This window comes from Embleya sp. NPDC055664, from assembly GCF_053618075.1.
The window spans coordinates 1-57671 of sequence record NZ_JBSHGZ010000031.1 but is presented as its reverse complement, the minus strand read 5'-3'; the positions used below and the strand labels follow the sequence as shown (position 1 = coordinate 57671).

Sequence of the window (57671 nt, the reverse complement as noted above, 5' to 3'; positions counted from 1 at the left end):
GGTCGATGCCGGTGTAGTCGGCTCGGGTCGGCGCCATCAGCCACGGCCAGCCGAGCACCGCGACCGGTACCAGGACCACCGCGACCAGCCACCCGGTGACCAACCACGCCGCGATGCCGGCGATCCCGGCCACGACCCGGCGGACGTTGCGCGCGCGTACGGCGGCCGGCGACAGGGGCGGGCGGGCCTTGCGGGTCCGGCCCGGTCGGGGTGGCGCGTCGACGTCGGTGCCGCGCCATCCCCACCACAGCAGGACGAGTCCGGCGGTGACCACCGCCGTGCACACCCCGGCCCACAGGGCCTGTGCGTCCATGTCGGTCATCCCCCCACGAGATGCATCGGCGCCCACTGCGGGGCGGCGTTGAGCCACAGCGGGTCGAAGCCCGCCCGGCGCAGCGTCGCGGCGTCGGTGGGCGCGGTGAGCGGTACCGCCCGCGGGTCGTCGCCGCGCGGTCCGAACACGGTGTTGGTGGCGGGGCGTCCGTTCTCGCCCATGCCGGCCATCTGCAGGACGTGCGAGACGAAGCGGTGTCGACGGCCGCCGATGCCGCTCTCGTCGATCATGCGGACGAACACCAGGTAGTCGACGGCGTTGGCGGCCAGGCGGTAGGCGAGTCGGTCGCTCATGTGCTGTCCGTACTCCAGGCACAGTTCGGCGATCCGGTCGAAGATCATGTGTGGTTCGCGGACGTGGAGGGTGCACATGGAGCCGCCCTCGCCGTTGGTCATCACGCGCAGCATGGGCACGATCTCGCTGGAGCGGACCTCGCCGACGATCATGCGGGACAGGGTCATGCGCAGCGCCGGGGGGATCATGTCGCCGATGGTGATCTCGCCGGCGGAGCGGCCGTCGGCGCCGCGTTCGCCGTTGCCTTCGCGGGCCTCGAACGCGACGACCTGTTCGAGGTGGCCGAGTTCGTGCAGGAAGAGTTCGTACTCGCTCTCCAGGGTGCCTACGCGTTCGGCCGCCGGGATCTCGCGGGCGAGGGCGCGCAGGAGTGAGGTCTTGCCGACGCCCTGGGTCCCGCAGATGATCACGTTCTTCTTGGCGCGGATCAACGCGCCCAGGAATCGGGCGAGTATGGGTTCGAGGGTGCCCCAGGCGACGAGGTCGTCGAGGGTGACGGTCTTGACCCGGTGCCGACGGATGGTCACGCAGGTGTGCTGGGTGACCTCGATGACCGCCTGCAGGCGCGAGCCGTCGGGCAGGCGCAGCGCGAGGAACGGCGACGACGTGGACAGGGTGCGCTCCCCCGCGCCGCTGCGGCGGGCGAGGTTGCGCAGGAGTTCGCGCAGTTCCTCGTCGGAGGCGGTGAGCGGGGCGACCCGGCGGCGGGGGCGGTCGGCGTAGTCGACCCACACGGTGGCGTAGCCGTTGATCAGGATGTTCTCGACGGCGTCGTCGTTGAGGTAGGGCTCCAGGGGGCCGGCGCGGAAGAGCCAGTCGAAGACCGCGCGGCCGTAGGCGCGGTCCTCCGCCGGGGTGGTGGCGGTGCCGCGTTCGCGGGCGGTGACGTCGGCCCATTCGGCGACGACCTGGGCGATGAGCGCGCGGCCGCGTTGTTCGCGGTCGGCCTCGGGCAGGCCCGGGCGGGCGCGGTCCTGTTCGTGCAGGCGTTCGGCGGCGCGTTCGCGCAGGACGCGGACGGCGGCGAGGTCCAGGACCAGTTGCGGGGCGGTGGAGCCGACGGCGGGGCCGGTGGCGGTGCCGGGCGCGGTGTTGTCGGTTGTGGTGTTGTCGGTCGTGGTGGGTGCGTGGGTGGTCGCGACGGGGCCGGTGGGGAAGGGGGTTCCGGCGTAGCCGGGCGCGGTGGGCGGGGCGGGGGCGTGGCCGGCGGGCAGCGGGGCGCCGGTGGGCGGCGGAGGGGGTGGCGGCGGAGGCGGGGCGGTCGTGCCGTTCGGCGGGGCGGCGGGGGTGGGGCGGTTGTGCAGGGGGGAGGCGTTACCCAACACGAGAGTGTTCCCCCGTTCCGGTCCAGGGGTTCGGACCGGTTCCGGGCCCGGTTCCCGGGGCCTGGAGTCGCAGTCGCCGGGTCCGGGCGTGGACCAGGATCTCGTCCGCGCCGGAGGCGATCTGCCGCATCAGGCGCGAGCGCATCGCGCGCTTGTCCACCTCGCCGCGCCCGTCGGACAACGCGTCGGCGGTCCGCGGGTCGTGCGGCAGCGACATCAGCAGCGGCAGGCCCAGCAACTTGGCGACCTCGCCGGCCGGATAGTCCGCGCCCTCGACCACGACCAGGCCCAGCGCGTCCGCCCCGGTGCCGTGCGCGTCCAGGTCGCGGCGCAGCGCCTCGACCCGTACGCGTGCCGCAGTGGCCGAGCGCAGCGTCCCGCGCACGACGACCAGGACCACGTCGGCCCGGCGGGCCAGTACGGCGGAGGAGCCGAGGGTGCCGGAACGACCCAGGTCCACGACCACGTCGTGCGTGATCTCCTGGGCCTCGAGCCAGGCCAGCAGGCGCGCCAGCGGCTCCCAGGTGTGCGCGAGCGAGGCGGCCTGGGCGAAGTCGACGAGGCCGGGCAGGAGCAGCCGGGAGCGCTCGCCGCCGGTGAGGTCGATCAGCTGCTGGAAGAAGAACTCGTCCAACTTGCCCTGCCGGTGGGCCAGTCCGAGCTGGTGCAGGCCGTACTGCGCCGACACCCGCCCGCGCAGCGCGCCGGCCAAGACCGCGCCGCCGTCCGGGTCGGCCTCCACCAGCACGACCCGGCCGGACGCGGACAACGGCCAGGACAGGGTGAGCCCGAGCGCCGTCGTGGTGGCGCCCGGCGCGCCGACTCCGCCGACCACGGCGACCACGGTCACGGGCGGGCCTCCGGCTGCAGGACGACCAGCGCGACGAGTTCGGTGGAGGCGCGTGCGGCGACGGTGGCCGCGTCCCCCTTGGGCACGGCGACGTCGACGACCACGCGCCCGGACTGGTCGGGCGCACCGACGGCGAACACGGTGGCGGCGACGGTCGCGGGCGGCGTCAGCGTCTGCCCCTTGGCCGCGTCCGACACCTTGCCCGGCGTCGACACCACCAAGACCTTGCGCCCAGGCTGCAGCGGGGTGGTCGGCAACTGCCCCGGCGTCAGGGCCATCCCAACCAAAATCTCATCCGGCTGCAACACCAGGGCGTCGGTGACCTGTCCGCGCGCGATCAGCGTGTCCGGCCGCAACTCCACCGCGGCGCGCTTGCCCACCACCGCCCGCTTGTCCTTGGCCGAGACCGTCTGCACGCCGCCGCCGACCGACACCATCACGGTCCGCACGTCCGCGTCGGCGACCACCGCGCCGTAGGGCACGGTCCGCGCCACCGCAAGCACCTCGACCCGCTTGTCCTTCGCGGTGAACAACGCCGCCCCACCGACCCCGCCGACCGCGACGAGCGCAACCGCCAACGCCATCACCCCGGGCCGACGCCGCCGCTGCCCCAACCCCTTGGGCGGCGTCACCAGCGAAACCCCCGGCGCGGCCTCGTCCCCCGCGTCCCGAGCCCGACGCGCCGTCGCGGATTTCACGCAGACTCCCCCTATATCCCGATACCCAACATCGGCGACCGAACAGGGCATAACGAATTCCCCTGTCGGACAAGCCAACATACTGTTTCAGCCAAGCGGACGCGATCGATCTGTGACGCAATCCCCACACCGGGTAGGTGCACTCACCACTCCGACTGTGACAGCCCCCAGAAAGACCCCTCCACCACCCACATCCCCCACGAACCCCAGAAAACCCGGCCACTTGCACCGAATCCCCACACCCTCCAACTCCCGCCAACGGCACGGGAGTCCCCCAGGGCCAACACACGAGACCCCCAGGGCCAGCTCATCCACTCAAACCCAACACAGAAAACCCAAAATCAACCAAACCAGCAACGAAGCCTCAACACTAATCCCCTAATCGACAAACACACCCACCGCAAGCAGACAATCCCATTGGCCACCCGAAAAACCCGTCATCGCTGGCCGACCAAACCACCACCCCAATCAGCCGGATGACGCTCCCGCGCCATCCCAATCCCGCAACCAAACGCCGAGAGACACCCACGGTCCGACGGCTCACCCTTGGGGACTTCCGAGGAACCGACCGAACCGCCCTCGGCCCGCCCCAACTCGCGTGGGGACTTCGATGCTCCCCACCGCGAACTCGGCGCCGACTACTCGATCAAACGTCATCCCGCTCGTGCCATGCGTCGCGTGATCAAGGAAGCCGGCAGCCTCGGGCCGACAGTCGACTTCGACCTCATGCGGCGGCCTGACCTGCACAGGTGCACTGTGTCCTCGCGTCAGACCGCGAATGTGTTCGGTCCGGTACACGTGAATGCGCTCGCATCTCGGGACGGGGACCGGCCTGTGCGGCCCATCCTCAGGTCGCCCAGGGCAGCCGTATCGCCTCGACCCCGGTGTCGTTCAGCAGTGCCTCGATGAGAACTGGAGGCCCGACGACTTTGGTGGCCGACAGGTCGTAGTCGGTGCACAGAACCCATGAGCGGTCTTCGGCCCAGAGGTTGGCGGGACTGAAGTCGGCCTCGGACATGTCGTAGAGGATCTCGGCATCGCCGAGGCGCCCGCCCGCACATGGAGGTTGTCGAAGTCGACGGCCCCGAGCGCAAGCGGGTTGTAGTAGGCCAGGCAGCGGGTGTCCGGACCTGCGGGGCTGTGCGCGATGAGGATGTCCATCAGCCGGATCCAGGTCTCACGGTCCAGGCTCCCCTCGGTGGGAGGGACGATGCCCAGCGGCCAACTGCCGTTCTTCATGGCCGAGGAGAAGCAACGAAAGGAGGGCAGGCGCCCGTCGGGAACGATCGGGTTACCGGTCCGCCGGGCGAGCTCCGCCCAACGCAGCCGCCGCCAGCCGGGACCAGGGTGCTCGGCCCGGCCCAGCCCACCCCCCGTGGCGACGCTGACGGCGTCGAGATCGACGCCCTCGACGATGTCACGCGCGATGTTCCCGCCCGCCAGACGCACCTGCCGGTACTCGTGATGCGATACGTCGCCCGGCCCGTGCTCGTGTTCGTACATGGCGTTGAGCACCCAGACCGCATCGGGCATCGCCGGCGGCATGAACCCGGTCAAACCATCGCCGCACAGCTCAAACAGCCAGTCCGTCACACCAGACGGAGCGACTGGCCACAGGGCCGACAACGGGTTCGATTTCTCTGGCAGGGATCATGATCTCAGCCGCGACCACGGGCCACGCGAGGGACCGGCATCATGTAGCCACCTCGCCACTGAGCACGTTCCGGTGTGCCTGGCCGGGCGTCGCAACCGGTACCTCGACAGAAGCAGCAATTTCGTCGCTGAACAGGGCATTGATGGCCCGCAGGCACTACGAACACAGCTCACCCGCACCTGGTGGGGACTTCTTCAAGCGCGGGCTTGAGGTCAAGGTCACGAACGGCTCACCCCCACCTGCGTGGGGACTTCGAACCCGAGGATGTTGGCGGCGATCGCGGCGGCGGCTCACCCCCCTGCGTGGGGACTTCACTCCCTCAGCCCCTGGGGGCGGTGTGCCGGCTGGCTCACCCCCACCTGCGTGGGGACTTCACCGCTACATCGGTTGCCCCGATCCTCGCGTTCGGCTCACCCCCACCTGCGTGGGGACTTCTAGATACGGCGCATCCGGACCGCGTAGCCGCTCGGCTCACCCCCACCTGCGTGGGGACTTCTTTGTGGTCGTGCAGGCCTACCGATAACGGTGCGGCTCACCCCCACCTGCGTGGGGACTTCGGGACGTCGCGCATGCGACGCCTGCGCATCTCCGGCTCATCCCCACCTGTGTGGAGACTTCCAGTCGTCGCCGTCGAACAGGACCTCGACCGGCGGCTCACCCCCACCTGCGTGGGGACTTCAAAGGTTGTGCGGAAAACCCCTCTGATTTTGACGGCTCACCCCCACCTGCGTGGGGACTTCTGATGCCGTAGGCGAAATAGGCGAGGGCGCGAAGGCTCACCCCCACCTGCGTGGGGACTTCGGCCAGGCCGCGATGCTCCGCCAGATGCGGCGCGGCTCACCCCCACCTGCGTGGGGACTTCAACCCGATGAGGTGAGGGAAGGTCTTGTTGACCGGCTCACCCCCACCTGCGTGGGGACTTCGGGTGGCATCCATTCGGCGGGGTCGCGGTCGGCGGCTCACCCCCCCACCTGCGTGGGGACTTCCCGACGTCAACACCGACCGCGAACATGCGCGCCGGCTCACCCCCACCTGCGTGGGGACTTCCTGATCGCGCAGTTCGACATCATCGGGTCAGCCGGCTCACCCCCACCTGCGTGGGGACTTCACGACGTGGCCTGTGCGGATGCGGATCCCGAGCGGCTCACCCCCACCTGCGTGGGGACTTCATGGCGAACGCGGCGCCCGGCGCACGCCGCAACGGCTCACCCCCACCTGCGTGGGGACTTCGCCCAATCAATGCAGCTCTCAGCGCAGCATGAAGGCTCACCCCCACCTGCGTGGGGACTTCCGCGGCCAGGGCGACGCGGTCGGTCCACCCGGCCGGCTCACCCCCACCTGCGTGGGGACTTCTGGATGGAGCTGCAAGTTATGGTCGCATGGCGCGGCTCACCCCCACCTGCGTGGGGACTTCCCTTGCTGACCTGCGGATTCTTGGAGACTTTGCTGATTCGTGATGCAACCACGGCCATTGCGGCAAGATTCCTGCCTGTTTTGATCCGCAAGGTCGATAGTCGCTTGCAAATGGGGGGTTGTCGCATGATTCGACCATGGACCGTACCGCTGGCGACCGATCCAGAACGACATCGGTCCGACTCCGCCGCAGACACGGAGCAAGGATACGAGCCCGGCCGACGGTCGCCCCCGCCGGAAGGACCGACGGACCGGCCGGTCTCGATGACGGCGAGGCGCTCGGCCGTCAAGGTGTGCTCCAAGTCCAGCTTCCGGGCGTTCCGGGTCGAGGACCAGGGCTGGGCAACCGCCAGCTCGGCACACTCCCCGACACTTGGATCGGCGACACCCCCACGGCCCACGGCCGCTTCTGCACCGAACACGCCCCGTGGTCGGCAAGACCCTCGGCCCCAAGACCCACTCCGACGCCACCGGCGCCCGCCACGTCCTCAACACCACCCGCGTGCCCGCCCACCACACCGGGCACCCCCACGTGGCGTCCACCGCGCACCTGGTCCAGGCCGAAGTCCGCGACCGCGCCTTCGAGTACCGCGTCGCCGTCGGTGGCGAGCACCTGTTCGCCACCGAGATCCACGTCGACGCCCCTACCTCGACATCCGCACCGCCCCCGACGTACACACCACGTACAGACCCGGAACCCTGCCCGCCGAACTCGCCCGCCGCGTAGTGTCTGTCACCCGAGGCTTCGGCCTCGTCTTCGCCGCCTGGGACCTCATCGCCACCCGCGACCACCGCGTCCTCGCCCTCGAACTCAACCCCGGCGGCCAATGGGCGTTCGTCCCCGACCACCACCTCATCACCACCGCGCTCGCCGACCACTTGGAGCAGGCAACCCGATGACCACCCACCCACACCCGGGCACCACCCCCACGGCGCCGCCGCCGGACACCGACGAAACGCGCCGCCTGCGGCACGCCATGGTCGCGTCGATGGCCCTCGAGGGCATCCGGCCCGAGATCGTCGACGCGTTCCGCGCCGAGCCGCGGCACGTGTACGTGCCCCGCTTCGTCCGCCGGATCGAAACCACTCCGGGGACCTGGGCAACCCGCGTGTTCACGCCTGACCACCCCGACTGGGCGCGCGAGGTCTACACCGACCAACTCCTGGTCACCGCAACGATGTTCGGCGACGACGGCCCACCGCTGTCCTCCTCCACCGTCCCCTCCCTCATGGCCGCCATGCTCGACGCCCTCGCCGTCGAACCCGGCATGAACGTGCTCGAGATCGGCGCGGGCACCGGCTACAACGCCGGCCTCCTCGCCCACCTGACCGGCGACACCGACGTCACCACAATCGACATCGAACCCGACGTCGCCACCGCCGCCCGCCACGCCCTGTCCGCGGCCGGGCACCCGGGCGTAACCGTCGTCCACACCGACGGCAACCGACCGCCCGCCGAACCCCACAGCGTCGACCGATTGATCGCCACCTGCGGCGTGGACCACGTACCCCCGGCCTGGCTCGCCGCCATCCGACCCGGAGGCCGCCTCGTCGCACCAGTGGGCACCGGCATCGCATCCCTGACCCTCGACGAACACGGCCACGCCGAAGGCCCGTTCCTCGCCACACCCGCCTACTTCATGGGCCTGCGCACCACCGCCGGCACCAACACCATCCCCTACCCGGGCGACCCGACCGGCCCCCTCGAACCGTGCGCGATGCCCCTCGCCGCGTGGCACGACGACGACCTGCGCTTCGCCATCGCCCTCGCCCTGCCCGCCTCCGACCTGGGCCAACGCGACCTCCCCGACGCACTGACCCTGTGGACCACCGACGGCTCCGTCGCCACCATCCACACCGACGGCACCTGCCGCCAATCCGGCCCCCGCCGCCTCGCCCACGAACTCGCAGAGATCCACCACGACTTCGAGAACGCCGGCAGACCCCAACGCCGACACCACCGACTCCGCATCGACCCCCGAGGACACCACACGGCCACCTTCACCCCTGCGGTCTGACCCGGCCGGGCCCCGGACGGACAACTCCACCCACTCCACCCACCCACCGCCGGGCCGTCCCCGTTGCACACGCGCCACGAGCAGGCCCCGACTCGGCATCTCGCGCGTACCACCACGCACACCGGCCGCCCGACCCACACCACCTCATCCGCCCAAGACTCCACCTGCCTTCGCGAACCGTTCGAGCCACGATCGGCCGACGGGTCAAACTGATCAAGCGCCGATCAAATGGGCCCGGGTCCTTCGAGTTCCCACAGACCCTGTCCCGGCGCAACCACCGTGATTATCACGAAACGCCGGAGCACAGCCGGACTCCGATGGCACCCACGGCGAAGGCTCGTGACAGCCGCTTGCGCTAACGCGGGCATGGTTCGCCCCTACGGGCCGCGGCGCTCCAGGGCTTCCATACGCCTTGGTCGATCCTCCCGCTCAGACGATCGGCCTCTTCGGCGGCCCGCACCAGCTGTGCGGTGGTGAGGGGGATCGCGGCCACGTACACGCGGCCGACGTGGTGACAAAGCACGGCGCAGGACGAAAACGGGCGCACCGGTACGTCCGCCACCGCGGCTAGGTCCACGAACGTCCACCCCAGTACGGCGGACATCGCCTCGACGGACTGCGAACTGCCCCCGTGCCCGTGCAACATACGACGGATCGTGCTCTGGGACAGTCCCGTGAACGGAAGCTCCTCTCTCCCGAAACCGCGGTTGGCCATAAGCCCGGCGAGGATCCGCGCGAAGCCGTCAACACCCGGCGACGTTGTCGAGACAGGCGACGACCCGACCTCCGGCACGGTTGCCGTCTCCTCCATGGATTCCGCGCCGGGGGCACGACTCCCCGCGGCCAGAGCCGACACGAAGCCCTCGAGCACGGCCAGTTGGGCATGACCGCAGAAGGTCACGTTGTACGCGAACGTCTCCAAAGCTTCCGCAGAGCGGACCGGCGGCAACAGGCGAGCCGGGACGGGCTGTCCGGCAAGCACGAACACATCCGACACCGGCAGCCCCAACTCGGCCGCCACCGCACCGAGACGCGCAACATCGAACGTCCGCCCGCTCACCACCAGATCCCGCAAGACATCAGTCCGCGTCATGCACCCACGCTACGCCGCGTCCACACGACGCCACGACTCCAACGTTATGGCCGGTGGTGCCGCGATGGTCACGCCAGGACCAGGGCCAGGGACGCGAGGTACGCGGCCCGATCGGCGCCGATGAGGTGGGCCAGGCATCGAGTGTGCCCGGTCTCCCCGGATTCGCTGCGCGCGGCATTGGCGCGCAGGGACTTGTTCTTCGGCGCGTCATCGCCGCCTGCCGCGCGGCTCACCCCCACCTGTGTGGGGACTTCGTGGTGTGCTCGGACACGTCGACTCCGAATCCCGGCTCACCCCCACCTGCGTGGGGACTTCGAATCGGACACGTTGCGGCGGTGGCCGACGGCCGGCTCACCCCCACCTGCGTGGGGACTTCCGCTCCGGTCCCCCGGCGCGGGTGTGGCGCCACGGCTCACCCCCACCTGCGTGGGGACTTCCCGCCAACCGGTCGACCCGGCGCTCGTGCTCTACGGCTCACCCCCACCTGCGTGGGGACTTCGCCCCACCGCCCGACGAGTTCGAGGCGCTCCACGGCTCACCCCCACCTGCGTGGGGACTTCACCGAACCGTAGGACGCGATGATGTAGTCCGGCGGCTCACCCCCACCTGCGTGGGGACTTCGCCCGGATTTTCTCCGGGTCCGGCGCGTCGCCCGGCTCACCCCCACCTGCGTGGGGACTTCGGTCCGTTGTCGTACAGCAGCAGCGGCGCCGGCGGCTCACCCCCACCTGCGTGGGGACTTCGATCAGCTGCGCCAGACCGCGATCAAGCGCGGCGGCTCACCCCCACCTGCGTGGGGACTTCCCCCGAGCGGCCGACGCCTGTCGGGGGTCCTCCGGCTCACCCCCACCTGCGTGGGGACTTCTGGCCCGGCGATACCGGTCCGATCCGCAGGCGCGGCTCACCCCCACCTGCGTGGGGACTTCATCCGCGAACCCGGCGGCAACGTCCGCGAGTTCGGCTCACCCCCACCTGCGTGGGGACTTCCCTTGCTGACCTGCGGGTTCTTGGAGGCTTTGCCGATTCGTGATGTAAACGGGAGCATTGCGGCAAGCTTCTTGCCTGTTTTGCTTGGGTGTTCTGGTGGTCGTTCGTGAGTTGAGCGATATCGCATGGTTCGGACCTGTATGCGCGTCGGCCGGACAGGCGTACTGTGTCGTTCGAGGCATGTCTGTCCTTGAAGTTCCGGCCATCATGGACGTGTCCGGGACGAGGTCGGCTCGATGCCGCCGCAGTCACGAGGCAAGGATACGAACCCTGCCTCCGGTCGCTCGGCGGCTGGACGTACCGGTCAAGGCCGACGATCTCGCCGGTACGAGGGTCTCTTCTGGGGGGATACCGCTCCGGGTCAGGGCACGCGGGCCACTCCTCCGTGCATGTGGGGTTGCCGACCGCCCTGGTAGACGGTCCGGTGGGGACCGATGTCGTCGGCCCTCCACACCGCGACGTCGCACACTCCGGGTGGCAACACGTCGAGTCCGGTGAACAACGCGGCACCTTCGTCGGGGGTGGCGACGCGGCCCCACGCTCCCCGGGTGCCGGTGTGCATGGCGTCCATGATCATGCGGCGGATTCGCGGGTCGTCGGCGACGAGAACGCTCACGACGACGTACGAGCCGGACGGCAGCCTGTCGACGAGGTCGGACATGAAGACCGCCGGTCGTCGAAGGCAGTTCAGAACCGCCGTCGCCAGCACCGCGATCGGTCCTTCGCCGAGGAGTTCGGCGACATCGGGGACGCGGACCAGGGCGTCGACGTCGGTGATGTCCGCAGGGACGACGCTCGTGTGGTCGTTCTGGTCGAGAAGCATCCTGGCCTGTCCGAGGACGAGCGGATCGCGGTCGACATGAATGACGCGAGTCGCCGGAGCGATGCCTTGGGCCACGGTGTGGACGTAGGGCGTGGCGGGGACGCCGCAGCCGAGGTCGAGCAGGCTGCGGACGCCGTGGTCACGGACGAGGGTTCGGGTGGCGCGGCGGGCGAACGACCGGGAGTTGAGGACGGCGGATCCGATGTCGGGTACGACGTGGAGGATGGCCGAGCCGACCTCGCGATCGGACGGGTAGTTGTCGTGGCCGCCCGCCAACCAGTCGAACACGCGGGCGTCGGAGGCGATGTCGATACCGGGCGGGATCGGCTCGTCGGGGGTCACAGGGCCGCGCTCCGGATCTGGGCCGAGGCGTGCTCCCGGTCGGGGTGCGGTGCCGCGGCACGACGCAGGATGTCCGCGAGGGTGCCGCGGTGGAGGCGGGCGCGGACGGCGTGGTGGTCGGACAGGCCGCCCATGTCGATGACGTCGACGTCGACAAGAGCGGGGAGGAGGATCCGCGACATCCAAAATCCGTCGACGGCCATGGCGGGGCCTTGCGATGGTTTGTCGATGACGGTGGGAGCGAGCGCCGCCATGCGTCCGTGGGTGCGTGCGATGTGGCGGGCGGCGTCCTCGGCGCCGACGGCGCGCATTTCGCGGTCGGTGTGGGTGTCGGGGATGCGGACGCCGTCGGGGCCGCGGCGGGAGCGGTGGATCCGGTGCACCGCGTCGGCGATGGCCTCGAGGTTCGGGAGCGCCGGGCCTCCCGGGATCGGGACGCGGTAGCTGTTGCGGTCGCCGCCGAGGATCGCGGGCAGCTTCACCACGGCACCGGACCCGGTGATGTGGTCCTTGTCGAGGAAGCGGGTCAGGTGCTCCCCCTCGATCGCTCGTGCGGTGCAGGAGGAGTAGGTGAGGTGGTGCGAGACGCAGACGATCGGCAGCGTCTCCCCGCCGGTGTCGCGCAGACGCAGGGAGCGTGCGGTGGGCTCGAGTTGCCATCCGGAGTCGGCCCAGCCGCGCGGGGATTCGAACACCTGCGGGTCGGCGTACAGGGCCGTGGCACTGCCCCGGCCGACCCAGCCGCGCATGGCGAGCACGGTCTCGGCGCGCTTGGCGAGTTCCCCGTCGTTGTCGAGGGCGTCCCACATCTCCTGCCTGAAGAGCACAGCGGGCCGCAGCGAGGCGAGGAACGCGTGGGCCTCCCGCCACTTCCGGCGGTCACCTCCGCCGTTGTCCTCGAAGTTGCAGGTGATGAAGTCGATGGTGGTCACGTCGTCGTGGGCCCTTTCGTGTCGGTGAGGAATGAATCCGCGCCTGGCCACTGCGGTGGTTCCGTGGTCTCCCCGGAGCATGGGAAAAGCGAGGGCGCGGTAGCGGGGTCGATCGGGTATGGCCGCGTGAGCGCGCGGATACGTGCTGCGTGAGGACGCGGTCGTCGCACCGGCGACCCGCAAGAGCGCTTCCGGTGTTCCCGTGTCTTGTGTCTGGCTCGGCAGTGGCGTTGCCGGTGACCGACTGCTGCCGGTTACAGGTGCTCTTCTGCCGTCGTGAGGTTTGCGGATGGTTCTCGTGCGCTGTCTGTGGGTCAGGGCGGCCGCGAAGTGCGGTTCGCCGCCGGGGATTTCGGCCGGCGCGCCCCGGAGTCGGGGTGTACTGCGAGGACGTCACTCACACACATCCGCACCCGACCGCACGACGCCGCCGGGCCTCCGAGCGGCCTGCGGCAGGAGAGACGGCCGATCAGTGTGGCTGCTGCGGTACACACCTGCGGGATCCGTGCCGACGTCAGGAAAATCCACGGATGCGTGAAATCGCCTCGCCGGGCGTCGGGTGCCGGTTCTGGTCGGGGAGGGGCAGCCGGGTGGGGCGTGGGGACGGGCTGCGCGGCGGTACGCACAACGGCGTGGCTCCCGTCGGTCGAACCCGACCGGCACCGAGCATGGTGGCGACCGTAACGAGACGGGTCGGGTCGGTCGGCCGAGACCCGCACGACCCCGCGCAACCGTCGCTCGAAGGCGGCCATCCGCCTCATGGTCAGCGCCGCTTCGCCGCGTTGGGTGAGCCGTTCGCGCCGGGTGGACGGCTGTTCGTACAAGCGTGTGGCCTCGGTCGTGAGGGTGTCGACGGCCGTGGGACCCTGCGGCCACCTCAGGTGGGCGTAGCCGTCACGGAGGTAAAGCGCACGGCTGTCCGGCGCGGCGTTCACCGTGGTGCCCCGCTCGGGGCGGTCGCCGACGCGTCGATGGTCGAGGTGTTGCGGCGGTGCGTGGCTCTGGCGGCGGCCCGGTGCAGGTCCGCGAGCCGGGTGTGTAGTTCCGCTGCGGTGGGTCGATCCAGCGGCGCACGGGCCAGGGCCGGAGCGAGGGCGTCGTCGAGCGCCGTCCAGGCGAGATCGCGCGGAACGCGGGAGTGCGGCGCCCCGTCGGCAATGGCCTGGCGGCGTTGTGCCGGGGTGGGCGGTCGGCCGCCGTACGCCCGACGTACGGCGACCACCGGTTCCCCCGTCCAGCACAGGCGGATCGTGGCGGCGAGGGCGTACACGTCGGCGGCCCGGGTGGCGACGGGTCGGCGCCGTCCGACCAGAGCGGAGGCGATCTCGGGGGCGGCGCAGTCGACGCGGCCCGCCGTATAGGGGTAGGCAGCGAGGAGGTCGCCGGGGATGGCGCCGTGGGGGCCGTGCGCGCACGCGTAGCTGACGAAGCGCGGCCCGACGGGGGTGTGGACGCATTGGGCGGGGTGGAGGTCTCCGTGGATCCACCCGTTCTTGTAGAGGTCGGCGACGACTCGGGCGAGTTCGACCGCCCGGCCCAGCGCCTGCAGGCGTATGATCCCGCGCTCGACGCCCCGGGCCCGCAGGGACGCCCAGTGCTGTTCGGTCGTGGCCCCCTGGTACCAGGGCATCGCCAACCACGAACCCGTGGCATGGACGCCGTACCGGGGCTCCTCGACGGCCGGGTCCACGGCGTGCAGGGCCGCCAGGGCCGCGGCCTCGCGGTCGACGACCCGGGTGCCCGTACCGACCTTCACGGCCAGGACGGCGTGCCCGCCCGCCACCCGCCACACCCGCACACGCGGGGAATCGGTCACCGGTGTTGCGGTGGGCGCGGGGCCGACCAGGGGCCGGAGCGCGTCCGTGACGGCGCTCGGCAATGTGGGAGTGGTGGTCATCTGAACTCCGATCAGGGGAAGCTGAAGACGGGAGAGGGCAACGCATCCGCGAGATGGTCGAAGGCAAGGCCCCACGGCACGGGCCCGACGACAACGACGAGAGCGGCCCGAGACGGCGGACACGCTGATGCGCTGCCCCCGGCCCCTCACGTACCGGTGCGCCGCGAGGGGATGAATCCCCCGAGTTCGCCGACGGCCGCGTAGCAATCCACGACCCGCTCGACGGGTGGGATGTCGAGCACCGGAATGTCGAGCACAGGAAGCCATCGCGCGGCCGGGACCAGACCCGGGTCGAGCAGAGTGCCGGGCACCAGCGAGAGGACTTCACCGCGGTCGCGAAGGCGCAGCGGGATGCCGTGGCTTCGGTACACGCGCGCCAGCGCCGCCGCGCGCGAATCTCGTCCGGTGTCGCCCACGAGGTGGGTCATGACAACGCGGCTACCCGGGGCCAACCCTGCGGTGAGGTGGTGAAGGACGCCACGCGGGCCGTATCGGAACGGCAGGTGCTGGAGCAGGTCCCCGACGACGACGGCGACCGGCCGCCCGAGGTCGAACACCGCGCGGATACACGGATGCCGCCACACGCTCTCCGGCCGCAGAGGAGACGCCCGCACGCACGCGACCCGTCCGCTGTCCGTACTCGACAGCGCGCTCTGCACGGCGTGCACGATCGGATCGTCCTCGACGTACACGACCCGACAGCCCCGATCGACCGCGTGCGCGACATCGTGGACGGCGCGGCCCTCGATCGGGATGCCCTGCGCGAAATCGACGAACTGGCGTATCCCCACGCGGGCGAGGCGATCAACCGCGCACCGCATGAACGCGCTCGCGTCCCGGGCGATCGTCGGCAGCTCCGGATGAACGGCCAGGGCGGCGTCGGCCAGGGCGCGGTCGGCGGAGAAGTGCGTACGTCCGCCCGCGAGGTAGTCGTTCACCCGCGCCACGTGGGGCCGGTCCAAGCCGAGGTCGATGGCAAGAGACAGCGAATGCCGCATGACTACCGTTTCGGAATCTGGACGGGAACGCGGACCGGAGCGCGGTTCGGCGGCGCCCCGGGACGGGACTTGCTCTCGAACCAGCCGCGATCCGCCCGGGCCACGGGAGGGTGGGGCTGCGGAACGGGTGCCGCCCGCACGCCCGGGTCGAACGGTCGCCACGGTCCGGGACGTTCGCTGCCCTGCAGCCACAACTGATGCAGCACCCCGGCCAGACCGGGCCGCCGCGCCGCAGGCACCACGTGCAGATGCCGAGGAAACCCGAGATAGACCGCGCACAGAACCCGGACCGCCTGCCCGGCGGTGACGGTGCGCGAGCACCCGCCGAGACTCACGACGAACCGCAGTAATCGGGACCGATGACGCCCCACACACGGAACCGGCTCCCCCATCACCCGGACACCGCCGGCGGCGTCCACACCGGCGCGCTGACCCGGCGCTCGGCGGGATCGGCTCCCACCAATGCCAGACGAGGCGGATCGTGGGCGACCGGCGCCCCGCTGTCCCAGGCCCGGCGCAAACCACGCAGCCAATCGATCGCCCGCTGCGCCGACGGGAGTTCGCGGTCAGGCAGCAGCCACACCCCGGCACCGTTCGGCGCGCTGTCGGGGCCGAGGCGGATCACGGCGAGCGCGAGTGCGGTCGTGGTGGTCCGGTCGACGATGGCGACGGCCGCCTCGGCGACCGCGCGGCGGCGCGACGCCGGTGTCCGGGGCAGGGTCCAGGCGTCGGTCTGGCAGTCGAGTGCCGTGTCGAGGTCCGCCCACAGGGTCTGCCACCGCGTCAACGGCAGGATCCAGACCCGCCCCGCCAGCGCGTCCGGCGACGCGGGCCACCACACCCGGGGCGCGTCGTCCACGGGAACAATCCCGCATCCGCCCACCACAATCACGGCCTCGGAGGCCGGCACGCACGGCCACGCGACACGGCAGCGCCCACACCGGCCGTCGACGCACCGGTGATCGCGGGAGACGGCGTGCGCCCCGCGAGCGTGCTCGACAAACGGGTTCTCGGACCGACCCGAAACCGGTCCCCAACGCGCGAACACGTCCCCCTCACGGGAGCAACGCCTGGTCATCGAAAATCCTCCGAACGCAGTGGACGGATAGGGAGCGCGGTGGCGGGCGACTCCTCGTTGAGCCGCCCACCACCCACGCCGTCGGAGACCCGCAGATCCTCACGGGCACTCCGGACCCCGGCTCCCCGCGACCGAGGCGGGTACCGAACGCGGGGATCGGGGCGAAAGGGAAAGTCGAGGCCGGACGCGAACCGTCAGGAGACCCGCGCCCGACCGGCCGCCCCGGGGAGTGGAAGGGCGGCCCGACCCGACACGAACGAGGCGAAGCCCCGACCGTCCGTGTCGGGCAGAAGAAGGGGCGTCGTCCCACATCGACGCCGCAGGGCACTCAGTGACGCGTGAAACGCACGGTGCCCGTGGTGGCGTCGGCGTCGCTTCGGGCGAACTGGGCGTGGTCCTCACCCAGTTCCGCGCTGATCGCGGCGTCAAGCGCCTTCGGACCGAGCCCGGGAAGCACGGACGCCGCTTCGAAAAGGGCGAGCGCGGCGTCGTGTACCCGCGCACGTTCGCAGTAGGCGAGGGCCCGAACGACGGCGGCCGTGTCGAGTTCCAGCCGATCCCGGAACCGCCACCGCCCATCGCACAGCCAAACCCACCGCACCACGACCACGGAGGTCGCCGCGACGCGGGGGTACGCGGTGAAGACACGTCGGGGACTCGCATCGGCGTCGAAGAACAGGTTCACGAGTGGCGACCTCGAAAGCCGTCGAAGGTGGTGTGGCGAGAGTGCGCGCGTTCTTGGCGTTCTCGCTACTGGTTGACTCGAGTTGAAAGGAGACCCGCACCCACTTCCCGCGTTCCTCGGAACCGCCCCACGTCACGCCTGCACTGATCAGCGTGGCGATATGCAGTCCGCGGCCCTCTTCGGCATCGGCCGACATCTCGAGGCCGTTGTCGGACAGGGGCAGAACGGTGAACTCGTCGTCCGAGACCTCCACCACCAACCGCCGGGCCTCCACCCACCAGCGCAGATCGATCGATCCGCCGGTGTGGAGGTAGGCATTCGTGGCGATTTCACTCACGGCCAGCACGACGTCGTCGGGCGATATGTGGATGGCAGCGCAGACCGCCTCCATGTGCCGGCGGGCCACGAGGGCGACCGTCTTGTGTCGGGGTAGTGCGATTCGTTGAGCAGGCAACATGCGCGGATCTCCCTGCTGTTCGCATGGGCATCGCGAACCCACCGGCTGTTGTGATCATGAAACAGCGGTGAGTGACTGTGGCCGATAGTTAAGCAGACGTCTGGGCAAACTTCTTGGCTAATTGCCAAGAAATTTGCCCGAAGGGATGATGGCGGCCCGCGAGTTGCCCTCGCGGACACTGAGTGCGAGGAGGACCGATGCCGGACAGAGAACCCATGTCTCGCCCACGTCGCAGGATCGCGACGACGCTCACCGAACTCCGCGAGCAGTCCGGTCTCACCCTGGACGAGGTGGCCATCGAACTCGGTTGGCACCTGACCAAAGTCAGCCGGATCTCACTCGGCCGACGACTGCCATCGCCCACCGACATCCGCCAACTCGCCGATTTCTACGGCGTGAACGACACGGCACGGAAGCAGCTCGACGCCTGGAGGGAGGAAGACCGAAAGCTCAGGCGCGTTCCGCCGTGGTGGCGCGCCTACGAAAAGATCATGACCCCGGCCTACCGCGAGCTGATCATCAACGAGCACGAGGCGTCACGGGCGTGGGAGTTCCAGCTCAACACCATCCCGGGCCTCTACCAAACACCCGACTACGCTCGCGCGATCATCTCGATGGGCCTCAACGCATACGGGCACGACCAGATCGAGAAGCTGGTCAAACTCCGCAGCATGCGCCAACGACTCCTCTTCCAGGAAGACCCACTGATCTCGACCGGGATCGTCACCGAAGGCGCCCTCAGGGCCCTGGTCGGGGGCGCGGACGTGATGCGCAAGCAGCTCGTTCATGTAGGCGAGCTGGCCCTACGCGAGAACATCGACTTTCGAGTCATCCCCTTCTCCGCAGGTGCCGCCGTCGCACAGAACAGCGGCGTCACGCTCTACCAGTTCCCCGACCGCCCCCAGCCCGAGATCGCGTTCGTCGAGGTCATCGGCAACACCGTGGTCGAGGAAGCGGACCCGGAGATCTCACAGTTCACTCGCTTGATTGCACAACTCGAGACCGCAGCGGCCTCACCCACAGAATCCATCGCGCTGATCGAGCGAGTACTGAACGAGATGCCGTGAACCCCACACCGGACATGCGGCGGGACACAGGGGAGACTGGGCGCGAGGAGGACCGATGCCCGACAGGGAACCCATGTCACGCCCACGTCGCAGGATCGCCGCGATGCTCACCGAACTCCGTGAGCAGTCCGGCCTCACCCTGGACGAGATCGCCGCCGAGCTCGGTTGGCACCTGACCAAGGTCAACCGGATCTCGCTTGGCCGACGACGGCCGACACCTGCCGATATCCGCCAACTCGCCGACTTCTACGGCATGGACGACGCCCGCAGGGAACAGCTCGATGCCTGGCGAGAGGAGGACCGGAAACTCAAGCGGATGCCTCCTCCGTGGAAGATGTACGAGGAGGTCATGTCCGCCGCGTATCGCGAATTGATCATCAACGAGCACGAGGCGTCACGGGCGTGGGAGTTCCAGCTCAACACCATCCCGGGCCTCTACCAAACACCCGACTACGCTCGCGCGATCATCTCGATGGGCCTCAACGCATACGGGCACGACCAGATCGAGAAGCTGGTCAAACTCCGCAGCATGCGCCAACGACTCCTCTTCCAGGAAGACCCACTGATCTCGACCGGGATCGTCACCGAAGGCGCCCTCCGAGCCCTGGTCGGCGGCCGGGACGTAATGCGGGAACAACTCCTACACGTGCGCGAACTGGCCATGCAGGACAACATCGACTTCAGGGTCATCCCCTTTTCCGCAGGCGCTGCCGTCGCACAGAACAGCGGCGTCACGCTCTACCAGTTCCCCGACCGCCCCCAGCCCGAGATCGCGTTCGTCGAAGTCATCGGAAACACAGTCGTCGAGGAAGCAGACCCCGAGATCTCGCAGTTCACACGGCTCATCGCACAATTGGAGGCTGCGGCAGCCTCGCCGGTGGAATCGATCGCACTGATCGAGCGAGTACTGAAAGAGATGGCATGAACCCAACCCCAGACACGCTCGGAACGCCGATACAGCCCTGGCGGAAGGCCACGGCCTCCGGCCAACAGGGATCATGCGTAGAGGTTGCACCGTTCACCGCCGTGATCGGCGTCCGCGACAGCAAGGACATCCGCGCCGGTCAACTCACAGTCACACCCAGGGCTTGGCGCGCGCTCCTCGACACGGTGAATGCTCGATAGCTGCACCAGGATGAACGCTTCCGGCCCCACCAAACAGGGGCTGGAAGCGCCCCTGTATTCGCCTTTGTCCGGCGTCGGAGGGCGGCGAATCCGCCGACCGATGTCTCATCCGCATCCGTCATCCTGTGAGCCGGTCGCCTGCCTCGCCCCAAGTCGCGAGGTTCCCGAAGCGGTCGCGCCCCGGGTACGGTGTGTGATCTCGACCGAGCGAGGGGGACGCGTGGGACGAAGTTCGGCCGTCGGAGCGATAGCCGTGGCATTGCTGGCCGTTGCCGGATGCAACAGCAACGGCGGTGACAGTACGAAGGCCTCGCGCACCAACCCACCACCAGCACCATCCGGTCAGGTTCCGACCACACCGGATGCGGAGGGCAGCGCCCGGGCGGCCGCGCTTGAGGTCTATGGACGATTTACTCACTTCCAGGATGGCGTAGAAGCAGGCGGAAGCCTGGACGGCATGGGGGCCGTCGCAAACGGGCGCGCTGCCGAACTGGTCACCCAGGTCCGAGACCAGTCGGCCCGGACCGGTCTCGTGGTCGAGGGTCCTCCAGGCACACCATCCCCTCAAGTGGAAACGGTCTCGCTCACGACGAATCCACCGCGGGTCGTACTCACGGACTGTGTGGACCTTTCCCACCAGCGTGTCGTATATCGCGACACTCGCGCGCCTTTTACCGTTCCTTCCCAATCTCCAAGGTATGTCAAGCGGTTCGTCATCACCCGGTCCTCAACAGGCTCCTGGCTGGTGACCGACATGATTTCGGAGCGGGATCGCCCATGCTGACACAATATGTAATAGCCGGAGTGGCAGTCGTAGTCGCGACCGCAGCTGTGCCTACGACCGACCCGACGCCACCACCCAAACCGCCGGTTTCGCAAGACGGCCCACGATTCATCATCGAAGTCGAGACTCCGGGTACCCCCGGCCACCAAAACCCGCCCGGCCGGAGCAATGTTCCCGTGGGGACGAATTCGGCTCCGACGCCGGTGGATCCGAGGGACCCCGACGACACCCAATGCCCAGGCGCCGCCCTGGTCCTGGACGCGAACTCATGCATGGGCACCATCGACCCCGGCGGCGGCAACGCGGGCACCGCGCCCACACCACCCACCCCAGCCGAACTCGGCGCCCGCGCCTCCGCACAAATCCTCCTCGACGCACCCACCGTCCACCTCACCCCCGGCCCCGGCAAAACCGGCCTCGTCGGACTCCCCACCTGGCTCTGGGTCGACGCCACCCCGACATCATGGGGCCCCACCTCGGCAACCGCCGCCGTACCGGGCCTGTCGGTCACCGCCACCGCAACGGTGGATCACATCACCTGGACCATGGGAGACGGCGCCACCGTCGTCTGCACTACCCCGGGAACCCCCTACACCCCCAACCGAGGCGCCCAACCCAGCCCCGACTGCGGACACACCTACACCCGCCCCGGCATCCACACCGTCACCGCCACCACCCACTGGACCATCACCTGGACCGGCGGCGGACAAACCGGCACCCTCGCAGCCACCCGCACCACCACCATCAACGACATCCGCACAGGCGAAATGCAAGCACTCGCCTCCTGAAGCTCGCGCACAGCCTCACCCAACCGAGACCGCAAGATGGCGGTGGCCGCGCATCTGCTCACGATCGGCGACGTGCTCGTCGGCGACGGCGTCGGTCACCCTTGAGATCAGGTCCGGGCTCACCTGGACGCCGTAGACGCCGGCGAGGTGGGAGCGGATGTCGCGCACGCTCATCCCGCGCGCGTAGAGCGAGAGGATCCGCTCGTTGAACCCCGCCAACCGGCGCGCGTGCCGGGGCACCAATGCCGGTTCGAAGTCGCCGTTGCGGTCGCGCGGAACCGCGATCGTGACCTCTCCGGCGTCGGTGAGCACGGTTTTGGGCGAGGTGCCGTTGCGCGAATTCCCCGACCCGCGACCGGCGGGATCGTGCCGTTTGTAGCCGAGATGCTCCGTCATCTCCGCGTCCAGGGCCCGCTCCAGCACGGCCCGGGTGATCTCGGTCAACAGGCCGCCCTCACCGAGCAGGGCCGCCCCAGAGGCGTCCGCGCGGTCCATCAACCGCTCCACGACCTCGTCCGTGCCCGCGGGCGGGTTGCTGGTCCGTGGGTTCTCGATCTCGGTTATGACTGTCCGTTCCGGGAGGCCGGGATCCGGGAAGGTACCCCGGCCAACCATTCACATCACGGACTTACACGAACTTTCAGACATATCCGTCCCGAGGGCGTTCAAGTTTTCGTGTGCAAGGTGCGTCCCCTCGAACTCGTTCGGGTCGAGGGGCGCAGATGTGGAGTGTCTCGTGCGTCAGTAGACGACGGAGAGTTTGGTGAAGCGCTTGGAGATCGCCGGGCCGTGGGGCACGGCGGCGTCGGGCGCGTTCACCGGATATGCGGTGATGCGTGGTTCGGCGTCGCGGTTGTCGTTCCACTCGCTGATCCGGTCGCACAGGCGTTTTGCGAGGTCGTGTCCCTGTGGTCCATGGGCGTGGGTGCCCAGCTCCCATTGTGTGGGGTGGCCTTCCCGGTCGTGGCGCCGCAGGGAGAGGTAGGCGAGGGAAGTCTCCTCGACCAGGGCGACGCTGCGGGATGCGATGGCCGGAGTGCAGCGGCCGGAGTCGACGGCGGTGGCCTCGGCGGCGATTCGGCAGGTGCCGGGCTCGGAGGCGGCGAGGCGTAGCCAGATCCCGTCGAAGGATTCGTCGGCGAGGACGAACACGCCGGACCACGTGCTGGTCCTGGAGTGGTCGAGGACTCCGGTCAGGGCGGTGGGGTCGATGTTCTGGTCGTCGTCCCAGTGCAGGGCAACGTCGCCGGCGGTGTCGATGGGGGCCGTCAGTTCGCCCTCCTGGCCGACCATGGGTACGAAGCCGCAGAGTTCGACCGAGTCCGAGACGAGGACGTTGTCCTCGGTGAGGGTAAAGGCGACGGCTCGGGTTTGGCCTCGCCAGCGGAGCGGCGCGACCAGGCGGCCCTCGGGCTCGAGTTGGTGCCACCAGGAAGTGGGGATGTCCCAGGTGCCTACCGTGACGACGATGCGTTGGTAGGGGGCGTGTTCGGATGCGCCGAGGACGCCGTTCCGGGTGATGACGCGTACGGCTTCGTTGCCGGTGGCGTCGAGCGCGGAGCGGGCGCCGGTGGTGACCTCGGGGTCGATGTCGAGAGTGACGACTCGACCCGTTGGTTCGGTCAGGCGCTGGAGGAGTGCGGCGTTGTAGCCGGTTCCGGCGCCAATCTCCATGATGCTGTTCCCGGGGTGGACTTGGAGCTGGTGGAGCATTCCGGCGACGATGCCGGGGCCGGAGGCGCAACTTAGGGCGATTCCGGTGTCGTTGCGCTTGGTGATGACGGCCTGTTCGGCGTATGCCTCGTCGAGGGGGGCGTCGGGAACGAACATGTGGCGGGGGACTTCGCGCATGGCGTCGGCGACACGCGGGTCGAGTGTCGGCCTGCCGCGGAGGATGCGGTCGACCATGTCTCCTCGCAGGGTGTCGGGGGACGGTCCGGTGGTTGTCGTCACGGAGATGCTCCTCGGAGGTATGGCAGCCCGGGGTGCCCGAGGCGGGTTGGTCTCGGTGGATCAGCCGGTCAACAGGAGACACGTGTCCCAGGACGACATGCATTGCCCCTGCTTGAGCCCGTGTTCGACGAGACTCACGCCGGCGCGACCGGTCAGAAGCCCGGCGTCGGCGGGTATTCCGCGCCGGCGGAGGTGTCGATGCATGCCGTCCAACAGGATCGGTATTCGTTTGTTCAGAGCACCGGCGTCGTCCGCGTCCGCGGCGGCGCGCCGTGTGGCTTGGAGGAGGCCGGCCCAACCGTGGCACACCGAGGCGTCATTCAGGAGTGCGAGTTGTCGAGGATCCGTGACGCATGCGAGCAGGGCTGCTTCGGCGTGTAGACGGCGTTCTGCGTCGCCCAGGGCGAGACCGGCCAACTGCTGGGCGCGGGCCTGACCGGGCGTGCCATAACACCAGGACGGTCGCTGCGGACCGTCGTGATGCGGGGCGCCGTCGTGCCATTCGGTCCGAGTGATGACGCCAGGCCACCACGGGCGGGGGGTATTCCGTCGCCAGGCGTCGAAGACGTCCGTGATGCGGGCCATGGCTTCGACGTGTTCGGGAACGGTTACACCGTGTCTCATCGCCGTCGACAATAGTGTCAGGACGCCTGCGCATCCGTGCGCGATGCCGAGGTTGAGGTGACCGCCGGGCCAGTGGGGCGAGGGTTGTCCGCCCGGGGAGTCCCGGGTCCACCAGCCGGGAAGTTCGTCAGCGCCCGAGCGGATCGGGTGGGTCAGGCGCGTGAGGTAGCCGAGGACGTCCCGGAGGAGCAGGGTGTCTTGGCCTTGGTGGAGAAGGTAGGCGCCGAGGCCCGTCATGCCGCCCACGAGGTCGTACTCGCGCAACGCGGGCAACTCGCCGCGGTCGATGCGTTCGTGTGCCCGGCCCAAGCGGTGGCGGATGCCTGCGGTGATCGCGTCGTCGAGAACGTCCAAGGCCCGCCCGTAGGCCCGATGCCCGATCTCCCGGAGAGCGAAGGCGACGGCCGGGGCACCTTGAGACAGACAGAGGAAGTCCGGGTGGGCGTGGACGGGATCGCGGGTCATCGCCCGAGCCCATGTGTGCGCGGTCGTCCACTCCGCCAGGCCGGCGCGGGCGCCGTACAGCAACGCGACGCCGGGCGTGCCCGCGAACAGGTCCTGCGCCCGCGTTGGGGAGGGCAACGTTGCTGCGGGTTCCGAAGGGGTGTCGTCGGTCAGCACGTCGCGGCCTCCGATCGGGCTCTGGATGCCAGGGCTGCTTGGCGGGCGAGGCGGCGACAGGTGCGCTCTCCGATCGGGTCGATGCCCAGGGCTCGGTTGTGATGCATGTGCAGGAGCGAGTCCACGATGGCGTCGAGGTCGGTTCCGAGGGGCAGGAGTTCGCGATAGGCGGCCAGGGCTTCGGCGCGGTCCGCCCATGCCGTGGTCAGGTCCGTTGGCAGGTCCGACAGGTCGACGTTCCCGGCAACCACCCTCTGCTGGACGGCTCCGGCGACCACCCGATCCACCGCCGGTGATCCGGTGATCGGTCGCGCGGCCAGGCGACCTGATGCGTCGGCAGGGTTGTCGTAAAAGGCGCAGGCGATGCCGAGCATCGATAGAGCAGTCCATGCCTGGGGGTCGATCCCGAGCGTGGATGCGTGTCGGAGCCAGATCGCCACTGTTCGCGAGTCGGCGGCGAAGACTCGCTCGGCGGCTGCCATCGCCGGCCCGGCGCCGTATCGGCCGATCTCCGGCCGATACGCGTCGAGGGCCAGGTGCGACGCGGCCCCGCCGGCACGCAACTCGTGGTCCCAGTGTCCGAGCGCGGCGATTATGGCGGCCTTGGTGGCTGGTTGTGGGGTGTGGATACGCAGCCGCAGATGGTCCCGTTCGTGGGTGCTGCGGTAGCGCACGAACCACCACTGCGGACCGTGGCGTTGGTCGAGCATGGCCGTGAATCTGGGCAGGTGATGGGTGATGATCTCGTTGAACCGCTCGGGATGCGTGTGGATCTTCGCGAACACCCAGTCCTCGCTCGGCGTTCCCGGTGCCGCCTCATACCGGGCCTGGGTGGTGAGGGAAGGCAGGCCAGCCAACGGCGACGGCGCGGGGGATCGTCGGGTGACCAGGGGCATGGCGATCTCGTGGATGTGACCGTTCATCCATCCGAACTCGGCCGCGGGCGCGGCTTCTTGGACGATCGCGTGTCCGTACCGTGCCAGCTGGGCCCGAAGCGAGTAGGCGTGTGTCGGTTCGTCGAGGGACAGGCGTAGCGTGCGGTCGGCGTCGCACAACTCGACCGTGTCGGGACACTTCCAGCGGGTGCGCCATTTGCGCAGCGCGAGCCGCCATCGGTGACCATCGGCGGTGGAGGGTGGTAGGTCGGCTGTGGTCAGGCGCCATCGTGCGGCGCACAGCACGGCGCGTCCGTGGCGTACGCGGGGCAGTCTGGGGAGGAGCTGTGCGTGCGGTCCCCAGTCGAACTCGTACCACTGGGGTCCCAGCGCTCGGGGCAGGTGGGCGATGAACCGGGCGAGCGGGGAGACCTGCTTGTGCAGCGCCAGGGCGTGGAAGACCTGTGGCTCCACGACGATGTTGCGGGAGAGGCTGACCAGGTGCAGGCCGGTCGTGGTGGCCAGGACGGCGAGGTCGCGTACGTCCACAGGGGTCTGCGGGTCCTCGGGCCGGCGGTGTTCGCCCAAGGGTAGGACGTGCTGCAGGTAGGGCGGGACGCGGCTGACGTTCTGGGCGTGGGCGTACACCGGTGGTGTGGCCAGCTGGACCTGCAACGCTCCTTCGGTCGCGGGCGGCAGCGTCCGATACACGTCTTCGAGGCCCGAACCGGTCGCCGTGGCGGTGAAGCGCGAGGTGATCGTCCCCGCCGCGCGAGCCGGCGCGACCATGAGCGTGAAGTCCCCGCGATCCAGCGCCTGGGCGTCGGCGGCCTGCACCCGTGCGGACAGTTCGACGTGCGGCGGGATCCGACGCTCGTCAAAACTCGTGCCTTCGGTCAGCGTGCGGATGTCGGCGTCGGTAAGGACGATCTCGCCGGTGTCGTCGGCCATGGCTCGCCAGGCGCGGGCGAGCAGCCGCTCGTCGCGCGGGGAGACCGTCTCGGCCGGCACGGCCTCGGTGACTGTGGGGTATCCGGCGGGGAAGCCCAGACCCGTGGCCGGGTTGACGACGTCCGTCAGCGGGACCGGGGCGCCGACGCCGTATCGCTCCACGAACGCGGCGTGGTACGCGCGCCAGGAGGAGTCGCCCGCGGGGTGGCGCGTGGTGCGGAGCAACGCGCTCGCGGCCCGCTCCATCTCCCACGCGACGGCATGAGGGAGGGTGACCTGACAGTCGACCCGCGTGTCGAGCGCCAGTACGGTGCGGCCGACGTTCGAAAGGGTTCGCATCCCGGCGACGAGGTCGGTGCAAAGCCTGTCCTGGTCGGTGGGGTGGGCGTCGTTGTGCCGACGAACGTCTTCGGCTGTCGTGTGTAGACCCTCGATCAGAGGAACCGCCTCGGCCACGTCGTCCGCGTGTACCCGCCGGAGTTCGTCGAGGAGCCGTGCCAGGGGGTCCGTGACGGTGGTCGGGGCGCGCAGGGAACTGATCAGCAGGCCGCGCCGCACGAGATCGGTCAGCATGGCGTCGATCCGGGTGGAGTCGGCACGGGTGAAGGCCTCGGACAGGTTTTCGGCGAGCGCGCCGAACCGGATCGGCACACTCGCGGTTTCCCAGGCCGTGAAGACCGCCCGAGTCGCGCGCACGCTCACCCGGAACGGGCCGTTCGCCAACTCCAACCGGCCGCCCCGCTCGCACGCCAGGTCGCTGAACACCACGTCCAGACGCGCCAAGAGCCGGGGGCATGCCTCCAACCGGTCGATGACGTCGGTCAGCCATTCACTGTCGACCCGGGCCAGCGCCCGATGCCCCGTGCCCCACTCGACCTGGGTGTGCGACCCCAGGGTCACCGGGGCTACTCCCGCGAAAAGACCGAAAGGCGTGGGCCGTCCGGCGCTTCGCAACACGTAGCGCACGACGGCGGACGTTGCCCGACGAACGCGCCGAGAATCGGTGTCGGCGCCGCTGCCGGTCAGCTGCTCCACGCGGCGCGCCAAAGCCGGACTGGCAGCAGTGACGGCTGCGGCGAATCCCGGCCGCGCCCACGTGTGCCGCAGCCACACGACACAGTCGGACACTTCATCGAGGTTGGGCCACCACAGTGGCAACTCGCTCAGGGGTGTCACGGCCACGCGCAACAGGGCGGCGCCGGTGCTGCGGTAGAGCTGCGTTCCGTCCGACACGCGATCCTCCGACCGACATGGGGTGGGTGGGGATTCCGGGCGGCCGTGAGTTGCTTCGGCCGCCCGGGACGGGGACGTCGACTACGAGCTGACGCACGACGACTTGCAGGTTGCCGCGCAGGTGTCGTTGGTGTCGCACGGCACGGGAACGCCCTCGGCGACGTCCGTGGTCACGCGGACATCCAGATCGAAGTCGTCGTCGAGCGCCGGATCGGTGTCGGAAACCATGGGCATGGTGGTAACTCCTCGTGTGGGCCGATGCCGACCACGAGCGGGTGCGCCGTCCGGGGTCGAGTGATGGTGTGGGTGGTCGAACACCACCCCTGGGGTGGATCCGTCCGGGTCGGAGGGTCTTCGAGGGCGGCGACCACTCGTCGGCGTCCGAACGAGCAGGACCCGGGCACCCAGCTCGGTGATGCGTGCGCGTCGCTCGCGGGAGACGCTCTTGCCGCCGAGATGAGCCCGGGACGGGAAAAGCACGCCGTATCCGCCGCTCGCCCGCAGGGCGTCGAGCAGTCCGGTGAACGCCACGGATGCCGCGGGCTGAGAGGGATGTTCCACGAAGACGCCGGCCAGAAGAAGCTCATGGTGGCGGCAGTACTCATGCAGCGACTCGACCAACGACCGACGACGCGCCGCCGAGACCGAGACCAGCCGGAGATAGCCGTACACGAGCGGACCGGGCCCGGACTGCTCCTCGGTGACACCTCGCATCCCCTCGCCCTCCCTCGCCCTCCCTCGTCGGCGAAACCGAAACCGGCTCCCGGGAACGAGCATCGCCGCGAGCGTGGTCACTCTGGGATGAGCGGGTGTGGCACTTCCGTGGCACTTTCGCCGCACCGGGTACGCCCCGGGTGATTCGATGGGGGCTCCGGAAGGGGCTGCTGGTGCCGACCGTTCGAACGTGGACCGGCCACGAGGCGAGGGCGCTTCGTCGCGCCAAGCGCATGGGTGTGCGCGGGTTCGCCGATCACCTGGGCATGGCCGCGCGAACCGTATCCCAATGGGAGAGATTGGGCGTCCGGCGTGAACCCCGGCCGGACACACAGGCCATTCTGGACACCGTCCTCGCCCGTGCCACTCCTGACGAACAGGCACGATTCGAAGCCCTGCTCGCGAAGACCGTCGACGAGGCCCCTCCCCGGCCGTTTCCCGTCCCGCGCGAATGGGACCACGAGACGTGGACCGAGGACATCGAACGCGCGCTCGTACTCGTCAACCGACAAAGCCTTGCGCAGGCCACCAGCCTCCTCGACCGCCGGTTGACGCAATCCGTGCCGGCGGACCTGGACGACCGGGGACGCTATCTCTACGCCCGCTCCCTCGTCCTCCTCGGCGACGTACGACGCGACCAAGGCGCCCTCCACGGCCCCTCGTCCGCCGATCACCACTACCGGCGCGCACGCGAGATGTTCACCGCTTTGGACATTCCCCGGCGCGTCGCGCAGATCGACCTTTCGCTCGCCGTCGTCGCCGAGATGACCGGACGCCTGGAGGAATCCGCCCACATGTACGAACTCCTCGCGAGCGATCGCAGGCTGGGCGAGCGCGACCAGGCTCGCGCCCGACTGTGGATCGGCACGGCGCTGAGCAAGGCCGGGCGGCACGGACGCGCCATCGAGGAGATGGCCGAGGCCACGCGCCGCTTCGAGGACCTGGACGAGCCCGACGACTGGTCGGTGGCCCAGCAAAAGCTCGCCCTCGCCCACCGCGGCGCCGGGACCATCGGGCGGGCCCTGCACCACATCGACATCGCCCTGGCCCACCGCGTCACCGACGCACCGATGCAACAGGTTCGGCTCGACACCGCGCACGCGCACATCCTGGTCACCGACCGTGCCACGATCGACGCCGGGCTGACCCTGCTCGACCGCACCGCGCAACTGGCCGCTCGACACGGGCTGTCCCATCAACTCCACAGCATCGAAGCCATCCGCCGCACCTGCGAATGAACCCCGCGCCACCCAACCCCCGAGGAGCACACCTTGGCAGCCGAACGCCCCGACGTCACCGACACCGACCGCGCCGACGCGGAACTCGTCTGGGACTACCACCAGATGCAGCACGAGCTGCGCCCATGCTCAGCGGCCGTCGGCCTCGGCAGCCACGACCTCGGCGTCGCCCGCTTCACCGCCGAGCTCTACCACCACGGCCTGTTCCCGATCGTGGTCTTCAGCGGCGGCAACAGCCCCACCACCGCCGCCCGCTTCCCCCGCGGCGAAGCCGTCCACTACCGCGAACACGCCATCGAACTCGGCGTCCCCGACGAAGCGATCCTCCTCGAACCCCGCGCCGCCAACACCGGCCAGAACATCGCCTTCACCCGCGACGTCCTCACCGCACACGGCACCACCGTCGAATCCCTGCTGTTCGTCTCCAAGCCCTACATGCAACGCCGCGCCTATGCCACCTGCCGCAAGGTCTGGCCCGAGGTCGACGTCGTCTGCGCCTCCGAACCCCTCGAATTCGACGCCTACCTCAAATCCATCGGCGACGAACACCTGGTGATCGACATGCTCGTCGGCGACCTCCAACGCATCATCGCCTACCCCGGGTTGGGCTTCGCCGTCGAGCAGGACGTCCCGGACGACGTCCACACCGCGTACGAACGCCTCCTCGACGCAGGCTTCACCAGCCGACTCATGGCGGGATGAGCACATGCCACCCCGCAAGGTCTGCGCGATCCACCAACCGAATCTTTTCCCGCGATTATCGACCCTCGCCAAGATCCACGCCGCGGACCGCTGGATCGTCTACGACGACGTCCAACACACCGCCCGCGACTACCAACACCGCTGCCTCCTTCCCGATCCGGTGGACCCCGCCCGACGGCGGTGGCTCACCCTGCCGATCCACCGACCACAAGGCAGAGCAACCCTGATCCGGGAGCTACGCCTCGTCGACCCGCCTGCGGCCCGGAAACGAGCGGAAGGCATGCTCCGACACCATTACGGCCGCAACCCGTACTGGGCGGACGTCGAACCCGCGATCGACGAGGTCCTGCAACTCCTCGCGCAAACCCACCACTTGGCCGAGGTTGCGGAGGCTTCCACCCGAACCCTGCTCAGGCTCCTCGACTGGCAAGGGACCGCGCTCCGCAGTAGCGAGACGACCGCCCGAGGCGGACGATCCGAACGCCTCGCCCGTCTCACCATCGAGGCGGGTTGCGACACGTACCTCCACGGCATCGCCGGCGGCCGGTACATGGACTTCACAGTCTTCGAGACCAAGCACGTGCTGACCCGCCCGGCCAAGGCCCCGCCATGCGTGGGCTCCTGGCGCGAAAGCGCGCTGAGCACGCTCACCACGATCGGCGTGACCGAAACCTCGAAGAGGCTGAGGGCGGTGTGACGTTGTCGCTCCTTCGCCCGTCGGGCAGGTCCTGCGGCCGGATGGGCGGCGTGCCGAGGGCGGGATGGACGAGGTAGCGTCACACGGTGGCCGGCGTTTCCTTTGCCGGGAAATTCCGGAGTACGGCGGCGATGTCGCCGGGCTTGTCCGGGTCCTGCTCATGCATTTCGAACCCCTCGCCAAGGCGCACGTGGGGCAATCAGCCGCCGCATCCCCTGGGCAGCAATCTGGGCGAGAGCGTCTTGGAGTCGACGGACGGCTTCGGCGAGGACGTGACCACCACCATGCATGGATAGAGGCTGCGCGCCGAGCCGATCGCGCAGCTCCGCTGGCAACGTCGCGTGCACTGTGTGGGGATGGCGCGACTTGGAGACGCAGATGATCACATGGTGCTGGGTCTCGAAAGTGGAAGCACATGGATGAGGCCGAGCACGCGCTGTCGCGGAGGTGCTCACTCGCCGGCTGGGCCGGTTGGTCACGCCGTCGGACGCGGGTCTGGTCGAGCCGGGTGTGGTGCCCGGACCTCGGGATACGGTGGACGCTCTGGTCGAGATCGGGAGCCTGGACATGGACCCCACCCGTCGTGCCGTCGTGGTCGCCGCCGTCTTCTCCACCGCGCTGACCGTGCCCGGCTGGGCCGAGGCATCGGCCCGCGCGGACACGATCCGCACCGCCGACAACCCGCGCTACGGCGCCCCGGACGTGCGGACCGTGCGCGCGATGGCCGAGGCGTTCTCCGACATGGACGACGAACACGGCGGCGGCGCCGCACGCCCACCGGCCGCTGCCTACCTGGTCAACACGGTCCTGCCTTACCTGCGTGCGAGCGCGCCGGACGCGGTGCGCCGCGACATGCTCTCGGCCGCCGCCGACCTGACCTACCTGCTCGGGTGGATGGCAATGGACGAACGCGCCGACGGCCTCGCCCAGAGCTACTACGTCCACGCCATGCACCTGGCCCGGGAAGCAGGGGACGAGATCACCTACGCAACGGCATTACGCGGCCTCAGCGTTCAGGCCGTGCAACTCAAGCACGGCGTACAGTCGCTGCATCTCGCGGACGCCGCAGCCTCGGCGGCGACCGCCCTGGGCGCACCCCGCATGCGCGCGTTCCTCACCGGACAGCAGGCACACGCCCTCGCCGAGGTGAAGGACCGCCGAGCCGCCTTCAACCATCTCGGCCAGGCCGAACGCGCACTCGACCAGGCGACCAGCGGCCCGGAAGCCTTCGGCTCCTACCACCACGCCGCACTCGCCTTTTACACCAGCCACGTTCTGGCCGCCCTCGGCGACACCTCCGGCGCGATCGACGCCATGGTGGAGGCGAACCGGATCCGCCCCGCCCGCGAACGCCGCAGCCGCGCACGCTCGACCGCCCAACTCGCCGAACTCCAAGTCGACGACGGCCGCCTCGACGAGGCATGCGCATCCTGGGACGCGTTCCTCGACGACTACCCGTACGTCCACTCGGGACGCCTCAACGCCCACCACGCCACCATGCGCGCCCGACTCGCACCACATACCGGCAACGCCCGGGCCCGCGCGCTGCTCACATGCGCCGCCTCCCACTGAGACGCAGCTCGTCAACTCCCGCCGGACGCCTTGAGGATGTCGGCGATCCGGGACACGCTCACCCCGACGATGGCCGCGATCTCGGCCCTGAAGAGTCCGTCGGCGCGGCTGGCGACCACGGCTTTGCGGACCGCGGCGTCGGCCGCCCGGACCTGACGGTGGGCCATCCGGCGCTGATGGCTGCCGGGCGAACTCTGGAAGTAGGTCGAGCGGGCGATTGTCCGAAGGCGCGCGGCCCGCTTGAGGCGCCGCCGCGCTACGTCCTTCGTAGGCTCACCCCCACCTGCGTGGGGACTTTCTCCCGCACAGGTACAGCGGGTGTACACCCGCCGGCTCACCCCCACCTGCGTGGGGACTTCCACAAGGGCACCGTCTCGCGAGAGATCCGGTCCGGCTCACCCCCACCTGCGTGGGGACTTCCGCCGACGCCATTGCGGCCCGCCCCGGCCGCGAGGCTCACCCCCACCTGCGTGGGGACTTCGTTGCACCCCCGCAACTCCGACGAAGGGTGCACGGCTCACCCCCACCTGCGTGGGGACTTCCCGACCCCGAGACGGCGGGGATCGCCGGCGCCCGGCTCACCCCCACCTGCGTGGGGACTTCGATCGTGGCCGTGCACGTGAACATCGAGCTGGAGGCTCACCCCCACCTGCGTGGGGACTTCGGACACGCTGCGCTGTGCGGTGCCTCACCAGGCGGCTCACCCCCACCTGCGTGGGGACTTCCCTTCCTGACCTGGGGGTTCTTAAGGGCTTTGCCGATTCGTGATGCAAACAGGGTCATTGCGGCAAGCTTCCTGCCTGTTTCCGCTTCGGCATATCGGCAATCGTTCGCGAGCTGGGCGTTGTCGCATGGTTTGGTCCTGTCTGCATGTCGGCCGGACAGGCATGCGGTGTCGTTCGCGGCGTGTCCATCTTGAAAGCCCACCGCCATCGACGCGTCCGGAACAAGATCGGCTTGATTCCGACGCAGCCACGACACAAGGATACGAGCCCTGCCTCCGGTCGCTCGGCCGGCCGGACGTACCGATCAAGACCCGACGATCCCCGCCCGCACGAGGGCCTCTCCCGCGCCGCCCGCCACGGTGGACGGTCCGGTGCAATGGCGTCGGCTCTCCACACCGTGACGTGACACACTCCGGGTGGCAACACGTCGAGGGCGATGGACAACACGGCACCCTCGTCAAGAATGGCGACCCGGCCACAGACTCCCGCGTGCCGGCCTGCATGACCTCCGTGATCGCGCGGCAGATTCGCGGAACTTCGCCGACGACCAGGCGCTCGGTGGTCTCTGGGACTACCACCACGAGACGTTGCGCGAGGGCTACCGCACCGCGCGTGTAGACCTGGCGACACCCGAACGGACCGTCCACAGCGCTGCTCGATACGGGTCGACGGCGCCTGGCGATTGCGGGCGAGTTCGAGGAAGTCCCGCACCGTCGGGATGCGTTCGTGTGCGTCGACTTCGGCGCGGAACTGGCCGACTGATCATGGATGGAGGACACGATCCGCCGAGGCACACCGACCGGCCAGGCGGATTCGATCACGCCAAGGGGATGAGGTGAACGACCCCGTCCGCACCCCGGGTCCCGTTCCTTACCGTGCGGGCGACCTCATCGCCACAAGCATAGACAGCCACGAGGGACCACTTCGGAACGCCCGGTCGCAAGTCACGGGAGAGTCCCCGGCACCAGCCGAACAGCGCCACCGTATAGCGGAACGTACGTACGTTCGCCCACCAACAGGCCGAGACCGGCTCACCCCCACCTGCGTGGGGACTTCCGTGGTAATCATCAGGGAGGGCGCAACCAGCATCTTCGGCGGGAAGGTCTACCGGGACAGCGCGTCCCAAGTGCGCGATGCCTACGGCGACATCGCAGTCGACCCGACGATCAGGCGCAGTACGAAAATCCCCGAGGCGTACACCCCACAGACCCCCGCTGACGTTGTACGCCCCCAAAGAGGACGCCACGCGCGACTACATCGGGCGCATCGACGGCAGCGAGCACGGAACCTTCTGTTGTGTGTTCAGCGGATTCGCGACCTGCACGGATGTGCGAGAAACGCGGGTTGACCAGCCCGAAAGCCCTTCAGGATCTTCACGGGTTTACGGGCTTTTCCGATGGCATCTGCCCGTAACCTGCCCGCGAACAGCGTCGATGATCAGCGTGAACGGACGGCCCTTCGCATCGCGCGAGGGGTCGTCCGACTCGTCCGGGTCCTGCCCGATCGGCACCGGATTCATCGGCTCGCAACCGCGACCTCACTCCGGGTCGTCCACGGTGGCATGACGTCGCCTCCCACGCCTTCGCCCACTCCCCCGCCGTGGCCACACTGCGCGGAAGGCACGACCACGACCGACCCCGTCGGATGCCGGGGCGTACACGTCACCGGCCACACCCGATGCCTGGCCCACCTCAACCCCACCGATCGCACCAGCCACCTCGCGACCCTGACGCCTGGATCCGACGTCGACCACCGCGGCACCACCTTCGACGGCCCTCTCCTGGCCGAACTCCTCGACGCGCTCCGCGACGTCGGCACCATCCACCCGCGCCTTGGACGAGCGCTGTTCGACGGCGCGACGTTTTCCGCCGCCGCCCGGTTCGGCGGCGTGACGTTCGGCTCCGAAGCCCGGTTCAAGGGCACCGTGTTCTCCGCCGAGGCGCGGTTCGACGGCGCGAGGTTCATCGCCGAGGCCCGTTTCGATGGGTCCGCGTTTACCACCACCGCCTGGTTCGGCGGCGCGACGTTCGGCGCCGACGCCTCGTTCAGCGGTGCGACGTTCACCGCCACCGCCCGGTTCAACGGCGTGAGGTTCAGCGTCGACGCCCGATTCGAAGGCACCACGTTCAGCGCGGGCATCCGGTTCAGCGACGCGATGTTCTCCGCCCATGCGCGGTTCCGTGGCGCGACGTTCCTTGCCGAGGCCCGGTTCGGCGGCACGACGTTCACTGCCGACGCCCAGTTCGACCACGCGACATTCGGTGCCGAGGCCCGGTTTGGTGGCGCGAGGTTCATCGCCGACGCCCGGTTCGACGGCGCGACGTTCTCCGCCGCCGCCTGGTTCGGCGGCGCCATATTCGGCGCCGACGCCCGGTTCGGCGACGCGATATTCACCACCGGTGCCGACTTCGACGGAGTGGTAGTCGATGGCGATGTCTGGTTCAACAGTGTGCGGTTCGAGTCGGTCGCGGTGCTGGGGCCGTTGTGGTGTTGGGGAGAGTTGGACGTATCGAGAGCGGTGTTCGGTGCTCCGGTGGTGATCGAGACCGCGGCAGCCGCGGTGCGGTGCGAGCGGACCCGGTGGGAGGCGACCGCGACGCTGCGGTTGTGGCACGCCGACCTCGACATGACCGGCGCGGTCCTCAACTTCCCCCTCGCCGTCGTCTCGGCTGCTGCGGACACCGACCCGGTACGGGTGCTGAGCGTGAGCGGGGTGGACGCCGCGCACCTGGTCCTGACCGACACCGACCTCACCGCGTGCCGGTTCCTCGGCGCCTTCCACCTCGACCAGCTGCGCCTGGAGGGCGACACCCGCTTCGCCCGGACACCCCTCGGGACCGACCTGCTCCGCGGCCTGCCCCTGCGCTGGACCGACCGCCTGGCCCTCGCCGAGGAACACCACTGGCGGGCCCTGTCCTTGCCCCGCCGCCGCCCCCGACTGCGCACCGGGTGGACGTCCGCACCACCATCGCCCTCCGGTTCCCCGTCTCCCGTGCCCGGCCCGGCCGCGCTCGCCGCGCTGTACCGCCAGCTCCGCAAGGCCTTCGAGGACGGCAAGGACGAACCCGGCGCCGCCGACTTCTACATGGGCGAGATGGAGATGCGCCGCCTCGACCGGCGCCCCGGCCGTAGCCGCGCCGAACGCGGGCTGCTCACCGCCTACTGGGCCTTGTCCGGGTACGGCCTGCGCGCCTCCCGTGCCCTGACCTGGCTGCTGCTGGCCATGACCGCCACGGTGCTCGCGATGATGCTCTGGGGGACTGCCCACCGACGACCCGAAGCCGCTGACCACGGGCACGCAGGCCGCACCCGGGCAGCCGGTGCGCCTGGTCACCGACAACCCCGACCCGGAACTGACCGGCTCGCCGCACGAGCGGCTGACCGGCGAGCGTGCGGAGAAGGCGACCCGGGTGGTCCTGAACTCCGTGGTCTTCCGCTCCTCCGGCCAGAACCTCACGACCGCGGGCGCCTACATCGAGATGACGTCCCGCTTCCTCGAACCCATTCTCCTGGGCCTGGCCGCCCTCGCCATCCGAGGACGGGTCAAACGCTGACTTCGCGGAACGTCGAGTCGCCGGTCAGATTCGCGGCAGGTAGATCGTGCGTCTTTGCCGACGTGCTTCGAGGGCGGCCGGGATTCGGGGGGCGACGTTTCCGGGGAGGAGGGTCGCGGCCTGTTCGGGTGTGACGAACGCGTATTCGTCGAGTTCCTCGGTTTGGAGGCGGATGGCGGCGATCTACTCGGCTCTGCATCGGCTCACCCCCACCTGCGTGGGGACTTCAAGCAAGCAGGCGAGCGGCCGAGCCGAGACGCCGGCTCACCCCCACCTGCGTGGGGACTTCCACGCCGTCCGGACATCGCGTCCGGACACGTGCCGGCTCACCCCCACCTGCGTGGGGACTTCCCCGTCGCGGTGCTGTTCGTCGCCACCCTCCACGGCTCACCCCCACCTGCGTGGGGACTTCGATCTCTTCCTGTACCAGGTAGCCCGAGAAGGCGGCTCACCCCCACCTGCGTGGGGACTTCGCCACGATCAAACAGGCTGCGGCACAGCAGTACGGCTCACCCCCACCTGCGTGGGGACTTCCCTCGTTGTGCCCGCAGCAGCCTTAGCCGCTGCGGCTCACCCCCACCTGCGTGGGGACTTCCCGGTCTCGATGCCCCGGTTCGCGCGCACGTCCGGCTCACCCCCACCTGCGTGGGGACTTCGTTCGCGCCGCTGGTGACGCGTCCGCGCACGACGGCTCACCCCCACCTGCGTGGGGACTTCTCGGCGAACGGCGCGAGCGCGGCCGGGATCGGCGGCTCACCCCCACCTGCGTGGGGACTTCGTCTGGCTCGGCGACAACGACATCGGCGTCATCGGCTCACCCCCACCTGCGTGGGGACTTCAACATGACCGAGCCCACCTACGGCTGGACCGACGGCTCACCCCCACCTGCGTGGGGACTTCCCCACAGAAGCCGCTGTGCGGCCCGTTCGCCACGGCTCACCCCCACCTGCGTGGGGACTTCCCCGAGCGGTTGCTCTTGAGCAACGCCGAAGACGGCTCACCCCCACCTGCGTGGGGACTTCGGCCGCATGGGTACGTCCCCGAGGCCGAGCCGCGGCTCACCCCCACCTGCGTGGGGACTTCCCTGCCTGACCTGCGGGTTCTTGAGGGTTTTGCCGATTCGTGATGCAAACAGGGTCATTGCGGCAAGATTCCTGCCTGTTTTCACTTCGGCGCATCGGTAATCGTTCGCGAACTGGGCGTTGTCGCATGGTTTGTTCCTGTCCGCGCGTCGGCGGGGACAGGCGTGCAGTGTCGTTCACGGCGTGTCCGTCTTGAAGTTCCCGCCGTCATCGACGCGTCCGGAACGAGATCGGCTTGAATCCGACGCAGCCACGAAACAAGGATACGAGCCCTGCCTCCGGTCGCTCGGGCCGCCGGACATATCGATCAAGACCCGACGATCCCCGCCCGCATGAGGGCTCTCCCCGCGCCGGCCGCCTCGGTAGACGGTCCAGACCGATGTCGTCGGCTCTCCACACCGTGACATCACACATTCCGGGTGGCAACACGTCGAGGGCGCTGGACAACACGGCGCCCTCGTCAAGATGGCGACCCGGTCACAGACTCCCACGTGCCGGCATGCATGGCGTCCGTGATCGCGCGCGGATTCGCGGAACTTCGCCGACGAGCAGGCACTCACGGCCACGTACCAGGCCGACGGCAGCCGATCGACGAGGTCGCGCATCAAGACCGCCGACGCCGCAGGCGGTTCACAACCGCCGTTGCCAGCAAGGCGATCGGGCCTTCGCCGAGGAACCCGGCCACATCGGGGACACGCACCGCAGCACATAACCCGCAGGAAACCACGCCCACGAGAGTGCGGGCGGAAGGCGTACGAAAAAACGCCGCCCCAGCCGAACCCGGCGAGTACGAGGCATGGGACCAGGCGCGTCGCTCGCACGGGGACTTCCAGTACGGCGGCCCTGTAATCGACGGCACGCCCGGCCCTCCCCCACTCGCGCGGGGGACTTCTCTCGGATTGCCGCCCACGAGAAGGCCACCCACGGCTCAGCCAAACGGCTCCCTACCGGGAACCGACGCACTCCGTGAGGAACGCGGGCATGGCGTGCCGCTCCACGAGGCGTCCGCGCGCATGCGTCGCGGTGTCGTCGGCGGGCAGGAACACCCCGTCGCACCGGCGACAACACAACAACCGGGCCCACACCGCACGTTGTGCCTGCCACTGGGGATGGGCCACGCGGTACCGCCGCCGGTAGACCACCAGGAACCAGACCGCCAGCAGCAAGGCCACCCCCGACGCCGCGGACCCGAGGATCGCATTGATCACCACCGCCGTCACGAACATGACCACGAACGCCGCCACCAACGCCTGCCGCCACCCCCGCGCCGCCCACGGACGCACCGGCGGCCTCAACGAACGCGACAACGACGTCTGCGCCCTGCCCGTACCGCGCACGGACCCGACCGCACTTTCCAGGCCACCCGGTCCCTCCAGACGCACGGACACCGCCCACGGGTCCGAGACACCGCCACCCCACTCTCGTACAGGGCCCGGACCCTGACGACCTGATCAACCTGCCGACACCGCGGGCAATGCATCACTACTGCTCCTCCTGGGGACACACCTCGAGACGACACCACCGCGCCGCACCAGACGCGGGCGGCAACAGCGGACAAGCAATGGCCCACTCTTCGTCGGAAGGCGGGGCGTTCACGATCGGACACATCCGTACGAGCCCACTCAGGGCGCAAGCGACTTCGAGCGCCGAGACGCCCACACGGGACGACGCGCGGAGCCCCGAGCCACCGGGACCTCGCCCACCCAGCCGTCACCAACCCTCTCCTCCAGTCAACCATCCAAGTAGCCAAACCAGCACGCGAGTTCGAGAATCGAAAAACACCATGACCAGGCCAGCGACGCAGCGCGCAGCCCGACCGGGTTGAGGTCGATCGTGCCCACACAGCACGTTGCGCCCGAGATCGTCGCCGCATCGGCGGCCTGCGTATCGTCGGAGTCCTTCGGATCGGATCGACGGGGGCGGGAGAGACCCGGAGCTGCCGCTTCCGGCCGAGGCGGCACCGTTGCCGGTCATCCCGCCGCTCGGGCGGGTATTGCCCGCCCTCATACCGGTCTCCGACGCGTCCAGGACGACCACGTAGCCGTCGACGTCCAGGTCGACAATGCCGTCGGCATGGGCAACGGTCGGCAGCCACCGCCGTGTACCTCAGCACGACCCGTCCCGTTGGGCATCCAGGTCGGCCACGCGCCAGATCCCGATCGCGTCACGGGTGAGGGTGTAACGGGACGCCCGGGTGGCGATCAGCGCCGGGGTGCGGTCCCGATGGACGGGCCGCCGCCCAGTGACGTCGACGCAGGCGGCGAGCGTGACGATCGGTGTCGTGCTCGACAGCGACACCACCACGTCGCCCGGCGCCGGAGGCGCGGACGCCCCCGGCAGGGCGATCCCGGTGGTGCTCACGTTGCCGGCGATCCGCTGAAGGAGGCTGACAGCGCGACCGATCGCCGTCTTTTCGAGCGCGGCTTGGTCCAACGCCGACCCCGCCTCAACCGACGCCCGCATCCGGTCGTACCGCTCGTAGACCTCAACCGCCTTGGCCCGGGCAACGTCCTCCGCGCTCGACACCACCAGAACCTGGCCGGACGGAGGTGCCAGTGACGGAGTGGTGCGATCCGCGGTCGTGTCGCCGCCACCGCCATCGCACCCGACAACCACCGGCAGCACCGCTATCGCGACCGTGCCTGTACTCCGCCCCATGAGCCCCTCGATCGGTCGTGATCACACCCGGCACCCAGGAAGTGCCACGACAACCACACCGGTGACCACCGAACCGAGAATCGGAAATACACGAACCGCCCCGTCCCGTCCTCAAGAGGACTTCCCGACCACCAGGGCCATTCTTGAGACGGCCTGAGTCGAACTGACGAATCCCGTTCCGACCCCCGAGGTCGGGCGAGACTTCGGCTTTCCGAGTGCATTCGCCCTGGTACGCGAGGTCGGGCGGTGGCCGGTGGGGTTCGCGGTGCGCGCCCTGGCGGCGTGGGCATGCCGAAGCGCCCGGTGGCCTGGGGCCGTCGGGGCACCCGGTCCGAGATGTGTGGTCGGTCGTTCGGCCGACCACTCGCGGGCGCCGGGCAGGGGCTCGGGCAGTGTGGCCGGGCTTGAGGCTCGTTGTGCCGGGCGTCTCGACCGGGCTCCGGTCCGTGTCGTCGATGTCGGCCAGGGGTTCGCCTGTGTTCCGCAGGATGTTCCGTTGCGGACGCGTTCGGGGCAGTGGCACCGGAGCACAGCGTGTCGTCAGGGTCCCGAATCGACCGGGCCGGTGCTGCCGGTTCCGGCCGGACGGCGCCGTCGCCGGTCATCCCGCCGGTCGGGCGGGTATCGCCTGCCCTCTTCCCGGTCTCCGACGCATCCAGGACGACCGTGTCACCGACCGCGTCCACGTCGACGGTGCCGTCGGCGCGGGCCAAAGTCAGCCACAGCAGCGCAGCTTGGGCATCCATGTCGGCCACGCGCCGGATCCCCGCCACGTCGCGGGGATGCAACGAAGCCGAGATCCCGCCGCGCCCGACCAACGCCAACCGTGGACCGCCGCAACGGCGACCACAAGCCCTGGACGTCGACGACCTCGTCCGGACATCGTCGTCCCATATCCGAGGGAAAGCCCCGGCTCGAAAACGGGTCCCGGGGTGACATCACGTCGAAACGCATCGCCGGAGGGCCAAGCCGGGACATGCTGTCCGCATGCCCCACCGCCTCGCCGAGGAGCACTCGTGACGGTCACACCGACCACCGACCACCCCGCCTGGACCACCGGCCCGACCGGCTCGCGTGTACGCCTGCTGGACACCGGATCCGGCCTGTGGCTGGCCACGTTCGACCCGGGCGAGGGTCTGCGGCTGGACGTCGTCACCGGCGAGGACGACCCCAAGCCCGCCGTCACCGTCACCGAACCCGATGAACTACCCGCAGTGCCGAAGCCCTTGAACACCGCGTTGAAAAGCCTGGGCACGGTGGTGCGGATCCCCAACCCCTCACTGTGGGAGGCGATCAGCACCGCGATCCTGCGCCAGGTCGTCCGGGCCGCGCAGGCCCGCAGGATCCATCGCGCCTGGTGTACAACCCACGGCCCCGTCGCCGAGACCACCGCGGGCCGCTTGTCCACCGCCCCCGGGCCCGAGACGGTCCTCACGCTGCCCGAGGAAGCGTTCAAGAACGTCGGCGCCCTGTTCCACTGCACCGCGCTCCAGGCCGCCGCGCACGCCTATCTCCAACACGGCGACCGGTGGCGGGCCCTGCCCGCCGGCGCCCTCGTCGAGGCGTTGGACGAGGTCCCACGCATCGGCCCGTGGACCGCCGCCGCGGCCGCGGCGGACTTCACCGGCGACTTCTCGATCTACCCGCACCACGACCTGGCCGTCCGCACCTGGGCCCGCCGCATCGCCCCAGACCATCCCTGGCCCGCCACCGAAAAGGAGTTCGGCACCCACTGGCGCCGATGGGCCCGCACCGACCGGCAGTTGCACGCCCTGACACTGTTCACACTCACCTGGGGGACGTCACATGCCGACCAACGGCAGTACGGAGGCACCACGGCACAGCACTGACCTCATCGCCGGAGCCGACCCGACACGCACCCTGGACGCCGTGTTCGTCAACGCTCCCCTACGCGACTACACGATGCGCCCACGCGTCAACGACTACACCCTGCCCGTACTCGGCATGGCCTACATCGCCACCCACGCCCGGCACGCCGGCCACAACGTCGGCCTCCTGGACGCCGAGGCACACGGCCTGGGCATCGACGAGAGCGCCGCGATCGTGAACCGGGCCCGACCCCGCTGGGCCGGATTCAACCTCCTCGCCCCCACCTACGCCCTCTCCGCCCGCATCGCCCACGCCCTGGACCCGGACATCAAAATCATGGCCGGGGGCCACCACGCCAAGGCCATGCCACACACGGTGCTGTGCGATCCGCGCTTCGAACGACTGACCGCCCTGATCCTGGGCGAGGGCGAAACCCGCGTCGCCGCACTGCTGGACGACCACACCCGCCGCGCCGCACTCCCGCAGGTGATGTGGCGCGACCCCCACCGAGACGCCATCGCCGTCGGACTTCACCGCGGCGACCCGAATCCCTGGCTGTCCCCGGACGTCGAGCAACTCCCCCTCGTGGACCGCGCGTTCCTGCCCCAGGACCCCTACCCGGCCGCCGACGGCCGGGTGGAGGCAAACATCGTCGGCTCGCGCGGCTGCCCCTACGACTGCGGCTTCTGCGGCGCCGCAGTCTCCATGAACCGCGACCTCACGATCCGCACCCGCACCCCGGCGGGCATCCTCGCCGAACTGGACCACCTCAACGCCCGATACGGCGCGACCGCGTTCCGGTTCGTCGACGACCTGTTCCTCGGCGCAGAACGCATCATCCGCACCGCCATGGACGCCTTCACCGACGACCACACCGGCGAACGCTACGTCTGGGACGCCACCGGCCGCATCAACGTCCTGAATCGCCTCGACGACGCCATGCTCGACACCCTCGCCGCCAACGGCCTGCGCGAGGTCGCCCTCGGCATCGAATCCGGCTCGGACCGAGTCCTGGCGATGATGGACAAACGCATCACCACCGCCATGACCCTCACGGTGGCCCGCCGCCTGATGGAACGCGGAATCGACGTCAAGGGCTACTTCATCCTCGGCTACCCCGACGAACACACCGCGGACCTCACCGCGACCGTCGCACACATCGAACACCTGTGGGCCCTGTCCGACCGCCTGCCCGGCACCTTCCGCGCCTCGGTGTTCGAGTTCCGCCCCTACCCCGGCTCACCCGTGTGGAACCGGCTCGTCCAGGCCGGCCACGACCCCGACCGCATGCAGGCCTACGAAGACGTGGACCTGACCGACGACGGCGCAGACGAAGGCATGCGGCAGCGCGACGAGTTCAACTTCTCCGTCGGCATCGCGTTCTCCCAAACCCCCCTGTCCACCCTCCGCCGCCGGCTCGCCGACCTCACCCGCCGCCAATACGCCCGCACCCACCCCCCGACGGACGCCCGATGAAGGCCCCCGGATACTTCCTGACCGTGGACGGCCCCGGCGGCGTCGGGAAATCCACCACCGTCACCGCGATCACCCACCGGCTGCGCGAAGCCGGGCACACCGTCCACCCCACGACCGAACCCTCCGGCAGCGCCCTGGGCATCGCCACCCGACGCCTGGCCCAGGAGGTACGCGGCACCGCCCTGGCCCTGCTCGTGGCCGCCGACCGACACCACCACCTCGACACGGAGATACGCCCCCACCTCGCCGCCGGCCACACCGTGGTCTGCGACCGCTACCTCGCCTCCAGCCTCGTCCTCCAACGCCTCGACGGCGTCCCGGAGGACTTCATCCGGGTCATCAACACCAGCATCACCCTGCCCGACCTCGCCGTCGTACTCACCGCCCCCGCCACCACCATCACCCGACGCCTGCACACACGCGGATCCCACCACCGCTTCGAGGACGACCCCGACAACGTCACCCGCGAACTCGACCTGTACGAACAAGCGATCACCATCCTGCGGGACATGGCCGTGCCCGTCCTGCGCGTGGACGCGGACGCCCTCACCCCCGCGAGTGTCGCCGCCGCGATCGTGCACGCGACCGGAATCACCTCGGCTAGGGTCACCCCCGACCACGTCCCCCCACCCGAACAGAGAACATGGACCCCGCCACCCCAGTCATCGACGTACACCTCATCCTCCGCGACGGAGACAAGATCCTCCTCTCCCAACGCGGCGGCCCCTACGGCCACGGCCGATGGCACGCCCCCTCCGGCAAACTCGACCCCGACGAAACACTGACCACCGCCACCGCCCGCGAGGCATACGAAGAAACCGGCGTCGTCGTCGACCCACATAGCCTCCGCCTCGTCCACACCGTCCACCACCACCAAGGTGACGGCGCGCCCGACCGCATCGGCTTCTTCTTCGAAGCCACCACATGGGAAAACGAACCCATCAACCGCGAACCCGACAAGTGCCTCCGGCTGGCCTGGTTCACCATCCACGACCTGCCCGAAGACCTCATCCCCTACCCCGAATCCGGACTACGCGCATACCTGAACGGCAAACCCGGCCTCACCACACACGGCTGGCCACACCCCGAGAACGACCGATCGGAAAGCTGAACCACCGACAACCGTTCGTCATCGCCAACACGCCATGGCGAACAGGCGCGCGCCTATGTCCAACCACAACCCCAGTTCACGACCAGCTGCCAACCACACGACGCAAACCTCACCACCGACCGAACACCGCGCAGGCTCGCCCCCACTCACGTGGGGACTTCAGGGTCGGAGCGCCAATCAGCTCATCAGAGAACGGCTCACCCCCACCTGCGTGGGGACTTCCGCGGAGTTCGGCGTTGGCGCGGTTGCGCCAGCGGCTCACCCCCACCTGCGTGGGGAATTCCGGGCGAGCACGACGGCGATTCCGGACATGCTCGGCTCACCCCCACCTGCGTGGGGAATTCGCACCGAGGTGCGTGCCCAGTTCGGCACGGCGCGGCTCACCCCCACCTGCGTGGGGAATTCGTCCTGGATCAGGTAGCCGCTGCGGGCGAGGCCGGCTCACCCCCACCTGCGTGGGGAATTCCGGACCCCGATGACCACGCGTCCATACGTACTCGGCTCACCCCCACCTGCGTGGGGAATTCCCTTGCTGACCTGCGGGTTCTTCGCGACTTTGCCGATCCGTGATGCAAACAGAGTCATTGCGGCAAGATTCCTGCCTGTTTTGCCCTGCCGCGAGGCCCGGCGTCGCGGGCCTGACTTGCTGTGAACGTTCGCCCACCCCAGCCATGGCTCCGTCTGCGGTGGCGCGAGATCGCCGGCGCGGCCGCGGCCAAGTGCGCCGCGCTTCACAATCTCAGCGCAACGACACGAGGTCGGGAGACGATTCCGCCACGCGTCCCCACGAGTCACGCGCCAGACCCGACCGGGATGTCGGGGCCGAGAACGGGCGTGAGCGCCCCCGGTTCATTCATCCACCCCCGTGGCGACGTGGCGACTCGCGGGTGGTGGTGGCGTGTCAGCGGTAGTCGTCGGGGTGGCTCTGCATCCAGGTGTTGATCTGGTCCCGGGTGCCGATCAGCGTGGTCTGATGCTTCTTCAGGTTCTCGAAGGATCGGTCGCCGCCGACTTCGGCGTCGAGTGCCTTGATCAGGGCGATCGGTTCGGGGAAGTGACCGGCGCCCTTCGGATCCGTCTTCATGGCCCGGTCCAGGCGGTGCAGTTCGTCGTGGACCCGCCCGAGGAAGTAGGCGCAGGTGCCCGGTGTGCAGGTGTCCTTCAGGGTCGCCTGGAGCCCGGCGAACGCGTCCCGTACCTTCACCTCCGAAACCGCGGCCGACGGGTCTAACGCACTCTCGGATGCACCCGCCGCGGCCGTCTCATGTGATCCGCCATTCGAGCTGTCGCAGGAGACGCCGAACACGACGGACACCGTCACGGCAAGCACCGCCCTGCGCACCGATGGTGTGAACGCCTTGAACATGGAAGCCTCCTGCGGTCGTAGAGTCGCACGACCTTAGCGTCACGGACGGGAAACCGCACACAGGAGCCGTGCACCCGCTTCGACCAGCCCTCACAGCCCGGGCACGAGGCTCCCCGCGCCGAACACCGGTCCCCGATCCGCGACTTCGCCGTCGACCTCGACCGACGTGACGATCACGTTGCGCATCGCCGGGAACAACCACTCCGCGGGAAGGGACTGCCCGCCCTCCATGACGCACGACTTCGGCCGTGGTCGTCCGACACAGGAGCCGTTTCGGGCAATCTCCACGGCCGCGAACTGCCTTGGCTATATACGGAGCATCAGCTTCATCGACCTGATGCTGTTGGTGCTCTTTCGTGGATTCAGTGTGTTCGCGGGGTCGTGAGTTCGTCACACCCATTCGGGGTCGGGCGACCCGCCGACGCCCGGGGCGGACGCGGCCGGACGGGGCCGGTCCGGCGACCGGCCCCGTCCTTGGCGTCCCTGGGACCGCGCCAACGCAGCCGGCCGGGGTCGTACCGATACTGCCGCGCCCGGACCCGCCGCAGAACCTGCATCGATTCGATGGCTGGGCCCGCAGCCTCGGAGGGCATCCGACACGTGTACCGCACGCAGCAGCAACGTGCCGTCCGCGCCCACTTGTTCCGCGTACGCGTCCAAGGCGGCCTTGCCCTTGGGCAGCCGGTCGTAGCGGAGCGACCGGCCGTAGCGCATGCGAGTGGTACAGGCGCTCGCGGCGCAGGACAGCGCCCTCCTCCGTTCCTGGGCACGGCGTCGTACTCGGCCACGATCCGCACCTTGTACTCGGGACTGGGGCTACGGCGCTCCGGTCTCGGCACAGAGTCGGACCCGACGGGCTTCGTGCCGTTCATGGGAGGCGGTTCTCCTGTCGTGGCCCTCTCGGGCCAACCCGACGATACGAGAGGTCTCACCCGAGGCTGACAGAGAGGGGAAGGAGCCTACGGCCGGGCGAGGACACGGTCACGCGTACGCGTCCTTCGGCGCGGCCCGCGCCGAGCAGTGCCGATGGCTCGCCCGAGACTGTGCCATCCACGACCCTGCACAACCTGAACACCACTCCGATCCAACCGCGCCCGTCCCGCGCTCGACACCGACGAGCACCTGCTGCGCCACTACCGCCACGAGGCCCTGATCGGCAGGACCGCCCGCGACGGATCGAGGCAGGCGGCGGCGTCGATCATGGTTGATGGCGGCCACAGAACTTGCGCTCAGCATCGAACGGGTCTCGAGGTATGCGCAGGCGGGTACGCTCCCACGCTCCTGTCAAGTTGTCCCAGAAGCGACCCGCGGTCAATGGTTTCCGGGTGGAATCGAGGAGTTCCTTGAGGTCGCCGCAGGACAGCGCGTGCCGTGCCGCGGCCAGGCCGTCCCGGGTGACGGCGATGCTGCCGGGGGGTGGGTCAAGGACCTGAGGGTCGAGGTCGAGCGCGAGCAGCCAAACGTCGTCGATGAGCTTGCCGTGGCCGGGCAGCTTCTTCTCCCAGCCGGGGGTGTATTCGAGATGCGCGCCCACGGTGTGTGCGAGGCCCCACATTTCGACGATGCGTTGATCGAGGGGCACCACTGCGCCGGTCACGCCGAGGTACCAGCCGGGTATGGAGATTTTGGTGCCCTTGTACATCGGGTTGAGGGGCATGAGGAGATCCGGGCCGAAGTCACCGGGCCGGAGACGCAGCAGGACCGGCGTCTTTGCCGCGAGTGCTGCGTCCACGCTCTCTCGCAGTCCGGGAAACGCCGATGTCCAGGCGCGAATGTTGTCGGCGTTTTCATTGCCGGTGAGTCTGGTGTCCTCGACGCGGACGCGGACCGTCTGCGAGTTCGGGTCGAGGGTGGTCGTGTGCCAGGGCCCCGCGACAACCGCGCACCAGGTCCCGATCGACACCGTGATCGCGGCCAAAGCGCGGGTGCACGGAATGAGGAACACCGGGAGCAGCACGAGGTACATCGCCGGGAGCAGCATGCGGGCGTGCATGTAGTCCCCGCCTACCTTGGTGACGTAGGCGGTGAGCGCGAGGGCGGCGCATACGGGGGTTGCCGGTACCAGGAGGGCGCGGTCGAGCGAGTGGCGTTTGGCGATCAGGCATGCGGCGATGAGCAGGAGGGCCGCGGGTGCGTACAGCGCGTACGGGTCGGCGAAATCCCGCAGGTATCGCACGCCGGCGGCGAGTTCGGTTTGGCCGGCTTCCTTGGTGAGTGCGGGCATCGGTAGGAGCAGGCCGTAGTAGCCGGCTCGGAAGACCTCGTAGGAGATCGGTAGCGTGCCCAGAGCCGCCAGTTGCGCTGCGGCCTGCGGGAATGAGGGACGGCGTAGGAGCCATGATGCGGTGAAGAAGATGACGGTGACCAGGAACAGGTCGGGTCGCACGAGTACACCCAAGCCGTAAACGACGGCGTGTGCCGCGAGTTCGAGCGGGCTGGGGTCGTTGCGTAAGCGTACGAGCAGCCACCAGCATGCGCTCAGCCAGAGTGTACCCAGTCCGGAGTCGAGCCCGGCCGAAGCGAAGTCCTGGAAGGGTGGGACGGCGAAGATCACCAATACCCCGGCGGGGAGCATCCAGCGGGTGGCCGCGTTCGTGGTGTAGAGACGTCGTGTGGCGTCACAGGCGATGAAGACCCCGGTGACTGTCATGAACAGACCGGTGACGACGGCGATGCGACCGAGGTCTCCGGGCAGCAGTGCGCCCAGGAGGACCAGCACCCATTGCCACAGAGTGCTCGTGTTCGCCTCGACACGTTCGTCTACGTTGAAGACTGGGCCGTGGCCGGCGAGGACCTGCCGTACGGTGCGGAGAAAGATTGTGCCGTCGTCGGTGAGTGCTCGGTTCCGCCACCCCAACACGGCCACTACAAGGGCGGGCAGCCACGTCAGGGCAACGTTCCATGGACCGATCCACCGGCGAGACGGCAGTAAGGGTGACCTCGCGACAGCAGAGGTTGCCTTGTCTTTCACGGCAGGAGAGCTATTGGGCAACGCTTATCCAGTGTTCGATCATGGGCGGGGGCGGGGTAGGGCAGTTGCATGATGCGCTTCTCATCGGCCTTCGAGAATGAGGCGTGCTTTTTGAAGCTGTTCATTACGCTTCGATAGGACGTCGTCGAGTGCTTTTTTGTTCCGATCGATCAATATCTTCTGGTACGCGCTTTCGATCCCGCTCCACGTATTCACGAAATTGACTTGCCTTTTGCAGCCGATGTCTGCTTTCGCGGTTTCGATCTCAAGCGGCGACGGAGGCTGGTCCTGCCGAAATTCTGTATCAAATGGCGTCTTGTAGGAGAAGCCCTTTTCCTTCATGCATTCCGACCACAGTTCGATTACCTTCGTGACTCGTCCGTCCTCTTTGGATATCCTGAACGACTCATGGTTGATCCGCTGCACGACCGGGAAGTCGCTCGGGTATCCGGAATTACCCGTCACCTGTCGCGCGGCCGACGCATTGCAACCCTCCGCAGGCGCTCCTCCTGGTCCGGGCTTTCCGTTTTGCATTCCGGACAGGGCTTTGATTTGCTCTTCGGTCAGCACCTCGTCCGGCCTCGCCTCCGGAAATACCAGTTGGTAACCGTGGGCATCGGCTTCTCGGCTGTCCATGATTCCGTATCGCCTGTTGTGTCGCGGCGGATAGAAGTTCTTTGGGAGGTGCTCTCGAGGCGGCGCCAATCCTGCGCGTCGGACGCAGTCTCGAACCAGGATGTCCAATGCCTTGAGGAGTTTGTCGCTGTCATCCGGGGACAGAAAGTACGGATCGAGCGGTAGCGTGGGCACGACATCATCGGAATAATTCGGCAACGAGTCGACGACCGGAGGCGCGATCTGTGTGACGGGGGCCGATGTCCGGGCGCTGTCGGCGGAGCAGGACCCCAGTATGCATCCCGTTGTGAGCACCGAAAGGAAAAGGACGGGTTTTCCGCAGAGACGGCGCATGGACATGAAAGAGTACATCTCCCGTTTCCGGAGCGCGAAAGCGCGGCGTTCGAGCGGCAGACAACACCGACTGGTACGCCGCGCCTCCGGCTGTCGAGCAGAGAATACTACCGAGCCGCCGCGCTTCCGACCGTCAACTGGTCCAACGTTTGAACGATGCATTTTGATTGTAGGTCTCCACCAAATTCTCTCCGGTGCAAGCGAAGATGAAGTCGGCGGGTCCGGCGTAGTTACTGAGGTAATAGCTGAGGGCGTAGCCCGTGCAAGAGCCGGCGACCTGATAGGTCGCGGACGCGGCATTATTTTTCACTGGTAGTCCAGTGCCCGCGCCGAGTGCAAACTCATACCCTGCGAGATTACCGACCCCGTCGGCATAGGTCAGGTCCCAACCGGCGACCCCGCCCTGCTGGTTGCTGTTGTAGAAGTAGCAGAACGCTCGTGTGGCGCTCCCATGCAACAAGCACCTGGGAGAAGGGGGGGCCGCTTGCGCGCTGGGCGCCTGCCCAACGACAGCAGCACCGGCCAGGACGGTGGAGGCGAGAAGGTACCTGAGGCGCATGGACGAACCTTTCGAGGAGAGAGCGAGCGATATCAGGGCGGGACGATCAAGAAGCGATATCTTTCTCCGGGTTCTGCATCCCGGATTTCACCGTATTTTCGCCGTCGCAGAAAGTCAACACTCTCGACGCACTGCATCGTGCCGAATATTTCGGCAACTTTCTTCGGATACAAACATCTAGCACACCAAGGCTACATTTATTTATCATGGTTGAATATCGTCGACAATGGGCGCTTCTGACTTGGTTTGGCGATGTCTACGTCGGTTCGACCAGTGCAAGATATGATCGGAATACCCTATTCCGCCGCCATCGGAATAGGGTATTCCGCTGCCGGCTGCCGTGTCACTACTACTCGACCCCGAGAGCCCCGTGAGTGCAGAGGGGACCGAAGATTTCTCGGTGGGAATCCGAGTTTCGGGATCATGATTCCCGGGGAGCGCGCGCGGGTTCGTTGCGAACCCATGTTGTGCGACCGCGGTGATGCGGGAGCGTGCGTGGCACCTGGACTCGGTTCGCGCCTCGTCGCGATGAGCGAGACGCATGCTCGTGAAGGCGCCGGCGAGCCGGTGTCGGAACCACCGGCGTTGGCGTCCTTGGTGACCAGGGCGTTCGCCGCGGCCTGGCATGCCGAACGTCGGCCGCGAGATCGCCGACGCCAAGTGCGAAACCGAGGAGACCGTCCTGCGGGGCTCGGGCCACGGCATGCGGAAACGCCGATCGCTACAGCACGTTGCAGCCGCCCATGCGCCCGAACCGGGCGTAAAGACCGGCGAACACGCCCGCCTGGTCGAACACGCCGACCTGCTTGGACACGCAGCCATCTGCGTGTGATCCGCCCTGCGTTGTTGCAGGAGACGCCGTAAGTAACCAATCGCGCAGGTTGCGGTACTCCCACCCCAGGGGCGGTACGGCTGTCCCGCTGCAGGCCCGCGCTTGTCAGGTCGAGTGGGCTCCCGGCGCGCGGACCGGTTCCGAACGCTTGCCCAACCAATCGTGTCGTACGCCACACGAACAGAATGTGACTGGCTGCGATCACTCGGATCAAGGTCCGCTCACCCTGTGTGGTTGCTGCCCACGAATCATCGTCTCTCTGGTAGTCGGATCTTCCGATCGCAATGTCATCGAACTCGTGGGTGGATGGGTTCGCCAAGGGCTGGTGGGGTCCGGAGGAGCAAAGAAGCCCACTGCCGTGGCCTGGGAGAACGGAGCGTATTGGTAAAGAAATTGCAATGACTACCGCGAGTCAACTTATCGGAAATTGCTTCTTGCCCCAGAGGGAGGCGGCTGCTTGAGTGGGGCAGCTTGTTCAAAGCTTGATCGGTTATTTCGTAGGTGATACTGCGGAAAGCGGTAGTTGCGACCAAGACGACACTTAATGCAGGAAGTGTCGCATTTTTCACCCTCCTCCACTCCGACGAGTGGATTGGAAAACGCCGACCCGAGTACGCGTCTGGTGATCTTCTGGGGTGTGCGAAGGGGGCGCAAACGACACCCGAGAAATCAACGTTGCGTCCGCCTGCATCGCTTGAAGTCGACAGGACTCGGGAAGATCCGATTCGGTCGACAGCAAACTGCAGATCCTGCTGATCGAGCAGAGCACTGGGGGCTGACAGTCATAGAAGGACAGCATCGAGGCGATGGGGCGCGCCACGGAACTCGCCCGCGAATGGGAGACTCCGTCAACGCCGGCCCGGTTCTCCGTGAGATGCCGAGGCCGGCCGGTTTCGTCCCGGCCGGCGACCTTCCGGTCGGCCGCGACCTGAAACCGGGATCGTCCGGACTCGACGTGAGGCAACTACGGGTCGTGCCGCATGCTGCGCGCCACAAGACGAGTTCGGACCGGGCCGGCACCCATGGGGGTGCGGAACAGGGAAAGCCGTCGCCCCCTGCTACACAGCTCGCGGTTACGAGGCACCCGGGGCCGACATCGCCATCAAGGATCGCGTTACCCAGACCGAACGATTCCTTCGCTCGGACAAAGACCACGACCATCACCCTTCCGACAGCGAGCTGCCGCACCGCCGGGCACCACGGTGGGCACCGCCGGTACCCGACGGCGGGGCGAGGTGCGACCGGACAGCTTGGGAGACGGCTCCGTCGAGGTCACACCCGTCGCCCCGGACGGGCTGCGGGAGAACGATCGCATCATGGTCGGCGCCAAGCCCAAGGACCCGACCGGATGACCGCCCCGGTGATGGAACTCTCCGACATCGGCCCGAAGCCGTGCGACCTCGTCGTCGCCCCCGGCGAATATGTGACGTTCACCGGCCCCTCGGCCAAGTCCACCTTTCTCAAGGTAGCCGGATTACCGGACCGCCCGACACAGGGCGTCCACACACTCAACGGGATCGATGCGGAATCTCTGAGGCAACGCAACCGCACCGCGTTGCGCGGGTCCCGGAACCGAGCCACCGGCCACGATCGCGCCGAACCTGTCGCCGTGATCCACGAAGGCGTGGCGCAGTGCCCGGGCATCACCACCCTCGACACATCCTCGGCTGTGTTCATCGGCGACGCCCCCTTCCGCGTCATCGGCGTCCTCGCCGGCACCGATCGCAAGGCCGACCTCCTGCTGCCCGTCCTCGTCCCTCGCGCCACTGCCGAGAAGATGTACGGGCCTCCGAAGCCAGGACAACGCGCCACCATTCAAGACGGGTGTTCGGGCGCCTCTTGCCTGCGCCTGCGTCAGGAAACAAGACTTCACAGGCCAGGACCGCAAATGCGTTCCCGGTGCGCCTTCGGAGCAACATTTGCGCTCATGCGTGCACGCCACCACAACACACGGGGAGGCTCGCGCATGGTGACGAATCCAAGCACATCATTCGGTTTATCGGCAGGTCACGTGGCGGCCGTGCGGCATCGCGACGCCAAGCGCGCTGGGAGCAGATTCCGTTCAGCGCGAGGTCGGGTGACGCGGTTGCCATGAGACCCGTCGGCAAACCCGACAATGCAGCAAAAAAAGATCCGTAAACAGACGAGCTGGTAGAAAAGAGGAGTCTTCGTGGTCGATGACATGGTCAAGCGAGCACAGCGGTTCGTGAACTCCGTCTACGGAAGTGTCATCGGAATGACCGTGGACGAGGACGGCAAGACGAGCTGGAACACGATGTACGCCCTCACCCGCGCTCTCCAGTTCGAGTTGCGCATCCCGACATTATCCAACAACTTCGGCCCCACGACACTGGCCACGCTGACGCAGAAGTACCCGAGTCTGAACTACGGCAACATGCCGTCGGCGGACTTTTGCCGCATCATCCAGTCGGCCCTGTACTGCAAGGGGTATGACGGGAGCGACATCAACGGGCTCTACAGCTCGCGGGTCGAGTCGGCGATGATCAAGATGAAGACGGATATGGGGGTGGAGGACCTCTACCCCGGCAGCGATCTGACGCCGAAGATATTCAAGAGCCTACTGAACATGGACGCCTACGTCGTCGTGAACTCGGGCTCCGGTGCGATCCGCAACATACAACAGTGGCTCAACGGCCGTTATACGAATCGCCAGGACTTCTTCGTCATCCCGTGCGACGGTCACAACTCCCGGGACGTGGCGAAGTCCATGCTCTTCGCGGTCCAGTACGAACTGGGCATGGCAGATGGTGTGGCGACCGGAAACTTCGGCCCCGCCACGCAGGCGGGCCTCAAGGCGCATACCGTGTCCCAGGGGTCGATAGGCACGTGGGTGTCGCTGTTCAGGGCGGCGATGAATCTCAACGACCGACCCGTGGCCTTCATCAGTGGCTACGACTCGCTCCTGAACGACGCGGTCCAAAAATTCCAGGCATTCGTCAAACTCCCGGTGACGGGCATCGGTGACTTCTCGACCTGGGCGTCCCTCCTGGCGTCCTACGGCGACCAGTCACGAAAGGGCGAGGCGTGCGACGGGGTCACGAAGATCACCCCCGCACGGGCAGCGGCGCTGAAGGCGGAAGGCATCACGTACGTGGGGCGCTACCTCACCAACCCGAGCACCACACATTTACCGGAGAAGGCGATCCAGCCGGGTGAACTCCAGACGATCGCCACCAACGGCCTTCGTTGCTTTCCCATCTATCAGACCTACGGTCGTGACGTCGCCGGTTTCAACTACGCCGCCGGGCGAGGCGCCGGATACGCGGCGATCAACGCGGCCAGGGACCACGGCTTCAAGGACGGGACGCGCATCTTCTTCGCCGTCGACCTGGACGTCCTCGACCACGAGGTCACCTCGAACATCCTGCCCCATTTCAAAGGAATCCAGGACTCCATGTCGGACGCCGGGAATCCTTACGCGATCGGGGTGTACGGCCCCCGCAACGTCTGTTCGCGAGTGGCCGGGGCAGGGCACTCGACGGCAAGTTTCGTATCGGACATGTCCTCCGGATTCTCCGGCAACTACGGCTATCCGCTTCCCGCCGACTGGGCCTACGACCAGATCGTCGGCCGCACCATCGGGACCGGCGAGGGTTGGATCGAGATCGACAACAACATCGCATCCGGCCGCGACATCGGACAGAACTCGTTCGACCCGCCGCGTGGCCTGCTTCCCGATACCCGCCTCGACGCCTCGACCCTGGTCGCGCTGCAGGATGACCTCGGCAAGTACATGGAATCGATCGGGTTCCCGAACGACGGCGGTGTCAAGACCTATCAGCATTGGAAGTGCTTCCAAACAACTGTCGTCGACCACGACGACGTCATCACCGAGTTGTCGAATCGGTACAACATGCGCAAGGCGTTGATTCAGACGTCAGCGTATTGGGAAATGCGGCACATCGGCCTCGAGGACGAGGCCCAGGATCTTCGCGTCAAGGCGTATCACACAGGTCTCCCCGGGGGTGTGCGGGACTCGTCCACCGGGATCGCGCAGATCACCGGCAACGCGGCCATCCTCGCCTGGAATCACTGCATCGGTAAGGGATATGTGTCCGGCACACTTCGCGACCCCGACAAGGACTCGGACATCTACGCCGTCTGGAAGATGGTGCAGGGCGAAGAGTTCGCGTTGAGGACCGTCGCGCTGATCCACCTTTGGGGTTCGGAGGGCAAGCCGGGCGGCATGAACCCGCCCGGCGGCGAGTACATGCTGAGGTCCATGCGGCTGGACTACACGGAGACGGAGACGTTCGAAGTCCTGCGCCGTTATCAGGGCTGGGGCGATGAGGCGGTGGCGCATGCGGGAAAGCGCATGGCCCTCTACCAGATCCTCGAGAAGTACAACGGTATCGCGCGAAACAGGTGACCGCAGAAATGGTGTTGGCAGCAGATCCGTTCGCATTGCCCGACCCGGTCGTTCTGTTGCTGATCATTCTGGTCGGACTGGTAGCCACTCCCACGCTTTTCGTGTACGCGTTCAAAACCATGGCGCGCCACGGGATTCGCAAGTCCGGCAGCGCCGTGACCCTGCGGTATCTGGCGGCTTTCGCCGCCGGTGCCGCGCTCGCCGTCTACGCGTGGGGCGCCCTCGGTTTGTTGATGGATGAGACAGCGGCGGCCCAAGCGTGCAAGGACGCGGTGGGTCCAGCGCGCGCGGGGAGCGTCGACCGGTACGAGTTTGCGCTCGTCCCGCTGCGGTTCGGGTGTCACGTCGCCGGCGACGGTACGTACGAAGCCGTGATTGCCGGCTACGTCAACCCGACCGTGCTGGGGCTGGTGCTGCTTGCCGTCGTTCTCGCCGTTTTCGCCGCGTTCGAATCAGCCGACCGCAACGTATCCGACAACTCTCCGACAGAGAAAAACGAAGGGAAGCAGACTCGATGAGCACATCGCGCATATCGCGCCGGAACCTGTTCACCGGTGCCGCGGTGATCGGCGCCGCAATCGCCCTCCCCGCTTCCGGTTTCCTGTCCGCTCCCGCGTACGCGGCGGACGACGCGTCGAGCTCGTCGCAGCACGAGCAACTGTCGACGGGCCCGACGTCCCGCAACGGATGGGAGATGGAAAAGGTCACGGACAACCGCGGCCACATCTATACCCGCCCTGTCCCCGGCGTTCCCCTCGCGGGTGTCCAGGTGCGCATAGGCGACGTCGAAATGGTCCTCGTCCACGTCATCCGTCGCTTCCACTACGAGATCGACCAACTGGGCAACGGCGACGTCGTCGGGTGGCGCGCTCCGAGAAGCGTGCGGAACGACCGGCCGGAGTCCAACCAGGCATCCGGGACGGCGGTACAGATCCGGCCCGGCCACTACCCGGCCGGCGCACAGGGCGGCTTCTTCCCCTTACAACTGACGGTGATTCGGGACGTGCTCGCCGAACTCGACGGCGTGGTTCGCTGGGGCGGCGACGACCGCGACGTGGACGAGGCTTTGTTCTACATCGATGTCAGGCCCGGTGACGGCCGATTGGCGGAGGTGGCCAACCGGATCCGCGGTTGGCAGGACGAGGCGGGCAAGGGCGCCGGTGCCCCCGTGGACGTGACGTCGCGGACGCGGCGCGGTGCGGCGGAGGCGATGGAGAGCCGCCAGCGGACTCCTGCGGCGTAGCCCCCACTCCGACTCCCGTGGTCGGTGTCTCGCCACCCGGATGGCAGTCGGGCCGAAGGCGGCGTTCTCTGTCTCTTATACAC

At 68.4% G+C, this 57671-nt stretch carries 44 protein-coding genes, 2 pseudogenes and 5 CRISPR repeat arrays (1 of these 51 running past the window's edge); of the genes and pseudogenes, 20 read left to right on the top strand and 26 right to left on the bottom strand.

Translation table 11 applies throughout. The features are described from left to right. The 5 genes from ACWGR4_RS35810 to ACWGR4_RS35790 all read right to left on the bottom strand — a co-directional run. Nucleotides 1-322 carry the beginning of a type II secretion system F family protein gene (locus ACWGR4_RS35810; protein ID WP_452129289.1) on the bottom strand. 605 nt of this gene lie to the left of the window's left edge, so 322 of the gene's 927 nt are visible here — the first part of the coding sequence; it begins with the start codon at nucleotides 320-322; its stop codon lies beyond the left edge, outside the window. Then, nucleotides 319-1953, bottom strand: a complete 1635-nt coding sequence (locus tag ACWGR4_RS35805; protein WP_452129290.1) for a CpaF family protein — start codon at nucleotides 1951-1953, stop codon at nucleotides 319-321. Before ACWGR4_RS35805 ends, ACWGR4_RS35810 begins: the two co-directional genes overlap by 4 nt. Further along, nucleotides 1943-2803, bottom strand: coding sequence for a MinD/ParA family ATP-binding protein (locus ACWGR4_RS35800; RefSeq protein WP_452129291.1), 861 nt, complete (start codon nucleotides 2801-2803; stop codon nucleotides 1943-1945). The genes ACWGR4_RS35805 and ACWGR4_RS35800 overlap by 11 nt, the downstream gene beginning before the upstream one ends. After that, a complete protein-coding gene (locus ACWGR4_RS35795) occupies nucleotides 2800-3501 on the bottom strand; it encodes an SAF domain-containing protein (RefSeq protein WP_452129292.1) in 702 nt (233 codons plus the stop codon). Before ACWGR4_RS35795 ends, ACWGR4_RS35800 begins: the two co-directional genes overlap by 4 nt. An 891-nt stretch (nucleotides 3502-4392) precedes the next feature. Then, nucleotides 4393-5094, bottom strand: coding sequence for a hypothetical protein (locus ACWGR4_RS35790; protein WP_452129293.1), 702 nt, complete (start codon nucleotides 5092-5094; stop codon nucleotides 4393-4395). 406 nt (nucleotides 5095-5500) lie between these two features. Next, a CRISPR array of direct repeats spans nucleotides 5501-6569; the repeat unit is 29 nt; unit sequence CGGCTCACCCCCACCTGCGTGGGGACTTC. A gap of 426 nt (nucleotides 6570-6995) precedes the next feature. On the opposite strand from ACWGR4_RS35790, the gene ACWGR4_RS35785 reads away from it, so the two are divergent. Genes ACWGR4_RS35785 through ACWGR4_RS35775 form a run of 3 tightly spaced genes read left to right on the top strand, consistent with a single transcriptional unit; the run spans nucleotide 6996 to nucleotide 8586 of the window. Continuing rightward, nucleotides 6996-7295, top strand: a complete 300-nt coding sequence (locus tag ACWGR4_RS35785; protein ID WP_452129294.1) for a hypothetical protein — start codon at nucleotides 6996-6998, stop codon at nucleotides 7293-7295. Continuing rightward, on the top strand, nucleotides 7295-7468 hold the full coding sequence (locus ACWGR4_RS35780; RefSeq protein WP_452129295.1) for a hypothetical protein: 174 nt from the start codon (nucleotides 7295-7297) through the stop codon (nucleotides 7466-7468). The genes ACWGR4_RS35785 and ACWGR4_RS35780 overlap by 1 nt, the downstream gene beginning before the upstream one ends. Beyond that, nucleotides 7465-8586 (top strand): methyltransferase domain-containing protein, encoded by a 1122-nt coding sequence (locus tag ACWGR4_RS35775; protein ID WP_452129296.1) that lies wholly within the window; start codon nucleotides 7465-7467, stop codon nucleotides 8584-8586. Before ACWGR4_RS35780 ends, ACWGR4_RS35775 begins: the two co-directional genes overlap by 4 nt. A 355-nt stretch (nucleotides 8587-8941) precedes the next feature. Here ACWGR4_RS35775 and ACWGR4_RS35770 read toward each other — a convergent pair whose 3' ends face one another. The 8 genes and pseudogenes from ACWGR4_RS35770 to ACWGR4_RS35735 form a co-directional block, all read right to left on the bottom strand. Further along, the gene (locus ACWGR4_RS35770) at nucleotides 8942-9679 is read right to left on the bottom strand and encodes a hypothetical protein (RefSeq protein ID WP_452129297.1); all 738 of its coding nucleotides are present in this window, start codon (nucleotides 9677-9679) and stop codon (nucleotides 8942-8944) included. Between the two features lie 225 nt (nucleotides 9680-9904). Next, a CRISPR array of direct repeats spans nucleotides 9905-10666; the repeat unit is 29 nt; unit sequence CGGCTCACCCCCACCTGCGTGGGGACTTC. 361 nt (nucleotides 10667-11027) lie between these two features. Further along, nucleotides 11028-11831 (bottom strand): SAM-dependent methyltransferase, encoded by an 804-nt coding sequence (locus ACWGR4_RS35765; RefSeq protein WP_452129298.1) that lies wholly within the window; start codon nucleotides 11829-11831, stop codon nucleotides 11028-11030. Next, nucleotides 11828-12763, bottom strand: a complete 936-nt coding sequence (locus ACWGR4_RS35760) for an endonuclease/exonuclease/phosphatase family protein (RefSeq protein WP_452129299.1) — start codon at nucleotides 12761-12763, stop codon at nucleotides 11828-11830. Before ACWGR4_RS35760 ends, ACWGR4_RS35765 begins: the two co-directional genes overlap by 4 nt. A 931-nt stretch (nucleotides 12764-13694) precedes the next feature. After that, nucleotides 13695-14660 carry a hypothetical protein gene (locus ACWGR4_RS35755; RefSeq protein ID WP_452129300.1) on the bottom strand — a complete coding sequence of 322 codons (966 nt, stop codon included), beginning with the start codon at nucleotides 14658-14660 and terminating at the stop codon, nucleotides 13695-13697. 146 nt (nucleotides 14661-14806) lie between these two features. After that, on the bottom strand, nucleotides 14807-15658 hold the full coding sequence (locus tag ACWGR4_RS35750; protein ID WP_452129301.1) for an SAM-dependent methyltransferase: 852 nt from the start codon (nucleotides 15656-15658) through the stop codon (nucleotides 14807-14809). A 391-nt stretch (nucleotides 15659-16049) separates the two neighbouring features. After that, on the bottom strand, nucleotides 16050-16517 hold the full coding sequence (locus ACWGR4_RS35745) for a hypothetical protein (protein ID WP_452129302.1): 468 nt from the start codon (nucleotides 16515-16517) through the stop codon (nucleotides 16050-16052). A 547-nt stretch (nucleotides 16518-17064) separates the two neighbouring features. Beyond that, nucleotides 17065-17421, bottom strand: a complete 357-nt coding sequence (locus ACWGR4_RS35740; RefSeq protein ID WP_452129331.1) for a hypothetical protein — start codon at nucleotides 17419-17421, stop codon at nucleotides 17065-17067. Between the two features lie 100 nt (nucleotides 17422-17521). After that, a pseudogene (locus ACWGR4_RS35735) lies at nucleotides 17522-17878 on the bottom strand (ATP-binding protein); the annotation flags it as partial. 197 nt (nucleotides 17879-18075) lie between these two features. On the opposite strand from ACWGR4_RS35735, the gene ACWGR4_RS35730 reads away from it, so the two are divergent. From ACWGR4_RS35730 to ACWGR4_RS35715, 4 genes are all read left to right on the top strand, one after another. Next, on the top strand, nucleotides 18076-18945 hold the full coding sequence (locus ACWGR4_RS35730) for a helix-turn-helix domain-containing protein (protein WP_452129303.1): 870 nt from the start codon (nucleotides 18076-18078) through the stop codon (nucleotides 18943-18945). 55 nt (nucleotides 18946-19000) lie between these two features. Then, on the top strand, nucleotides 19001-19870 hold the full coding sequence (locus ACWGR4_RS35725) for a helix-turn-helix domain-containing protein (RefSeq protein ID WP_452129304.1): 870 nt from the start codon (nucleotides 19001-19003) through the stop codon (nucleotides 19868-19870). Continuing rightward, on the top strand, nucleotides 19867-20070 hold the full coding sequence (locus ACWGR4_RS35720) for a DUF397 domain-containing protein (RefSeq protein WP_439681842.1): 204 nt from the start codon (nucleotides 19867-19869) through the stop codon (nucleotides 20068-20070). Before ACWGR4_RS35725 ends, ACWGR4_RS35720 begins: the two co-directional genes overlap by 4 nt. Nucleotides 20071-21126: 1056 nt before the next feature. Continuing rightward, complete coding sequence (locus tag ACWGR4_RS35715; protein WP_452134296.1) at nucleotides 21127-21642, top strand: ATP/GTP-binding protein; 516 nt, start codon at nucleotides 21127-21129, stop codon at nucleotides 21640-21642. 75 nt (nucleotides 21643-21717) lie between these two features. On the opposite strand, the pseudogene ACWGR4_RS35710 reads toward ACWGR4_RS35715, so the two are convergent. The 5 genes and pseudogenes from ACWGR4_RS35710 to ACWGR4_RS35690 all read right to left on the bottom strand — a co-directional run. Then, nucleotides 21718-22137 (bottom strand): annotated as a pseudogene (locus tag ACWGR4_RS35710) (transposase); the annotation flags it as partial. 246 nt (nucleotides 22138-22383) lie between these two features. Next, the gene (fxlM, locus tag ACWGR4_RS35705) at nucleotides 22384-23595 is read right to left on the bottom strand and encodes a methyltransferase, FxLD system (RefSeq protein WP_452129306.1); all 1212 of its coding nucleotides are present in this window, start codon (nucleotides 23593-23595) and stop codon (nucleotides 22384-22386) included. 60 nt (nucleotides 23596-23655) lie between these two features. Further along, a complete protein-coding gene (locus ACWGR4_RS35700; protein WP_452129307.1) occupies nucleotides 23656-24840 on the bottom strand; it encodes a lanthionine synthetase C family protein in 1185 nt (394 codons plus the stop codon). After that, the gene (locus tag ACWGR4_RS35695) at nucleotides 24834-27899 is read right to left on the bottom strand and encodes a lantibiotic dehydratase (protein WP_452129308.1); all 3066 of its coding nucleotides are present in this window, start codon (nucleotides 27897-27899) and stop codon (nucleotides 24834-24836) included. The genes ACWGR4_RS35700 and ACWGR4_RS35695 overlap by 7 nt, the downstream gene beginning before the upstream one ends. A gap of 81 nt (nucleotides 27900-27980) precedes the next feature. Continuing rightward, complete coding sequence (locus ACWGR4_RS35690) at nucleotides 27981-28613, bottom strand: FxLD family lanthipeptide (RefSeq protein ID WP_452129309.1); 633 nt, start codon at nucleotides 28611-28613, stop codon at nucleotides 27981-27983. A gap of 173 nt (nucleotides 28614-28786) precedes the next feature. Here ACWGR4_RS35690 and ACWGR4_RS35685 point away from each other — a divergent pair, with 173 nt between their 5' ends. The 4 genes from ACWGR4_RS35685 to ACWGR4_RS35670 all read left to right on the top strand — a co-directional run bounded on the left by ACWGR4_RS35685 (nucleotide 28787) and on the right by ACWGR4_RS35670 (nucleotide 32822). After that, nucleotides 28787-29851: a hypothetical protein gene (locus tag ACWGR4_RS35685; protein ID WP_452129310.1), complete on the top strand. Its 1065-nt coding sequence runs from the start codon at nucleotides 28787-28789 to the stop codon at nucleotides 29849-29851. Nucleotides 29852-29884: 33 nt separating this feature from the next. Beyond that, on the top strand, nucleotides 29885-30553 hold the full coding sequence (locus ACWGR4_RS35680) for a YdcF family protein (RefSeq protein WP_452129311.1): 669 nt from the start codon (nucleotides 29885-29887) through the stop codon (nucleotides 30551-30553). 4 nt (nucleotides 30554-30557) lie between these two features. After that, the gene (locus ACWGR4_RS35675) at nucleotides 30558-31250 is read left to right on the top strand and encodes a WbqC family protein (RefSeq protein WP_452129312.1); all 693 of its coding nucleotides are present in this window, start codon (nucleotides 30558-30560) and stop codon (nucleotides 31248-31250) included. Nucleotides 31251-31697: 447 nt separating this feature from the next. Continuing rightward, nucleotides 31698-32822: a tetratricopeptide repeat protein gene (locus tag ACWGR4_RS35670; RefSeq protein WP_452129313.1), complete on the top strand. Its 1125-nt coding sequence runs from the start codon at nucleotides 31698-31700 to the stop codon at nucleotides 32820-32822. A gap of 11 nt (nucleotides 32823-32833) precedes the next feature. On the opposite strand, the gene ACWGR4_RS35665 is transcribed toward ACWGR4_RS35670, so the two are convergent. Then, nucleotides 32834-32989, bottom strand: coding sequence for a hypothetical protein (locus tag ACWGR4_RS35665; protein ID WP_452129314.1), 156 nt, complete (start codon nucleotides 32987-32989; stop codon nucleotides 32834-32836). A gap of 102 nt (nucleotides 32990-33091) precedes the next feature. Next, nucleotides 33092-33547: a CRISPR direct-repeat array (repeat unit 29 nt; unit sequence CGGCTCACCCCCACCTGCGTGGGGACTTC). 1561 nt (nucleotides 33548-35108) lie between these two features. Here ACWGR4_RS35665 and ACWGR4_RS35660 point away from each other — a divergent pair. Then, on the top strand, nucleotides 35109-37235 hold the full coding sequence (locus ACWGR4_RS35660) for a pentapeptide repeat-containing protein (protein ID WP_452129315.1): 2127 nt from the start codon (nucleotides 35109-35111) through the stop codon (nucleotides 37233-37235). A gap of 65 nt (nucleotides 37236-37300) precedes the next feature. Then, a CRISPR array of direct repeats spans nucleotides 37301-38184; the repeat unit is 29 nt; unit sequence CGGCTCACCCCCACCTGCGTGGGGACTTC. A 943-nt stretch (nucleotides 38185-39127) separates the two neighbouring features. Here ACWGR4_RS35660 and ACWGR4_RS35655 read toward each other — a convergent pair. Both ACWGR4_RS35655 and ACWGR4_RS35650 read right to left on the bottom strand, forming a co-directional pair. Further along, nucleotides 39128-39571 carry a hypothetical protein gene (locus tag ACWGR4_RS35655; protein WP_452129316.1) on the bottom strand — a complete coding sequence of 148 codons (444 nt, stop codon included), beginning with the start codon at nucleotides 39569-39571 and terminating at the stop codon, nucleotides 39128-39130. A 718-nt stretch (nucleotides 39572-40289) separates the two neighbouring features. Continuing rightward, complete coding sequence (locus ACWGR4_RS35650) at nucleotides 40290-40808, bottom strand: hypothetical protein (RefSeq protein WP_452129317.1); 519 nt, start codon at nucleotides 40806-40808, stop codon at nucleotides 40290-40292. A gap of 1049 nt (nucleotides 40809-41857) precedes the next feature. Here ACWGR4_RS35650 and ACWGR4_RS35645 point away from each other — a divergent pair. Genes ACWGR4_RS35645 through ACWGR4_RS35630 form a run of 4 tightly spaced genes read left to right on the top strand, consistent with a single transcriptional unit; the run spans nucleotide 41858 to nucleotide 45258 of the window. Continuing rightward, on the top strand, nucleotides 41858-42691 hold the full coding sequence (locus ACWGR4_RS35645; protein WP_452129318.1) for a hypothetical protein: 834 nt from the start codon (nucleotides 41858-41860) through the stop codon (nucleotides 42689-42691). Next, a complete protein-coding gene (locus tag ACWGR4_RS35640) occupies nucleotides 42648-44147 on the top strand; it encodes a B12-binding domain-containing radical SAM protein (protein ID WP_452129319.1) in 1500 nt (499 codons plus the stop codon). The genes ACWGR4_RS35645 and ACWGR4_RS35640 overlap by 44 nt, the downstream gene beginning before the upstream one ends. Further along, the gene (gene tmk, locus ACWGR4_RS35635) at nucleotides 44144-44932 is read left to right on the top strand and encodes a dTMP kinase (RefSeq protein WP_452129320.1); all 789 of its coding nucleotides are present in this window, start codon (nucleotides 44144-44146) and stop codon (nucleotides 44930-44932) included. The genes ACWGR4_RS35640 and tmk overlap by 4 nt, the downstream gene beginning before the upstream one ends. Continuing rightward, entirely contained in the window at nucleotides 44827-45258 is a 432-nt protein-coding gene (locus ACWGR4_RS35630) for an NUDIX hydrolase (protein WP_452134299.1), read from the top strand. Before tmk ends, ACWGR4_RS35630 begins: the two co-directional genes overlap by 106 nt. A 193-nt stretch (nucleotides 45259-45451) precedes the next feature. After that, a CRISPR array of direct repeats spans nucleotides 45452-45785; the repeat unit is 29 nt; unit sequence CGGCTCACCCCCACCTGCGTGGGGAATTC. A 374-nt stretch (nucleotides 45786-46159) separates the two neighbouring features. Here ACWGR4_RS35630 and ACWGR4_RS35625 read toward each other — a convergent pair. The 5 genes from ACWGR4_RS35625 to ACWGR4_RS35605 all read right to left on the bottom strand — a co-directional run bounded on the left by ACWGR4_RS35625 (nucleotide 46160) and on the right by ACWGR4_RS35605 (nucleotide 51123). Further along, the gene (locus tag ACWGR4_RS35625; protein WP_452129321.1) at nucleotides 46160-46462 is read right to left on the bottom strand and encodes a hypothetical protein; all 303 of its coding nucleotides are present in this window, start codon (nucleotides 46460-46462) and stop codon (nucleotides 46160-46162) included. Nucleotides 46463-46714: 252 nt separating this feature from the next. Beyond that, nucleotides 46715-46855 carry a hypothetical protein gene (locus ACWGR4_RS35620; RefSeq protein ID WP_452129322.1) on the bottom strand — a complete coding sequence of 47 codons (141 nt, stop codon included), beginning with the start codon at nucleotides 46853-46855 and terminating at the stop codon, nucleotides 46715-46717. Between the two features lie 967 nt (nucleotides 46856-47822). Further along, entirely contained in the window at nucleotides 47823-49343 is a 1521-nt protein-coding gene (locus ACWGR4_RS35615; protein WP_452129323.1) for a hypothetical protein, read from the bottom strand. A 333-nt stretch (nucleotides 49344-49676) separates the two neighbouring features. Next, nucleotides 49677-50570, bottom strand: a complete 894-nt coding sequence (locus ACWGR4_RS35610) for a hypothetical protein (protein ID WP_452134295.1) — start codon at nucleotides 50568-50570, stop codon at nucleotides 49677-49679. A 127-nt stretch (nucleotides 50571-50697) separates the two neighbouring features. After that, nucleotides 50698-51123, bottom strand: a complete 426-nt coding sequence (locus ACWGR4_RS35605) for a peptidase inhibitor family I36 protein (RefSeq protein WP_452129325.1) — start codon at nucleotides 51121-51123, stop codon at nucleotides 50698-50700. A 2180-nt stretch (nucleotides 51124-53303) separates the two neighbouring features. Between ACWGR4_RS35605 and ACWGR4_RS35600 the strand changes: the two genes are divergently transcribed. From ACWGR4_RS35600 to ACWGR4_RS35585, 4 genes are all read left to right on the top strand, one after another. After that, nucleotides 53304-54050, top strand: a complete 747-nt coding sequence (locus ACWGR4_RS35600) for a hypothetical protein (protein ID WP_452129326.1) — start codon at nucleotides 53304-53306, stop codon at nucleotides 54048-54050. Nucleotides 54051-54125: 75 nt separating this feature from the next. Next, the gene (locus ACWGR4_RS35595) at nucleotides 54126-56345 is read left to right on the top strand and encodes a glycoside hydrolase domain-containing protein (RefSeq protein WP_452129327.1); all 2220 of its coding nucleotides are present in this window, start codon (nucleotides 54126-54128) and stop codon (nucleotides 56343-56345) included. 8 nt (nucleotides 56346-56353) lie between these two features. Next, on the top strand, nucleotides 56354-56863 hold the full coding sequence (locus ACWGR4_RS35590; protein WP_452129328.1) for a hypothetical protein: 510 nt from the start codon (nucleotides 56354-56356) through the stop codon (nucleotides 56861-56863). After that, entirely contained in the window at nucleotides 56860-57588 is a 729-nt protein-coding gene (locus tag ACWGR4_RS35585; RefSeq protein WP_452129329.1) for a hypothetical protein, read from the top strand. The genes ACWGR4_RS35590 and ACWGR4_RS35585 overlap by 4 nt, the downstream gene beginning before the upstream one ends. Nucleotides 57589-57671: the final 83 nt, after the last annotated feature.

What these genes read in the sequence shown, in the direction of transcription:
- ACWGR4_RS35665 (WP_452129314.1), bottom strand. Translation starts at nt 32,989, where the DNA reads ATGGCCCACCGTCAGGTCCGGGCGGCCGACGCCGCGGTCCGCAAAGCC.
- ACWGR4_RS35675 (WP_452129312.1), top strand. Translation starts at nt 30,558, where the DNA reads ATGCCACCCCGCAAGGTCTGCGCGATCCACCAACCGAATCTTTTCCCG.
- ACWGR4_RS35640 (WP_452129319.1), top strand. Translation starts at nt 42,648, where the DNA reads ATGCCGACCAACGGCAGTACGGAGGCACCACGGCACAGCACTGACCTC.
- ACWGR4_RS35610 (WP_452134295.1), bottom strand. Translation starts at nt 50,570, where the DNA reads ATGTCCATGCGCCGTCTCTGCGGAAAACCCGTCCTTTTCCTTTCGGTG.
- ACWGR4_RS35720 (WP_439681842.1), top strand. Translation starts at nt 19,867, where the DNA reads ATGAACCCAACCCCAGACACGCTCGGAACGCCGATACAGCCCTGGCGG.
- tmk (WP_452129320.1), top strand. Translation starts at nt 44,144, where the DNA reads ATGAAGGCCCCCGGATACTTCCTGACCGTGGACGGCCCCGGCGGCGTC.
- ACWGR4_RS35620 (WP_452129322.1), bottom strand. Translation starts at nt 46,855, where the DNA reads ATGGAGGGCGGGCAGTCCCTTCCCGCGGAGTGGTTGTTCCCGGCGATG.
- ACWGR4_RS35600 (WP_452129326.1), top strand. Translation starts at nt 53,304, where the DNA reads ATGACCGCCCCGGTGATGGAACTCTCCGACATCGGCCCGAAGCCGTGC.
- ACWGR4_RS35585 (WP_452129329.1), top strand. Translation starts at nt 56,860, where the DNA reads ATGAGCACATCGCGCATATCGCGCCGGAACCTGTTCACCGGTGCCGCG.
- ACWGR4_RS35690 (WP_452129309.1), bottom strand. Translation starts at nt 28,613, where the DNA reads ATGCGAGGTGTCACCGAGGAGCAGTCCGGGCCCGGTCCGCTCGTGTAC.
- ACWGR4_RS35755 (WP_452129300.1), bottom strand. Translation starts at nt 14,660, where the DNA reads ATGACCACCACTCCCACATTGCCGAGCGCCGTCACGGACGCGCTCCGG.
- ACWGR4_RS35605 (WP_452129325.1), bottom strand. Translation starts at nt 51,123, where the DNA reads ATGCGCCTCAGGTACCTTCTCGCCTCCACCGTCCTGGCCGGTGCTGCT.
- ACWGR4_RS35725 (WP_452129304.1), top strand. Translation starts at nt 19,001, where the DNA reads ATGCCCGACAGGGAACCCATGTCACGCCCACGTCGCAGGATCGCCGCG.
- ACWGR4_RS35730 (WP_452129303.1), top strand. Translation starts at nt 18,076, where the DNA reads ATGCCGGACAGAGAACCCATGTCTCGCCCACGTCGCAGGATCGCGACG.
- ACWGR4_RS35750 (WP_452129301.1), bottom strand. Translation starts at nt 15,658, where the DNA reads ATGCGGCATTCGCTGTCTCTTGCCATCGACCTCGGCTTGGACCGGCCC.
- ACWGR4_RS35770 (WP_452129297.1), bottom strand. Translation starts at nt 9,679, where the DNA reads ATGACGCGGACTGATGTCTTGCGGGATCTGGTGGTGAGCGGGCGGACG.
- ACWGR4_RS35775 (WP_452129296.1), top strand. Translation starts at nt 7,465, where the DNA reads ATGACCACCCACCCACACCCGGGCACCACCCCCACGGCGCCGCCGCCG.
- ACWGR4_RS35715 (WP_452134296.1), top strand. Translation starts at nt 21,127, where the DNA reads ATGGGCACCATCGACCCCGGCGGCGGCAACGCGGGCACCGCGCCCACA.
- ACWGR4_RS35590 (WP_452129328.1), top strand. Translation starts at nt 56,354, where the DNA reads ATGGTGTTGGCAGCAGATCCGTTCGCATTGCCCGACCCGGTCGTTCTG.
- ACWGR4_RS35660 (WP_452129315.1), top strand. Translation starts at nt 35,109, where the DNA reads ATGACGTCGCCTCCCACGCCTTCGCCCACTCCCCCGCCGTGGCCACAC.